At 68.7% G+C, this 56,576-nt stretch carries 53 protein-coding genes (1 of these 53 running past the window's edge); 45 read left to right on the top strand and 8 right to left on the bottom strand.

Annotation, left to right across the window (positions count from 1 at the left end):
• The 12 genes from AC1C2S_RS00265 to dapF form a co-directional block, all read left to right on the top strand.
• Positions 1-691 carry the 3' portion of an ABC transporter ATP-binding protein gene (locus AC1C2S_RS00265; RefSeq protein ID WP_495350538.1) on the top strand. Its footprint begins 14 nt before the window's first position, so the window shows 691 of its 705 coding nt (coding positions 15-705); the start codon falls outside the window, past its left edge; its stop codon occupies positions 689-691.
• Positions 688-1,929 carry an ABC transporter permease gene (locus AC1C2S_RS00260; protein WP_495350537.1) on the top strand — a complete coding sequence of 414 codons (1,242 nt, stop codon included), beginning with the start codon at positions 688-690 and terminating at the stop codon, positions 1,927-1,929. The genes AC1C2S_RS00265 and AC1C2S_RS00260 overlap by 4 nt, the downstream gene beginning before the upstream one ends.
• A gap of 289 nt (positions 1,930-2,218) precedes the next feature.
• Complete coding sequence (locus AC1C2S_RS00255) at positions 2,219-5,152, top strand: FtsK/SpoIIIE family DNA translocase (RefSeq protein ID WP_495350536.1); 2,934 nt, start codon at positions 2,219-2,221, stop codon at positions 5,150-5,152.
• A 38-nt stretch (positions 5,153-5,190) separates the two neighbouring features.
• Complete coding sequence (pgsA, locus tag AC1C2S_RS00250) at positions 5,191-5,793, top strand: CDP-diacylglycerol--glycerol-3-phosphate 3-phosphatidyltransferase (RefSeq protein WP_495350535.1); 603 nt, start codon at positions 5,191-5,193, stop codon at positions 5,791-5,793.
• A gap of 15 nt (positions 5,794-5,808) precedes the next feature.
• Complete coding sequence (locus AC1C2S_RS00245; protein ID WP_495350534.1) at positions 5,809-6,309, top strand: CinA family protein; 501 nt, start codon at positions 5,809-5,811, stop codon at positions 6,307-6,309.
• A 211-nt stretch (positions 6,310-6,520) separates the two neighbouring features.
• Positions 6,521-6,829, top strand: coding sequence for a helix-turn-helix domain-containing protein (locus AC1C2S_RS00240; RefSeq protein WP_344293510.1), 309 nt, complete (start codon positions 6,521-6,523; stop codon positions 6,827-6,829).
• Positions 6,830-6,915: 86 nt separating this feature from the next.
• Positions 6,916-7,161 carry a DUF3046 domain-containing protein gene (locus tag AC1C2S_RS00235; protein WP_495350533.1) on the top strand — a complete coding sequence of 82 codons (246 nt, stop codon included), beginning with the start codon at positions 6,916-6,918 and terminating at the stop codon, positions 7,159-7,161.
• A gap of 292 nt (positions 7,162-7,453) precedes the next feature.
• Positions 7,454-8,518 (top strand): recombinase RecA, encoded by a 1,065-nt coding sequence (recA, locus tag AC1C2S_RS00230; RefSeq protein ID WP_495350532.1) that lies wholly within the window; start codon positions 7,454-7,456, stop codon positions 8,516-8,518.
• Positions 8,519-8,566: 48 nt separating this feature from the next.
• Complete coding sequence (locus tag AC1C2S_RS00225; protein WP_495350531.1) at positions 8,567-9,304, top strand: regulatory protein RecX; 738 nt, start codon at positions 8,567-8,569, stop codon at positions 9,302-9,304.
• Positions 9,305-9,316: 12 nt separating this feature from the next.
• Entirely contained in the window at positions 9,317-10,927 is a 1,611-nt protein-coding gene (miaB, locus tag AC1C2S_RS00220; protein ID WP_495350530.1) for a tRNA (N6-isopentenyl adenosine(37)-C2)-methylthiotransferase MiaB, read from the top strand.
• A 1-nt stretch (position 10,928) separates the two neighbouring features.
• On the top strand, positions 10,929-11,849 hold the full coding sequence (miaA, locus tag AC1C2S_RS00215) for a tRNA (adenosine(37)-N6)-dimethylallyltransferase MiaA (RefSeq protein ID WP_495350529.1): 921 nt from the start codon (positions 10,929-10,931) through the stop codon (positions 11,847-11,849).
• A gap of 4 nt (positions 11,850-11,853) precedes the next feature.
• Positions 11,854-12,735 (top strand): diaminopimelate epimerase, encoded by an 882-nt coding sequence (gene dapF / locus AC1C2S_RS00210; protein WP_495350528.1) that lies wholly within the window; start codon positions 11,854-11,856, stop codon positions 12,733-12,735.
• Between the two features lie 18 nt (positions 12,736-12,753).
• Here dapF and AC1C2S_RS00205 read toward each other — a convergent pair whose 3' ends face one another.
• Positions 12,754-13,368 (bottom strand): class I SAM-dependent methyltransferase, encoded by a 615-nt coding sequence (locus AC1C2S_RS00205; protein WP_495350527.1) that lies wholly within the window; start codon positions 13,366-13,368, stop codon positions 12,754-12,756.
• A gap of 42 nt (positions 13,369-13,410) precedes the next feature.
• On the opposite strand from AC1C2S_RS00205, the gene hflX reads away from it, so the two are divergent.
• The 4 genes from hflX to AC1C2S_RS00185 all read left to right on the top strand — a co-directional run bounded on the left by hflX (position 13,411) and on the right by AC1C2S_RS00185 (position 19,507).
• Positions 13,411-14,940, top strand: a complete 1,530-nt coding sequence (gene hflX, locus AC1C2S_RS00200; protein WP_495350526.1) for a GTPase HflX — start codon at positions 13,411-13,413, stop codon at positions 14,938-14,940.
• 325 nt (positions 14,941-15,265) lie between these two features.
• Positions 15,266-16,252 (top strand): methylenetetrahydrofolate reductase, encoded by a 987-nt coding sequence (locus AC1C2S_RS00195; protein WP_495350525.1) that lies wholly within the window; start codon positions 15,266-15,268, stop codon positions 16,250-16,252.
• Entirely contained in the window at positions 16,249-18,600 is a 2,352-nt protein-coding gene (gene metE, locus AC1C2S_RS00190) for a 5-methyltetrahydropteroyltriglutamate--homocysteine S-methyltransferase (protein ID WP_495350524.1), read from the top strand. Before AC1C2S_RS00195 ends, metE begins: the two co-directional genes overlap by 4 nt.
• A gap of 13 nt (positions 18,601-18,613) precedes the next feature.
• Positions 18,614-19,507, top strand: a complete 894-nt coding sequence (locus AC1C2S_RS00185; protein ID WP_495350523.1) for an alpha/beta fold hydrolase — start codon at positions 18,614-18,616, stop codon at positions 19,505-19,507.
• A gap of 49 nt (positions 19,508-19,556) precedes the next feature.
• On the opposite strand, the gene lexA is transcribed toward AC1C2S_RS00185, so the two are convergent.
• Complete coding sequence (gene lexA, locus AC1C2S_RS00180; RefSeq protein WP_495353163.1) at positions 19,557-20,234, bottom strand: transcriptional repressor LexA; 678 nt, start codon at positions 20,232-20,234, stop codon at positions 19,557-19,559.
• A 269-nt stretch (positions 20,235-20,503) separates the two neighbouring features.
• On the opposite strand from lexA, the gene AC1C2S_RS00175 reads away from it, so the two are divergent.
• From AC1C2S_RS00175 to AC1C2S_RS00135, 9 genes are all read left to right on the top strand, one after another.
• On the top strand, positions 20,504-20,905 hold the full coding sequence (locus tag AC1C2S_RS00175) for a LysM peptidoglycan-binding domain-containing protein (RefSeq protein WP_495350522.1): 402 nt from the start codon (positions 20,504-20,506) through the stop codon (positions 20,903-20,905).
• Positions 20,906-20,990: 85 nt separating this feature from the next.
• Positions 20,991-22,082, top strand: a complete 1,092-nt coding sequence (locus tag AC1C2S_RS00170; RefSeq protein WP_495350521.1) for a histidinol-phosphate transaminase — start codon at positions 20,991-20,993, stop codon at positions 22,080-22,082.
• Positions 22,079-22,693 carry an imidazoleglycerol-phosphate dehydratase HisB gene (gene hisB / locus AC1C2S_RS00165; RefSeq protein ID WP_495350520.1) on the top strand — a complete coding sequence of 205 codons (615 nt, stop codon included), beginning with the start codon at positions 22,079-22,081 and terminating at the stop codon, positions 22,691-22,693. Before AC1C2S_RS00170 ends, hisB begins: the two co-directional genes overlap by 4 nt.
• A complete protein-coding gene (hisH, locus tag AC1C2S_RS00160; protein ID WP_495350519.1) occupies positions 22,690-23,328 on the top strand; it encodes an imidazole glycerol phosphate synthase subunit HisH in 639 nt (212 codons plus the stop codon). Before hisB ends, hisH begins: the two co-directional genes overlap by 4 nt.
• Positions 23,329-23,426: 98 nt before the next feature.
• Positions 23,427-24,173: a bifunctional 1-(5-phosphoribosyl)-5-((5-phosphoribosylamino)methylideneamino)imidazole-4-carboxamide isomerase/phosphoribosylanthranilate isomerase PriA gene (gene priA, locus AC1C2S_RS00155; protein ID WP_495350518.1), complete on the top strand. Its 747-nt coding sequence runs from the start codon at positions 23,427-23,429 to the stop codon at positions 24,171-24,173.
• Positions 24,157-25,017, top strand: a complete 861-nt coding sequence (locus tag AC1C2S_RS00150; protein ID WP_495350517.1) for an SseB family protein — start codon at positions 24,157-24,159, stop codon at positions 25,015-25,017. The genes priA and AC1C2S_RS00150 overlap by 17 nt, the downstream gene beginning before the upstream one ends.
• A 142-nt stretch (positions 25,018-25,159) precedes the next feature.
• On the top strand, positions 25,160-26,581 hold the full coding sequence (locus AC1C2S_RS00145) for a pyridoxal phosphate-dependent decarboxylase family protein (protein ID WP_495350516.1): 1,422 nt from the start codon (positions 25,160-25,162) through the stop codon (positions 26,579-26,581).
• Between the two features lie 166 nt (positions 26,582-26,747).
• Positions 26,748-31,271 (top strand): ATP-dependent helicase, encoded by a 4,524-nt coding sequence (locus AC1C2S_RS00140; protein ID WP_495350515.1) that lies wholly within the window; start codon positions 26,748-26,750, stop codon positions 31,269-31,271.
• Positions 31,258-32,034 (top strand): DNA-formamidopyrimidine glycosylase family protein, encoded by a 777-nt coding sequence (locus AC1C2S_RS00135; protein WP_495350514.1) that lies wholly within the window; start codon positions 31,258-31,260, stop codon positions 32,032-32,034. Before AC1C2S_RS00140 ends, AC1C2S_RS00135 begins: the two co-directional genes overlap by 14 nt.
• Before the next feature lie 11 nt (positions 32,035-32,045).
• Here the strand turns inward: AC1C2S_RS00135 and AC1C2S_RS00130 are convergent, their stop codons facing one another.
• Complete coding sequence (locus AC1C2S_RS00130; RefSeq protein WP_495350513.1) at positions 32,046-32,396, bottom strand: DUF1844 domain-containing protein; 351 nt, start codon at positions 32,394-32,396, stop codon at positions 32,046-32,048.
• 278 nt (positions 32,397-32,674) lie between these two features.
• On the opposite strand from AC1C2S_RS00130, the gene infC reads away from it, so the two are divergent.
• The 10 genes from infC (at position 32,675) to pheT (ending at position 41,902) form a co-directional block, all read left to right on the top strand.
• Positions 32,675-33,295 carry a translation initiation factor IF-3 gene (gene infC, locus AC1C2S_RS00125; RefSeq protein WP_495353162.1) on the top strand — a complete coding sequence of 207 codons (621 nt, stop codon included), beginning with the start codon at positions 32,675-32,677 and terminating at the stop codon, positions 33,293-33,295.
• A gap of 57 nt (positions 33,296-33,352) precedes the next feature.
• Positions 33,353-33,547 carry a 50S ribosomal protein L35 gene (gene rpmI / locus AC1C2S_RS00120; protein ID WP_495350512.1) on the top strand — a complete coding sequence of 65 codons (195 nt, stop codon included), beginning with the start codon at positions 33,353-33,355 and terminating at the stop codon, positions 33,545-33,547.
• A 48-nt stretch (positions 33,548-33,595) separates the two neighbouring features.
• Positions 33,596-33,982 carry a 50S ribosomal protein L20 gene (gene rplT, locus AC1C2S_RS00115; RefSeq protein WP_056657885.1) on the top strand — a complete coding sequence of 129 codons (387 nt, stop codon included), beginning with the start codon at positions 33,596-33,598 and terminating at the stop codon, positions 33,980-33,982.
• Between the two features lie 101 nt (positions 33,983-34,083).
• The gene (locus AC1C2S_RS00110) at positions 34,084-34,896 is read left to right on the top strand and encodes a TrmH family RNA methyltransferase (protein ID WP_495350511.1); all 813 of its coding nucleotides are present in this window, start codon (positions 34,084-34,086) and stop codon (positions 34,894-34,896) included.
• 56 nt (positions 34,897-34,952) lie between these two features.
• The gene (locus AC1C2S_RS00105; RefSeq protein ID WP_495350510.1) at positions 34,953-35,741 is read left to right on the top strand and encodes an amino acid ABC transporter ATP-binding protein; all 789 of its coding nucleotides are present in this window, start codon (positions 34,953-34,955) and stop codon (positions 35,739-35,741) included.
• 54 nt (positions 35,742-35,795) lie between these two features.
• On the top strand, positions 35,796-36,659 hold the full coding sequence (locus AC1C2S_RS00100) for a glutamate ABC transporter substrate-binding protein (protein WP_495350509.1): 864 nt from the start codon (positions 35,796-35,798) through the stop codon (positions 36,657-36,659).
• 67 nt (positions 36,660-36,726) lie between these two features.
• On the top strand, positions 36,727-37,374 hold the full coding sequence (locus AC1C2S_RS00095; protein WP_495350508.1) for an amino acid ABC transporter permease: 648 nt from the start codon (positions 36,727-36,729) through the stop codon (positions 37,372-37,374).
• Complete coding sequence (locus tag AC1C2S_RS00090) at positions 37,371-38,297, top strand: amino acid ABC transporter permease (protein ID WP_495350507.1); 927 nt, start codon at positions 37,371-37,373, stop codon at positions 38,295-38,297. Before AC1C2S_RS00095 ends, AC1C2S_RS00090 begins: the two co-directional genes overlap by 4 nt.
• 37 nt (positions 38,298-38,334) lie before the next feature.
• Complete coding sequence (pheS, locus tag AC1C2S_RS00085) at positions 38,335-39,375, top strand: phenylalanine--tRNA ligase subunit alpha (protein WP_495350506.1); 1,041 nt, start codon at positions 38,335-38,337, stop codon at positions 39,373-39,375.
• Between the two features lies 1 nt (position 39,376).
• On the top strand, positions 39,377-41,902 hold the full coding sequence (gene pheT, locus AC1C2S_RS00080) for a phenylalanine--tRNA ligase subunit beta (protein ID WP_495350505.1): 2,526 nt from the start codon (positions 39,377-39,379) through the stop codon (positions 41,900-41,902).
• A 108-nt stretch (positions 41,903-42,010) separates the two neighbouring features.
• On the opposite strand, the gene AC1C2S_RS00075 is transcribed toward pheT, so the two are convergent.
• Complete coding sequence (locus tag AC1C2S_RS00075) at positions 42,011-43,003, bottom strand: NAD-dependent epimerase/dehydratase family protein (protein ID WP_495350504.1); 993 nt, start codon at positions 43,001-43,003, stop codon at positions 42,011-42,013.
• A 93-nt stretch (positions 43,004-43,096) separates the two neighbouring features.
• Entirely contained in the window at positions 43,097-43,756 is a 660-nt protein-coding gene (locus AC1C2S_RS00070) for a hypothetical protein (RefSeq protein ID WP_495350503.1), read from the bottom strand.
• Positions 43,757-43,906: 150 nt separating this feature from the next.
• On the opposite strand from AC1C2S_RS00070, the gene AC1C2S_RS00065 reads away from it, so the two are divergent.
• The 9 genes from AC1C2S_RS00065 (at position 43,907) to AC1C2S_RS00025 (ending at position 53,351) form a co-directional block, all read left to right on the top strand.
• Positions 43,907-45,142, top strand: coding sequence for a sensor histidine kinase (locus tag AC1C2S_RS00065; protein ID WP_495350502.1), 1,236 nt, complete (start codon positions 43,907-43,909; stop codon positions 45,140-45,142).
• Positions 45,139-45,834, top strand: coding sequence for a response regulator (locus tag AC1C2S_RS00060; protein ID WP_495350501.1), 696 nt, complete (start codon positions 45,139-45,141; stop codon positions 45,832-45,834). Before AC1C2S_RS00065 ends, AC1C2S_RS00060 begins: the two co-directional genes overlap by 4 nt.
• Positions 45,835-46,012: 178 nt before the next feature.
• Positions 46,013-47,056 carry an N-acetyl-gamma-glutamyl-phosphate reductase gene (gene argC, locus AC1C2S_RS00055; RefSeq protein ID WP_495350500.1) on the top strand — a complete coding sequence of 348 codons (1,044 nt, stop codon included), beginning with the start codon at positions 46,013-46,015 and terminating at the stop codon, positions 47,054-47,056.
• On the top strand, positions 47,053-48,204 hold the full coding sequence (gene argJ, locus AC1C2S_RS00050) for a bifunctional glutamate N-acetyltransferase/amino-acid acetyltransferase ArgJ (RefSeq protein WP_495350499.1): 1,152 nt from the start codon (positions 47,053-47,055) through the stop codon (positions 48,202-48,204). The genes argC and argJ overlap by 4 nt, the downstream gene beginning before the upstream one ends.
• Positions 48,205-48,206: 2 nt before the next feature.
• On the top strand, positions 48,207-49,109 hold the full coding sequence (gene argB / locus AC1C2S_RS00045) for an acetylglutamate kinase (RefSeq protein WP_495350498.1): 903 nt from the start codon (positions 48,207-48,209) through the stop codon (positions 49,107-49,109).
• Positions 49,106-50,305, top strand: coding sequence for an acetylornithine transaminase (locus AC1C2S_RS00040; RefSeq protein ID WP_495350497.1), 1,200 nt, complete (start codon positions 49,106-49,108; stop codon positions 50,303-50,305). The genes argB and AC1C2S_RS00040 overlap by 4 nt, the downstream gene beginning before the upstream one ends.
• A gap of 39 nt (positions 50,306-50,344) precedes the next feature.
• The gene (argF, locus tag AC1C2S_RS00035; RefSeq protein ID WP_495350496.1) at positions 50,345-51,274 is read left to right on the top strand and encodes an ornithine carbamoyltransferase; all 930 of its coding nucleotides are present in this window, start codon (positions 50,345-50,347) and stop codon (positions 51,272-51,274) included.
• Entirely contained in the window at positions 51,274-52,737 is a 1,464-nt protein-coding gene (argH, locus tag AC1C2S_RS00030) for an argininosuccinate lyase (RefSeq protein WP_495350495.1), read from the top strand. The genes argF and argH overlap by 1 nt, the downstream gene beginning before the upstream one ends.
• Positions 52,734-53,351, top strand: coding sequence for a DNA-3-methyladenine glycosylase (locus AC1C2S_RS00025; protein WP_495353161.1), 618 nt, complete (start codon positions 52,734-52,736; stop codon positions 53,349-53,351). The genes argH and AC1C2S_RS00025 overlap by 4 nt, the downstream gene beginning before the upstream one ends.
• A 95-nt stretch (positions 53,352-53,446) precedes the next feature.
• Here AC1C2S_RS00025 and AC1C2S_RS00020 read toward each other — a convergent pair whose 3' ends face one another.
• On the bottom strand, positions 53,447-54,052 hold the full coding sequence (locus tag AC1C2S_RS00020) for a hypothetical protein (protein ID WP_495350494.1): 606 nt from the start codon (positions 54,050-54,052) through the stop codon (positions 53,447-53,449).
• The gene (locus tag AC1C2S_RS00015; protein ID WP_495350493.1) at positions 54,049-54,654 is read right to left on the bottom strand and encodes a DNA-binding protein; all 606 of its coding nucleotides are present in this window, start codon (positions 54,652-54,654) and stop codon (positions 54,049-54,051) included. Before AC1C2S_RS00015 ends, AC1C2S_RS00020 begins: the two co-directional genes overlap by 4 nt.
• 198 nt (positions 54,655-54,852) lie before the next feature.
• Between AC1C2S_RS00015 and tyrS the strand changes: the two genes are divergently transcribed.
• The gene (gene tyrS, locus AC1C2S_RS00010; RefSeq protein ID WP_495350492.1) at positions 54,853-56,154 is read left to right on the top strand and encodes a tyrosine--tRNA ligase; all 1,302 of its coding nucleotides are present in this window, start codon (positions 54,853-54,855) and stop codon (positions 56,152-56,154) included.
• A 184-nt stretch (positions 56,155-56,338) separates the two neighbouring features.
• On the opposite strand, the gene AC1C2S_RS00005 is transcribed toward tyrS, so the two are convergent.
• Positions 56,339-56,576 (bottom strand): hypothetical protein (locus AC1C2S_RS00005; RefSeq protein ID WP_495350491.1); only part of this gene is annotated, 238 nt, incomplete at its 5' end.

Raw genomic sequence — 56,576 nt, 5'->3', positions numbered from 1 at the left:
AGCACGCGGCGTCGGTCGCACGGTGGAACTCGCCGACGGGCATCCGCTCACGATCCTCTCGGGCGTCGACCTCACGGTCTTCGAAGGCGACCGAATCTCGATCGTCGGCCGCTCGGGCTCGGGAAAGTCGACGTTTCTGAACCTGCTCGGCCTTCTCGACACGCCGACCGAGGGCGAGCTCGCGTTCCTCGGGCACGACGTGCGGCGCATCGGCAGCGGCGCGCGCGATCGGCTGCGCGGGCGCGAGATCGGCTTCGTGTTCCAGCAGTTCAACCTGCTGCCAGGTCGCACAGCCCTCGAGAACGTGCAGACGCCGCTGCTGTATTCGGGCGGGCGCGAGTTCTGGCAGCGCGAGCGCATCGCCCGCGACATGCTCGAACGCGTCGGACTGGGGGAGCGGCTGTCGACGAAGCCCGAGCGACTGTCGGGCGGCGAGCAGCAGCGGGTGGCCATCGCACGTGCGCTCGTGCGCCGGCCGCGGCTGATCCTCGCCGACGAGCCGACCGGTGCCCTCGACCTCGAGACCGGTGCCGAAGTGATGGCGCTCATCGAGTCCGTTGCCGTCGAGACCGGTGCCGCTCTCGTGACGATCACGCACGACCCCGCGATCGCCGCGCGTGCCAACCGGCACTTCCGGCTCGTGAGCGGGCGACTCGAGACGACGGATGCCTCGGCTGAGGCAGTCGCATGACCGGCTGGCTGGCCCGCACCGCGACGGGCATGGTGAGCACGGTCGTCGAGGCCCTCGAAGAGTTGCGCATCCACCGCGGACGCGTGCTGCTGTCGCTCATCGGCGTCGCCGTCGCCGTGTGCGCGCTCGCGACCGTGGTCGCCGGGGCTGCGATCGCCGAGCAGGCCGGCCGCGAGATGCAGGAGCGCTATGGCGGGCGACCCGCGACGGTGTCGCTCAACGTCAGCTCGGCGAGCGGAGCCGTCGACACCGAGGCTGCGGCCGCCGCGTGGCAGACCGCGCTCGACCGTCACGAGATCGAATATGCGAGCCGCTCGGGTTGGGGCAGCCTCACGGTGCAATTCGTCGACGGCGCGGTGCCGGTGCAGATGCAGGTCGTCGATCCCGACTTCGGCATCATGCACCGCGTGCGCCTGATGGAGGGGGTCTGGTTCTCCGAGCGCGATGCCGATCGGCTGGCACCGGCGGTCATCGTGAGCGAGGCCTTCTGGGAACGGCTCGGGAGTCCGTCGCTCGCAACCCATCCGACGGTCGAACTGATCGGGAAGGGCCAGACCACGGGCGTGATCATCGGCGTCACTCCCGCGCAGAGCGAGTGGGACACCGAGCCGAGCGGGTTCATCCTGGCCGACGGGTTCCTGCCGCTGCAGTCTGCGACGCCCGATCCGATGATGGGCGAGTACATGCCGTCGTACGAGATGTGGGTTCCCGACGGCTCGGCCGACGAGCTCACCGAGTCGATGAAGCAGGCCTTCATGGCCGAACTGGGTGGAGGCGCGACGGTCGACGGATATCGCACCGACTACGCGGCCCAAGAGGGCGACCCGTTCCTGCCGATCAAGCTCCTCGTCACCGGGGTGGCGGTCGTGATCCTGCTGCTCGGTGCGCTCGGCCTCCTGACGATCGCGCTCGTGACCGTGCGCGGCCGCATCAGGGAGATCGGAGTGCGGCGCTCGTTCGGTGCGACCGCCGGGAGGGTGTTCTTCTCCGTGCTCATGGAGACCGTGGTCGGCACCTTCGTGGCGGGCGTCGTCGGCGTCGGAGTCGCCATCGCGCTCGTGCGCAGCCCGCTCATGGGCATGGCGCTGGGCGGCGTCGAGGTGCAGGACCTTCCCGGATTCCCGATCGAGGCGGCGGTCATCGGCATCGGCGCGGCGGTCGCGGTGGGCGCGCTCGCGGGTCTCCTGCCTGCGCTCGGCGCGGTGCGCGTGAAGGTCATCGACGCGATCCGATTCTGAGGGTTCGGAGGCTCTGAACTGCGGAGTACTTCGCCGAGTCGTTGTATCGCTCCGAGGGCTTCGCGATCGTCGACGCTCACGCCGGCCGTGACACGATGGTGCGGTCGCTGCGGTGACCTGCATCGTTGCGCACGCAGCCGTCGTGCGCTCAGCCGTCGTGCGCCCCGCCGTCGTGCGTCCGCCATCGCGCGCCCAGCCGTCGAGCGCTTCGCAGGCCCAGGATGCGCCTCGCGGATCGCGAACACTCGCGTTCGGCTGACACCCGGTGGGCGCGCGCGGCCGTAGCCTTATGGGCATGGCTACGAGCACCAGGTCGAACGGTCGTGCCTCGGGCACGTCTTCGCGTGCTTCGAGTTCGCGCACGGCGCCCACGAAGAAGCTGCCCGCGGCGAGCACTCGTGCCGCCGCGTCGAAGAAGACGTCCCAGACGCCCGAGAGACCGAACGTGGTCGTGCGCGCGTGGATGGGCCTCGCTCACCTCACCGGCGGCGCCGCCCGTGCACTCGGACCCGAGACGCTCTCGAAAGAGGAGCGCCGCGACGGCTTGCCGTTCTTCATCGTCGTGCTCGCCATTGCCGGTGCGGTCGTCGAGTGGTTCTTCATCAACGACCCCATCGCGCAGGCGCTCGACTCGTGGACGTTCGGCGGCCTGTTCGGCCGCGTCGCGTTCGCCTTGCCCGTCGTCATGCTGCTCTTCGCCGTGTGGCTCTTCCGGCACCCGAGTTCCGTGCACGACAACACCCGCATCGGCATCGGCCTCGGCCTGTTGCTCCTCACGGTCTCCGCGCTCTGCCACCTCTTCGGCGGCCTGCCCGAGCCCCGCGAGGGCATGGCCGTGCTCGCCCGCGCGGGCGGCGTCCTCGGCTGGATGGTGGCGGCTCCGCTCACCGCGCTCATCACGCAGGCCGGGGCCACGGCAGTCGTCATCGTGCTCCTCCTGCTGGCGCTGCTGATCATCACGAAGACGCCGCCGAACCGCATTCCGGCGCGGTTCCGCGAGCTCTACGAGTGGCTCTTCGGGGCGACGCACGACGAACCCGTGACCGAAGTCGGGCCGAAGCCGTCGCGTCGCGATCGCAAGAAGGCGGTGCAGACCGAACTGTCGGGCCTCGACGCGCTCGACGCCGACGGCGACGGCGAAGACACAGGTCGTGGCGGCCTCGTGCCGTGGTGGCGTCGCAACGATTCCAATCGCGAAGAGGACCCGTCGTTCGAAGCGCCGGGAGTGGAAGGCCTCACCGAGGTCTTCGGCGCGGGTTCTGCCGCAGGCAGCTTCGAGACGCCGCTCGAGGTCGCGGCCGCTCCGAGCAGCTACGACACCGAGGTACTCGGTGACCTCGAGCGTGCCGAGTCGGCCCTGCAGGGCTTCACGGGCGACGTGCCGCGCGGCGGCACCGGCCTTCGCGGTGACGACGCAGGGGCGACGAACGTGCTCGCGGTCTTCGACGAGGTCGATGCGGGCGACGCCGTCGTTCCCGCGGCGGCAGGCGCGGAGCCCTCGCAATTCGAGCCGGAAGCGGCAGCCGAGCCGGATCGTCCGTATCACTTGCCCGCATCGTCGAGTCTGGCGGCCGGTCCGCCCCCGAAGTCGCGCTCCCAGGCGAACGACGACGTCGTACGCCAGATCACCGCGGTGCTCGACCAATTCGGCGTCGACGCGAAGGTCACCGGTTTCTCGCGCGGACCGACCGTCACGCAGTACGAGATCGAACTCGGCCCGGGCGTCAAGGTCGAGCGGGTCACCGCACTCTCGAAGAACCTCGCTTACTCGGTCGCCTCCAACGAGGTGCGCATCCTCTCGCCGATTCCCGGCAAGAGTGCGATCGGCGTCGAGATCCCGAACGCCGACCGCGAGACCGTCACTCTCGGAGACGTGCTGCGCTCCGGCGCAGCCGTCAACGCGAAGCACCCCATGACGATCGGCGTCGGCAAAGACGTCGGCGGCGGTTACGTCGTCGCGAACCTCGCCAAGATGCCGCACTTGCTCGTCGCCGGCTCGACGGGCTCGGGCAAGTCGAGCTTCGTCAACTCGATGATCACCTCGCTGCTCATGCGCGCGAAGCCCTCAGACGTGCGCATGGTGCTGATCGACCCGAAGCGCGTCGAGCTCGCGCCGTACGCGGGCGTGCCTCACCTGATCACCCCCATCATCACGAACCCGAAGAAGGCCGCAGAGGCGCTGTCGTGGGTCGTGAAAGAGATGGACATGCGCTACGACGATCTCGCGTCGTTCGGCTTCCGCCACATCGACGACTTCAACAAGGCCGTCGTCAACGAAGAGATCGTGCTGCCCGCCGGTTCCGAGCGGAAGCTCAAGCCCTACCCCTACCTGCTCGTGGTGGTCGACGAGCTCGCCGACCTCATGATGGTCGCGCCCCGAGACGTCGAGGAATCGATCGTGCGCATCACCCAGCTCGCGCGCGCTTCCGGCATCCACCTCGTGCTCGCGACTCAGCGGCCGTCTGTCGACGTCGTGACGGGTCTCATCAAGGCGAACGTGCCGTCGCGACTTGCGTTCGCCGTCACGAGCGTGACCGACTCCCGCGTCATCCTCGACCAGCCGGGCGCAGACAAGCTCATCGGTCAGGGCGACGCGCTGTTCCTGCCGATGGGCGCCTCGAAGTCGATCCGCGTGCAGGGCGCCTGGGTCACCGAGGCCGAGATCGAGAAGGTCGTGAAGCACGTCACGCGGCAGGCACGGCCGGAGTACCGGCAGGATGTCGCGGCATCCGTCGAGCGTAAACAGATCGACTCCGACATCGGCGACGACCTCGAGCTGCTGCTCGCGGCGGCCGAGCTCGTGGTGTCGACGCAATTCGGTTCGACCTCGATGCTGCAGCGCAAACTGCGTGTGGGTTTCGCGAAAGCCGGCCGCCTCATGGACCTCCTGGAGTCGCGCGAGATCGTCGGACCCTCCGAGGGGTCGAAGGCGCGCGACGTGCTGGTGACCGTCGAGCAGCTGGCCGGTGTGCTCGCACGTCTCCGAGGCGAAGAACCGGCCAGTGCTCCGGCCCCGCGCGCGGTGGCGCCGGCGGCAACGGCGGCCGCGGCTCCGGCTCCTGCGGCGCAGACGGGTCCGCTCGGCGACGGCATCGCCCCGACCGAGGCATACGACGCCCCCGACGCTCGATACGACGATCCCGTCGCTCGCATGAGCGAGGGTCGCCCAGAGGTCGACGGAGACGCTGACGAAGACGCATGGGGTCTCACCGGGCGCGATTGAGCTCGGCCCGCGTACGGCGCGCCCGGTAGTCTGGACGTATGACCTCCTCCGCCGGAAGCCCCCCGCGATCGGCGAACTGGAACCTTCCGAACGCGATCACGGTCGTGCGCATCCTCGCAGCGCCCGTGTTCTTCTGGATGTTGCTCGCCGACGCCGGCGAAGACGGCTGGCTGCGCTGGGCGGCGGCCGTGCTCTTCATCCTGGCGATCGCCACCGACGGCATCGACGGGCATATCGCACGTTCACGCGGGCTCGTCACCGACCTCGGCAAAATCCTCGATCCCATCGCCGACAAGCTCCTCACGAGCGGCGCCCTCGTCTGCCTCTCGATCCTCGGCGAGCTGTGGTGGTGGGTGACGATCGTGATCGTCGTTCGTGAGGTCGGCATCACCGTCTGGCGGCTCTTCGAGCTACGCCGAGGCAACGTCGTGCCCGCGTCATCGGGCGGCAAGTTGAAGACGGTCGTGCAGGCGGTCGCGATCTCGCTCGCACTCGTGCCGCTCTGGACCATTCTCGGCGACTGGGTGCTCTGGGTGAACTGGACCGTGATGGCGCTGGCGCTCGCCCTCACGCTGTGGTCAGGGCTCCTGTACGTGCGCGATGCCGTGCGCCTCGCACGTGCCTCGCGCGATGCGAGCTGAGACGGGCGAGAGCGGATGCCTCGCGCGACCGTCGACTCGGCAGCTCGGCTGATCGCCGAGCTCACCGATCGCGGCCTGCGCATCGCCGTCGCCGAGTCGCTGACAGGCGGTCTCGTCGTCGCCGAACTCACGAGCATCCCCGGCGCATCCGTCGTGGTGAACGGCGGCGTGGTCGCGTACGACACCGACGTGAAGCGGTCGGTGCTGGGGGTCTCGGCCGAGCTGCTCGCGAGTGAGGGCGCCGTGCACCCCGAGGTCGCTCGGCAGATGGCCGACGGCGTTCGCCGCGCGCTCGCGGTCGACGGTCGTGCGGCCGACCTCGGCATCTCGACGACGGGCGTCGCCGGCCCGACCGGTCAAGACGGGAAGTCGCCCGGAACCGTCTTCCTCGGCGTCGCATTCGGCGACGAGATCGAGTCGATCGCACTCGCGCTGCATGGCAGTCGCGCCGAGATCCGCGCGGCGACGGTGGTCGCGGTGCTCGACGCCGCGCTCGATCGGCTCGCACGAGACTGATCCGCCTCGAAGCATCCGACCGCTCGTCGTGGATATCTCGGAATCGACCGGCGGCACTCGGAATAGTCTTCGTGAACACCCTGTTACATGTGGCAGGTTCACACGAAAGCCCCAGTGTGCAACGCTAGATTGGAAGCACGGAGAGTCAGGTAGACTGACGCTCCGGTTTCCGGCTCCAGCAGAGTCGTAGGCAGAGAGAAGGAGGTTCCCGATGGTCCTGGTTCGACAGGAGATCGGCGATGTGCTGAGGGACTTCCGCCTGCAGAAGGGCCGCACCCTTCGTCAGGTCGCTTCCAAGGCGAGCGTCGCGCTCGGCTACTTGAGCGAGGTCGAGCGTGGCCAGAAAGAGGCCTCGTCAGAGATTCTCGCGTCGGTCGCCGATGCACTCGACACGCCCATCTCGGTGATCATGCACGAGGTCGGCGACCGTATCGCCGTGATCGAAGGCCTCTCGGTAGTGCCAGACAGCCTGCCAGACGAGCTCGTCGCCGAGTTCGACGCCGACATGATGGTCCGCTGACCACCACCCACTTGCGAGCAGACTATTCAACGTTTCGGCGATCGGCCGGTCCTCGGACCGGCCGATCGCCTGTCCGGGAGGCACCCGTGAAGCTGAGCGAGTTCCATACCGCGGTCGAAACCGAGTTCGGCGCGGGCTACGGCAGCGTGATCGTGGGCGACCTGGTGCTCGCGTCGCTCGGCGATCGCACGGCACGCGAGGCGCTCGCTGCGGGCATTCGGCCTCGCGAGGTCTGGTTGGCGCTCTGCGAGGCGACGGATGTCCCCGAGTCGCGTCGGCACGGAGCCGGTAGGCCGGTTCCGGGGGAGTCTCGTTCGCCTGGGCAGCCGTAGCCCGTTCGGTCACCCCATCGCGCCCGAAGAAGTGTTCGACACGCGGGCGTTTCTTCGAACATGCGTTCGGAGACTGCGTTAGGCTCCTCAACAGCAGGAGCAACAGCGCATCCGTCCACATCTTCGCCGAACCGGCGTCGGATGTCGGTGGCCGACCATACGGTCGATGCGTCGGAACACACCGCAACCGCCTTGTCGCGAGACGCCGCGGGCCAGCGCCAGCCGGTCTGGGCCCGCAACGTGGAACGACAGCCTACAGGCAGCAGCAATCGAGCAAGAAGGAGCCCCACCCATGGCATCAGCAGCAGACCGCGAGAAGGCACTCGAAACCGCGCTCGCACAGATCGACCGCCAATTCGGCAAGGGCTCGGTCATGCGCCTCGGCAGCGAAGATCGCGCCCCCGTCGAGGTCATCCCGACCGGCTCGATCGCGCTCGACATCGCGCTCGGCATCGGGGGCATCCCGCGCGGCCGCATCGTCGAGATCTACGGCCCCGAATCCTCGGGCAAGACCACGCTCACGCTGCACGCCATCGCCAACGCGCAGAAGTCCGGCGGCATCGCGGCGTTCATCGACGCGGAGCACGCGCTCGATCCCGAATACGCCAAGAAGCTCGGCGTCGACATCGATGCCCTTCTCGTCTCCCAGCCAGACACGGGCGAGCAGGCGCTCGAGATCGCCGACATGCTCGTGCGCTCCGGCTCGATCGACCTCATCGTCATCGACTCGGTCGCGGCGCTCGTGCCTCGCGCCGAGATCGAGGGCGAGATGGGCGACTCGCACGTGGGCCTCCAGGCCCGCCTCATGTCGCAGGCGCTCCGCAAGCTCACGGGTGGCCTCAGCCAGACCAACACGACCATGATCTTCATCAACCAGTTGCGCGAGAAGATCGGTGTCTTCTTCGGCAGCCCCGAGACCACCGCGGGCGGCAAGGCACTGAAGTTCTACGCCTCGGTGCGACTCGACATCCGTCGCATCGAGACGATGAAAGACGGCACGGAAGCAGTGGGTAACCGCACCCGGGTCAAGGTCGTGAAGAACAAGATGGCGCCGCCGTTCAAGCAGGCGGAGTTCGACATCCTGTACGGCACCGGTATCTCGCGCGAGGGCAGTCTCATCGACTTCGGCGTCGATCAGGCGATCGTGAAGAAGTCGGGTGCGTGGTACACCTACGACGGCGATCAGCTCGGCCAGGGCAAAGAGAACGCCCGCAACTTCCTGTTGCAGAACCCTGACATCGCCGCCGACATCGAGCAGAAGATCCTCGTCAAGCTCAACGTCGGCCAACCGGCCGTTGCGGCGGTTCCGTCGAACGTCGAGTCCATCGAGCCGAAGCTCGGGCGCAAGGGCGCCTGACCAATTGGGTACCGCGAACGAGCGGAGATGACCGGGGTGGGCACTGAAATGAACGATGCATCGTCTGAGCGGCTCGCCCCGGTCACCTACCTGCCGTGGGCGAAAGAGCCTGCGGCACGTCGCGCCGATGGTGCTCGCCGGCGCACGCCGACGAAGGAGCCTGCGGCTCCTGCACCGATGAAAGAGCCTGCGGCTCCTGCGCTGACGAGAGAGTCTGCGGCGCTTGCGCCGGCGATGGAGCCTTCGGCTCCGAGTGCCCGTGGCGCTCGCCGGCGCGCGACAGAGGCTGAGGAGTCGGCTCCCGACGAGAGCGGCGCAGAGCGAGACGCGCGCATCGATCGGCTCGTCGTCTCCAGGCTTCGTCGCTCGGCGTTGTCGACGGCAGAGGTGCGAGCGGTGCTCGTCGAACACGGACTCGACGACAGCGAGGTCGAAGACTGGCTCGAGCGTTACGAGCGACTCGGGTACCTCGACGACGCCCGGCTCGCCGAACAACTCGTGCACAGCCACGGCGTGCGCAAAGGCCGAGGCAGCGGAGCGATCCTGCAAGAGCTCGGGCGGCGCGGTGTCGACGCCTCGCTTGCTCGTGAAGCCGTCGAAGACCTCGACCCTGAGACCGAGCTCGAGAACGCGCGCGCGGTCGCCGAGCGCCGAGCGCGTCAGCTCAGGGGCCTCGACCGGCAGACCGCCGAACGACGCCTCTCTGCGTTCCTCCAGCGCCGCGGGTACCCCGGCCATATCGTGCGCGAGGCGGTGACGGCGGCACTCTCGGCGGATGGCTCGTAAACTGGTGCGATCATGAGCACCATTCACGACGTCTCCCTTCATGAGACACCCCGCGACCAGGTCGCTGAAGCGGCAGCGTCGCCGCGCACCTACGAGGTCCGCACCTTCGGTTGCCAGATGAACGTGCACGATTCGGAGCGGCTCTCGGGCTCCCTCGAGGCCGCAGGTTATGTTCCCGCCGACGGCGCCGAAGCCGACATCGTCGTGATCAACACCTGTGCGGTGCGAGAGAACGCCGACAACAAGCTGTACGGCAACCTCGGCCACCTCGCCTCGGTGAAGCGGCGGCACGCGGGCATGCAGATCGCGGTCGGCGGCTGTCTCGCGCAGAAAGACAAGAACGTCATCCTCGAGAAGGCGCCTTGGGTCGATGTCGTGTTCGGCACGCACAACATGGGTTCCCTGCCGAGCCTGCTCGAGCGCGCCCGCCACAATGACGAAGCGCAACTCGAGATCCTCGACGCGCTCGAGGTCTTCCCGTCGACGCTGCCGAGCAAGCGCGACTCGAGCTCCAGCGGCTGGGTGTCGATCTCGGTCGGCTGCAACAACACCTGCACCTTCTGCATCGTGCCTGCGCTGCGCGGAAAAGAGAAAGATCGACGCCCGGGCGACATCCTCGCCGAGATCCAGGCGCTCGTCGACGACGGCGTCGTCGAGATCACACTCCTCGGCCAGAACGTGAACTCCTACGGGGTCGAGTTCGGCGACCGGCAGGCGTTCGGCAAGTTGCTCAGAGCAGCCGGCCAGGTCGACGGACTCGAGCGCATCCGATTCACGAGCCCGCATCCCGCTGCCTTCACCGATGACGTCATCGATGCGATGGCTGAGACGCCGAGCGTCATGCCGCAGCTGCACATGCCGCTCCAGTCGGGTTCCGACCGAATCCTCAAGGCGATGCGCCGCTCCTACCGTTCCGAGAAGTTCCTCGGCATCCTCGACCGCGTGCGCGCGAAGATTCCCAACGCCGCGATCTCCACCGACATCATCGTGGGCTTCCCCGGCGAGACCGAAGAGGACTTCCAAGAGACCCTTCGCGTTGTCGAAGCAGCGCGGTTCGCCTCGGCGTTCACCTTCCAGTACTCCATTCGGCCCGGCACCCCCGCCGCCACGATGGAGGACCAGGTACCGAAGGCGGTCGTGCAGGAGCGATACGAACGACTCGCCGCCCTGCAAGATCGCATCTCCTGGGAAGAGAACCAACGACTCGTCGGCCACCCCGTCGAGGTACTCGTCTCGAACGCTGACGGAAAGAAAGACGACGCGACCCATCGGCTGAGCGGTCGCGCCGAAGACAGTCGACTCGTGCATTTCGAAGTGCCCGAGGGCTCCGAGGTCCCGCGCCCGGGCGACGTCGTCTCCGTCACCATCACGCAGGCCGCACCGTTCCACCTGCTCGCCGATTCAGTCGACGATGCGCCATTGCGCATTCGTCGCACCCAGGCCGGCGACGCATGGGATCGAGCCCAAGCAGAGAGCTGCGCCGTCGCGGCCGCCCCCGGCACATCCGTCGCCGGTCGCGTCTCGCTCGGCCTGCCGACGCTGCGAGCCCGCGGGGCCGAACCGCTCGTCTCGCCCGGAGTGGGCACCATGCCGATCTACGATCTCGCCGACGGCCAACGCTGACGTGACCCTCATCGCGATCGTCGGCGCGACGGGCACCGGCAAGTCCGCGTTCGCGCTCGATCTCGCCGGGGCGCTCACACGAGACGGTCGCACCGCGGAGGTCGTGAACGCCGACGCGATGCAGCTCTACCGCGGAATGGACATCGGCACGGCGAAGCTCCCGCTCGATGAGCGACACGGGGTGCCGCACCACCTGCTCGACGTGCTCGACGTCGTCGCCGAGGCATCCGTCGCCGAATACCAGTCGGCGGCCCGCGCCGCGATCGACGACGTGCTCTCACGCGGCGGCGTCGCATTGCTGGTCGGTGGATCCGGACTCTACGTCTCGTCGGTCATCCACGACTTCCGGTTTCCCGGCACGGACGCCGCGGTGCGCGCCCGCCTCGAAGCCGAACTCGCCGAGCAGGGCCCGGGGCTCTTGCATGCGCGGCTGCGCGCGATCGATGCCGCAACAGCCGCGAGTGTCGACGCGCGGAACGGCCGCCGCCTCGTACGCGCGCTCGAGGTCATCGAGGTCACCGGCGAACCGAAGGCGGCGCGATTGCCCGACCAACCCGTGCCGTGGCGCGCGCATCGCGTGGTGCATCTCCGAAGCGAGCGCGCACCCCTGGTGGAGCGGCTGGATGCGCGCGTCGAGCGGATGTGGCGAGGCGGCCTCATCGACGAGGTGCGCGGGCTCATCCCGAAGGGCCTCGAGCGCGGGGTCACCGCTCGCAAAGCCATCGGGTACGCCCAAGCACTCGGTGAGATCACGGGGCGCATGTCGAGCGCAGAGGCGATCGCCGAGACGCAGCAGCTCACGCGCACCTACGCACGGCGCCAGGTGAGCTGGTTCAAGCGGTATCGAGATGCCGCCACGATCGACGCAGACGACTCGTTCGCCCGAGCCACGGAACTCGCCCGCCAGGCGGCCATAGACTGATCCGATGGCGTTTGATCTGCGGTTCACCAAGGGGCAGGGCACCGGCAACGACTTCGTGCTCTTCAGCGATCCCGAAGGCGAGACCGAACTCACGCCCGTCCAGATCGCCGCCGTCTGCGACCGCCACTTCGGCGTGGGCGGCGACGGGGTCATCCGTGCCGTGCGTTCCGCGAACCTCGCCGACGGTGCGGCTGCTCTCGCCGAGAACGCGCAAGCGCTGTGGTTCATGGACTACTGGAACGCCGACGGCACCGTCTCCGAGATGTGCGGCAACGGAATTCGGGTGTTCACGAGCTACCTGCTCGATCAGGGGTTGGCCGATCTCGGCCCCGATGCTTCGATCGCGATCGGCACGCGCGCCGGAGTGCGCACCGTCCGCCGCAGCGCGTCGGGCTTCGAGGCGGACCTCGGTCGCTGGCGTCTCGCCGGCGGGGAGCCGCTCGTGCGCGCCAAGAGCCTCCCGGTCGCCCGCCCCGGACTCGGTATCGACGTCGGCAATCCGCACATCGTGGTCGCCTTGGCCGATGACGATGAGCTCGAGGGGCTCGATCTCGCGTACCAGCCGGTGCTCGAGCCGGTGCCCGAGGCCGGTGCCAACATCGAGTTCGTCGTGCCCGCCGAGCCGCTCGTCGAAGACGGAGTCGGTCGCATCCGCATGCGGGTGCACGAGCGTGGTTCGGGTGAGACCCTCTCGTGCGGCACAGGTGCGGTGGCGGCGGCGCTCGCGGTGCGGCACTGGGCGGGCGAGTCTGCGCCAGGCACGTGGCGGGTTCAGGTACCCGGCGGCGTGCTGGGTGTGCGCATGTTCCAGGCCGACGACGGCGAGCACGTCGCGCTGTCAGGGCCCGCCGAGCTCGTCTTCGACGGAGTACTCAGCCTCGCCTGACGTGTTCGTACGAATGCATCACTGAGCGGTTGCAGCGTGGCGCACCTCGAGCACACGGAATCCCTTGTCTTGCGCCGCGCGGTCGACCTCGAGGCCGAGCTCTTCGGCGACCCAGCGTTGCAGCGACTCGGCGCCGAGATGCTTGGCCACGACGAGCCACGCACTCGCGTCGTCTTGGAGGAGGGGCAGCCACTGCGTGAGGATCGCGTGCAATTCGGCTTTGCCGACACGGATCGGCGGATTCGACCAGATGCCGGCGAATCGAACGTCGGCGGGAACATCGCCAGGCAGCGCCGCGTTGACATTGGTGATGCCGAGACGAGCAGTGTTGCGACGCACGAGGTCGAGGGCTCGCTCGTTCACGTCGACGGCCCACACGGTGGCGTCCGGAGATCGCAGCGCAAGTGAGATCGCGATCGCACCCCAGCCGCAGCCGAGATCGAGCAGGTCGCCCGTCGCCGGAGGTGCGGGGGCACGGTCGAGAAGGATGCGGGTGCCGGTGTCGAGATGCTCGGGGCTGAACACGCCGCCGGCGGTGGAGAGCGAGAGTTCGCGCCCCGCGATGGTGGCGGTGATGGTGCGGAGAGTGGCCTCGCCGCCCGGACGAGAGGAGAAATAGTGGTCGGGGGCCATACAGGGGAACCTATCGCAGCGACGGGAACTAGGGTTAACACGATGAATGACGCCGAACAGAACTCCGCAGACGATGCCGTCGAGCGGGTGCTCCGTGGCGCTGAGACCAAGGCCGGAGTGTCGCGCTTCGGTTCCGATGCCGCAGCGGCGCTCATGGCGCCCGAAGCGGCCTTCGGCGCCGACTCCGACACCGACGGCGAGCAGTACGACCGCGAGGCGCGAGCGGGCCTCCGGCGGGTGGGAGGGCTCTCCACCGAACTTGAAGACGTCACCGAGGTCGAGTACCGACAGCTTCGCCTCGAGAACGTCGTACTCATCGGTGTGTACTCGCAGGGCTCCCAAGACGAGGCCGAGAACTCCATGCGGGAGCTCGCCGCCCTCGCTGAGACCGCAGGCGCCCGAGTGCTCGACGGAGTGCTGCAGCGCAGACCGCATCCCGACCCGAGCACCTACCTCGGCCGTGGCAAGGTCGAAGAGCTGCGGCACATCGTCTCCTCCCTCGGTGCCGACACGGTCGTCGCCGACACCGAACTCGCGCCCAGCCAGCGTCGCGCGCTCGAAGACGCGGTCAAGGTCAAGGTCATCGACCGAACCGCCGTGATCCTCGATATCTTCAGCCAGCACGCGAAGAGCCGTGAAGGCAGGGCGCAGGTCGAACTCGCCCAACTCGAGTACCTGCTTCCCAGGCTTCGCGGCTGGGGTGAGTCGATGTCCCGACAGGCCGGCGGCCAGGTCGGCGGCACCGGTGCGGGCATGGGCTCCCGTGGCCCCGGTGAGACGAAGATCGAGCTCGACCGGCGCCGCATCCACTCGCGCATGGCGAAGCTGCGCAAGCAGATCGTCGGCATGAAGCCCGCGCGTGAAGCCAAACGCGCCAACCGCAAGCGCAACGCAGTGCCGTCCGTTGCGATCGCGGGTTACACGAACGCCGGCAAGTCGAGCCTCCTGAACCGCATCACGGGCGCCGGGGTGCTCGTCGAGAACGCCCTCTTCGCGACCCTCGATGCGACGGTGCGCCGCAACACGACGGCCGACGGGCGCGTCTACACGATCGCCGACACGGTCGGCTTCGTGCGCAATCTGCCGCACCAGCTCGTGGAGGCCTTCCGGTCGACTCTCGAGGAGGTCGCCGATTCCGACCTCATCGTGCACGTCGTCGACGCCGCCCACCCAGACCCCGCCGGGCAGATCGCGACAGTGCGCGACGTCATCGGCGAGGTCGGGGCACGCGACATCCCCGAGCTCATCGTCTTCAACAAGGCCGACCTCGTGACGCCTGAAGACCGTCTCGTGCTGCGCGGGCTCGAACCGGGCGCGATCTTCGCCTCGGCACGCACGGGCGAGGGCATCCCCGAGGTGCTCGAGGCGATCGCGCGCATGCTGCCCGACCCCGCCGTCGAGATCGACCTGCTCGTACCGTACGACCGGGGCGATGTCGTCTCAACGCTCCACGAGACCGGGCGAGTGCTGTCGATCGAGTATGCCGAAGACGGCACCCGCGTTCGCGCGCTTGCTTCGCCCGAACTCGCGGGCCAGCTCGAGGAGTTCGCGGCGGCGTCCGTCCGGGCGTGAACGACCGGCGGCGCTGCCGACCAGTGCGCGCCGCAGGAGCAGCCCGAGACTGATCGGCGCGGTCGTCGCGGAGGCGCGAGCGCCGAGGCATCCATGACTCTCTGGCTCGAGGGATGCCGCGACCTCGTGTCACCTCGCGTCACAGACGTTCGCCGACGGCCGATGAGGCGTATCGTCGCTCTTGATCGATCTGTGATCGGCCCGAAGCCGACCACACGGAGCGACCGCCGAGCCCGGCACCCGCCCGCGAGACCTACCCGCCGTTCCGGCCGGGGGAGCGCGGCCTGCCGTGTTCGCCCCGTTGCCGCTCGCCAGCAGGAGCACCATGTCACCGACCTCATCCGATGCATCGGGCGACGACTGTCGGCCCAGGCTGCCGATCTCCTTCGAGCTCTACCCGCCGCGCACCGATGCCGCGGCGCTGGCCCTCGGTCGTACCATCGATCGGCTCGCCGAGGTCGATCCGGCGTTCATCTCGGTGACGTTCGGCGCCGGCGGCAGTTCCCGCGCGCGGTCCCTCACGGTGCTGCGATACATGCTCGAGCATACGCATGTCGAAGCGATGGCCCACCTCACGTGCGTGAGCTCCTCCCACGCCGAGGCCAACAGGCTCGTGCGAGAGTTCCTCGATGCGGGCATCACGAGCTTCCTGGCGCTGCGCGGCGACCCGCCGACCGATGCCGACCCCGATGCCGGCATCGGTGACCTCGGCAGCGCCGCTGAGCTCGTGCAACTCATCCACCGGGTGCAGGAGGAACGGGAGCCGTTCGGCCAGATCGGCGTGCCCGGAAATCCCGGGGCATCTCGTATCAGGGAACGGCCTCGCCCCGAACGTGTCGCGGTTGCGGCGTTCCCCAGCGGACATCCGCGATCGCGCGACGTCGGGCAAGACGTCGATACCCTGCTCGCGAAAGAGATCGCGGGTGCGAACCTCGCGATCACGCAGCTGTTCTGGCGTGCCGACGACTACCTCGGCTTCGTTCAGCGTGCCCGTGCGGGCGGCGTGACGATCCCCATCCTGCCGGGCATCATGCCCGTCACGACGCCCGCTCGCCTGGCCCGCCTGACCGAGTTGACCGCTGTCGAACCGCCGGCCGAGCTGGCGATCAACCTCGAGATCGAGCCGGATGCCGCGGCGCAGGCAGAGCTCGGCATCGCCTTCGCCACCCGGCTCTCCGCCGACGTGATCGCGGGTGGCGTCCCCGGCCTGCACCTCTATACCTTCAACCGCCATGAGGCCGTACTCGACGTCGTCGACCGGCTCGGGCTGCGAGCCGAGCGGCTCGCCGACGAAAGGAACACCGCACGATGACCACCCATGCCCCCGCCTTCCCGATCGCCACGATCCTGGGATATCCGCGCATCGGGCGCCGACGCGAACTGAAGCGAGCCGTGGAGGCGTTCTGGGCCGGTTCGATCTCCGCCGACGAACTCGAGCAGACGGCCGCCGAACTGCGAGCCGTGACACGTGAGCGCCTCGCCTCCCTCGGCCTGGCCCGCACGGATTCGGCGATTCCCGAGACCTTCTCGTTCTACGACCAGGTGCTCGATACCGCCGTGGCCGTCGGTGCGGTCCCGCCACGTTTCGCGAGGCTCGCCGATGAGCATGGGGGTATCGACCTCGCGGGGTACTTCACGATCGCCCGCGGTGTCGGCGACGACGCTCCGCTCGAGATGACCAAGTGGTTCGACTCGAACTATCACTACCTCGTCCCCGAGATCGCCCCCGACACCGACTTCTCCCTGCACGCCGAGCGGATCCTCGCCGAATTCGCCGAGGCGAAGGCCGCCGGCTTCGTGACCCGGCCCGTGATCGTCGGCCCCGTCACGTTCCTGCTGCTCGCGAAGGCGGCCGACGGGGCTCCCGAGAGCTTCCAGCCGATCGACCGGCTCGCCGACCTCGTGCCCGTCTACGCGGCGCTGCTCGAGGAGCTCGCCGAAGCAGGTGCCGAATGGGTGCAACTCGACGAGCCCGCCCTCGTGAGCGAGAGCATCGATGTCGCACGCGACCGGGTGCTCGAATCCGTCGCTGCGGCCTACGACGCGCTGGGCTCCCTCGAACGCCGCCCGGCGATCTTCGTCGCCGCACCATACGGCTCGCTCGACGACGCGCTGTCCGCCCTCGCAGCCACCCCGGTGGATGCGATCGGCCTCGACCTCGTGCGCGGCGTACTGCCCGCGTCGCTCGACCCGGCGACGGCCGAGTCGCTCGCGGCGAAGACCGTGGTCGCGGGCGTCATCGACGGGCACAACATCTGGCGCGGGGACCTCGCCGCCGCATTCGAGCAGCTCGAGGCCGCTCAGCGCCTCACCGCGACCGTCGCCGTCTCCACCTCCACCTCGTTGCTGCACGTGCCGCACGACGTCGACGACGAGGATGCGCTCGATGCACGACTCGTCGGCTGGCTCGCGTTCGCCGACCAGAAGGTCGGCCAGGTGGCCGCGCTCGGTCGCGGACTTGCGAGCGGGCGCGCCGCAATCGAGGGCGAGCTCGCCGCGGCATCCGCTGCCCTCGCCGATCGCGGCGGTGCGCCGGGTGTGCGCGTGCCGGTCGTACGCGACCGCGTCGCGTCGCTCACTGAGAGTGACTTCGCTCGCGCGAGCTACGACGAGCGTGTTGTGGCGCAGGCGTCCCTCGGCCTGCCCGAGCTGCCGACGACGACGATCGGGTCGTTCCCGCAGACCGGCGAGATCCGTCGCGCCCGCGCCGGCCTGGTGGGCGGCACGCTCACGGGTGAGGAGTACACCTCGCTCATGCGCGAGGAGATCGAGCGCGTCGTGCGGTTGCAGGAAGACCTCGGGCTCGACGTGCTCGTGCACGGCGAACCCGAGCGCAACGACATGGTGCAGTACTTCGCCGAACTCCTCGACGGGTTCGCGGTCACCAAGCACGGTTGGGTGCAGTCGTACGGCTCGCGCTGCACGCGTCCCTCGATCCTCTGGGGTGATGTCTCGCGGCCGGCGCCGATGACGGTCGAATGGTCCGCGTACGCCCAGTCGCTGACCGAGCAGCCCATGAAGGGCATGTTGACCGGCCCCGTCACGATCCTCGCCTGGTCGTTCGTGCGCGACGACCAGCCGCTCGGCGACACGGCGCGACAGGTTGCGCTCGCCCTGCGCGACGAGATCGCCGATCTCGAGGCAGCCGGTATCCGGGTCATCCAGGTCGACGAGCCCGCACTCCGAGAGCTGCTGCCGCTGAAGCGCGCCGACCAGCCCGACTACCTCGAGTGGTCGGTCGGTGCCTTCCGCCTCTCGACCGGCGGTGCGGCTCCGGCGACGCAGGTGCACACGCACCTCTGCTATTCGGAGTTCGGCGTCGTGATCGATGCGATCAAGAACCTCGACGCCGACGTCACTTCGATCGAAGCGGCCCGCAGCCGTATGGAGGTCGTCGACGACCTCGAGACGAGCGGCTTCGACCACGGCATCGGCCCGGGCGTCTACGACATCCACTCGCCACGAGTGCCGAGCGTCGACGAGGTGCAGGCGCTCCTCGAACGCGCAGCCGGCGCGATCCCCGCCACCCGGCTCTGGGTCAATCCCGACTGCGGTCTGAAGACGCGCGGCTACGACGAGACCGTCGAGTCGCTGCGGCACATCGTCGAGGCGACCCGTGCGGTGCGGGCCGGTCGCGCTGCCTCGGTACTCGCCGGGTAGCACGGGCGAGCGGATGCCGCGGCTCGCGACATCCGCTCCGCTGGCGTTCGGCCGACGCAGGGCTGGGGCTCAGCTGGTGCTCGGCCGACGCTCGGCTGGTGTCGAGGCGACGCACAGGCGCAGCGCGTACTTTGGTCGTATGCAACTTGCGGTCCACGAATCCGGCCGGGGTTCGCGAACCGCGGTCCTCATCCACGGCATCATGTCCGATTCCCGCGCGTGGCACCGAGTGACTGCCGAGCTCGAGGCGCAGGGGTTCCGGGTGCTCGCCGTCGACCTGACAGGTCATGGACGCAGCCCGCGTGCCGTGCAATACTCGCCCGCCGCGTGGGCGAGCGACGTCGTCGAGACGCTCACGCCGGTGCTCGACGGCCCACCCGATCTCGTCATGGGCCACTCGCTCGGCGGGCTGGTGGCGAGCCTCGTCGCAGATCGGCTCGCGCCTCGCGCGGCGATCTACATCGACCCGGCCTTCTCCTTCCCGAAGGGCGTGAAGGGGTGGGCGTTCAAGGCATTCTTCGCGATAGCGCCGAGGCCGCGCCGGTCGGCGCTGGTGCGCATGAATCCGAAGTGGAGTGCGGTCGACGTCGAGATCGAGCTCGCGACGCTTCGAGACTGGGACAAGCGCACCATCCTCGGTTTCACCGATACGCGACCGCTGGTGCCGCCCGTGCGCCTCGTCGCCCCTACTCTGGTGCTCCTGGCGGAGAAGAGCCTGCTCATCACGGCGAAGGTCGCCCGGCAGCTTCGCGGACAGGGCATGACCGTGGCGACCCTGCGCGGAACGGGGCACACCGTGTTTCGTGACGATCACGCCGGGTTCATGGATGCGGTGTTCGACTGGTTCAACGCGCTGGCGCCTGCCACGGTCGGAAGCGGTCTCGCCGCAGTCCGGACCGCGGCGTAGCGACCGGCCGTCGCCGGCCGCTCCATGACAGACCGGTGGGGTTGCCCGGTCAGACTGCTCGGAGCACCGCGACGATCTTGCCGAGCACCTCGGCATGGTCGCCGACGATGGGCTCGAACGCGCTGTTCCGCGGCAGCAGCCAGGTGTGGCCGTCGCGCTGGCGGAACACCTTCACGGTGGCCTCGCCGTCGAGCATCGCCGCGACGATCTCACCGTTCTCTGCGGTGCGCTGCGAGCGCACCACAACCCAATCGCCGTCGCAGATCGCGGCGTCGATCATGGAGTCGCCCACGACCTTCAGCATGAACAGCTCGCCTTTGCCGACCAGTTGACGGGGGAGCGGGAACACCTCGTCGATCTGCTGTTCGGCCGTGATCGGCACACCCGCGGCGATGCGGCCGACCAGCGGCACCATCGCTGCGTCGCCGACCGGGATCGGGTCGGAAGAGGTGACGGGTCGCTCGGTGACGCCCGGCAGCTCGATGAGCACCTCGAGTGCTCGAGGGCGGTTGGGGTCGCGCCGGAGGTACCCGGCGAGCTCGAGCTGGTTCAGCTGGTGCGTGACACTCGAGAGCGAGGAGAGCCCGACGTCGTCGCCGATCTCGCGCATGCTCGGCGGGTAGCCGCGGCTGGAGACCGAGCGCTGGATCATCTCGAGGATCGAGATCTGCTTGGCGCTCAAGCTCTTTCGGCGGCGTGGCCTGCCGGCCGCCTGCACGTCGTCGATGTCGGTGCTCAACGTCTTCGCCCCTCGTAGCGGCCGCCTCGCGGCCGGATGTCGGTGGTCTCTGGTCGACTCTCTTCCAGATATTCGAAACTGTATCCGCCCCGCGCGCGCTCGGCAAACATTTGTTCGAGTGTGTCGCGGAATCCGCTCGACAGAATTCCCCGCGTCTTCCCTTGCGTTGTTCGTCATTCGAATGTATGTTCGGAACAGAGTTTCGCATCCGGTTCTCCCGGCCGAGAGCCGGATGCGACTCCTACAGGAGGTGTGACATGAGTGCAGCGATCGCAACGACCGGCTTCCAGCCCCCAAGTGCCCTTCAGCGAGAGGAGGCGGCGTCGGTTGTTCCCGCGCGCACGCGGCTCCGACTGACGCGACGGGGCCGCATCGTGTTCACGTCGCTCGGCGCAGTTCCGCTCGTCGTGTGGGCATTCGTTGCGGTGATCGGCGCGGGCAGCGCCGCGGCCGACGTCGAATCCACTGGCGTCTCGTTCGAGGCTGCGTCGTTCGAATACACGACGGTCGGGCAAGGCGACTCGCTCTGGGAGATCGCCGAGTCGATCGACCCCGGGGCCGATGTGCGAGAGATCATCGCCGAAATCATGCGGCTCAACGGGCTCGATGACGCGGTGGTCGAACCCGGTCAGCGCCTTGCGCTTCCCGCCGCTCCGTGACCCGTGACCGTCTGAAGCGTCGGGGTTCCGCCGGTCGATGACGGCGCGTCCGAATGACCTCGGTGCGCATCGTTAGCATTGAAGGGTGACGAGTCTCGAAGACCTCCCCATCCGCGATGACCTTCGTGGTCGCACGCCGTACGGGGCTCCGCAGCAGGCAGTTCCGGTCGCGCTCAATGTCAACGAGAACACGCATCCGATTCCCGAAGACGTCGCACACGATGTCGTCGCCCGTGTCGCCGCCGCCATTCTCACGCTCAATCGCTATCCCGATCGAGAGTTCACCGAGTTGCGGCGTGCATTCGCCCGCTATCTGCGCCATGGCCTCGAGCCGGCGCAGATCTGGGCTGCGAACGGTTCGAACGAAGTGCTCCAGCACATCCTCCAGGCCTACGGCGGGCCGGGCCGCACCGTGCTGGGCTTTGCGCCGACGTATTCGATGTACGGCCTGCTGGCCTCCGGCACCGGCACCGAGTGGCTCACCGCCGGTCGTGATGACGAGTTCGAACTCAGTCCCGAAACGGCCGTGTCGGCGGTGCGAGAGCACGATCCCGACATCGTGCTGCTCTGCGCGCCGAACAACCCGACGGGTACGCCGCTCTCACTCGAGACGATCGAGGCGGTCGTCGACGCGGCGCGCGGCATCGTCGTCGTCGATGAGGCCTACTTCGAGTTCGCCGACCCCGGAACCCCGAGTGCGCTCACGCTGCTGCCGGGGCGGCCCCGGCTGCTCGTGTCGCGCACGATGAGCAAGGCGTTCGCGTTCGCCGGCGCCCGCGTCGGCTACCTCGCCGGTGATCCGGCCGCCATCGACGCACTTCGGCTCGTGCGACTGCCGTACCACCTCTCCGCGCTCACTCAGGCGGCTGCGCTCGGCGCCCTGGCGCACTCGACCGAGATGCTCGCGATGGTCGATGAGATACGCACCCAGCGCGAGCGCATCTCGGTCGAGCTCCTTCGACTCGGGTTCCACCCATATCGCAGCGGCTCGAACTTCGTGCTCTTCGGCGGGATCGACGACCCGCATGCGGTCTTCGATCAGTTGCTCGCGCGCGGCATCCTGATCCGCGAGATCGGCATCCCCGGTCACTTGCGCGTCACGGCCGGCACTGAGGCCGAGACCACCGCCTTCCTCGAAGCGATCGCCGTTTCGGCCCCGAATAGGATTGACTCATGACCGCAACGAGACCGCCGCGCACCGCCCGGGTCCAGCGCGAGACGAGTGAATCGAGCATCGACCTCTCGATCGATCTCGACGGCACAGGCGTGAGCGACATCGAGACGAGCGTGCCGTTCTACGACCACCTGCTCACGGCGTTCGCGAAGCACTCGCTCACCGACCTCACCGTGCGGGCACGCGGCGATATCGAGATCGACGTGCACCACACGGTCGAAGACGTCGGCATCGTGCTGGGGCAGGCCATCAAGCAGGCGCTCGGCGACAAGCGCGGCATCTCGCGGTACGGCGATGCCCTCGTGCCGCTCGATGAGGCGCTCGCACAGGCGGTCGTCGACATCTCGGGGCGTCCGTTCCTCGTGCACACCGGAGAGCCCACCGGGTTCGAGTACCACCTCATCGGCGGGCACTTCACCGGCTCGATGGTGCGGCACGTCTTCGAGGCCATCGCGTTCAACGCGGGCCTGACCGTGCACGTTACCGTGCTCGGCGGCCGCGACCCGCATCACGTCGCCGAAGCCGAATTCAAAGCGTTCGCGCGGGCATTCCGTCAGGCGAAGTCGTTCGACCCGCTCGTGTCCGGCGTTCCGTCGACGAAGGGCGCTTTGTGAGCCGCACCCGGCGCGTCGTCGTGCTCGACTACGGCTCGGGCAACGTGCACTCTGCCGCGAAGGCGCTCGAGCGTTCCGGCGCAGAAGTCACCGTCACCGCCGACCGGGCCGCAGCACTCGAGGCCGATGGTCTCGTCGTGCCGGGTGTCGGTGCGTTCAAGGCGGTCATGCAGCAACTGCACGCGGTTCGCGGTGAAGAGATCATCGATCGGCGACTTGCCGGCGGCCGGCCGGTGCTCGGCATCTGCGTGGGCATGCAGGTGCTGTTCGAGCGGGGCGTCGAGCGTGGCGTCGACACCGAAGGACTCGGCGAATGGCCCGGCATCGTCACCGAGTTGCCTGCCGCGGTACTGCCGCACATGGGTTGGAACACGGTCGAAGCGGGTGAGGGCTCCGCGCTCTTCGCGGGCATCGAAGACGAGCGCTTCTACTTCGTGCACTCGTTCGCAGCGCAGCAGTGGCTGCTCGACGTGCAGCCGCCGTTCCCGAAGCCCGCGCTCACGTGGGCCGAGCACGGCGGTCGGTTCCTCGCGGCCGTCGAGAACGGACCGCTGTCGGCGACCCAGTTCCATCCCGAGAAGTCGTCGGGGCCCGGCATCCGCTTGCTCGCCAACTGGCTCGGCACGCTCGACTGAGCCCATCGGCGTCACGTGCACGTCGCCGCGACGTGGTCGGACTAGGATGCTGTGACTGTGCCGATTCGCAGGCGCGACCGCGATCTCTAGGACAGTGAATGAGTGAATTCAACAAGACCCCCCGCCTGGTTTTGCTTCCGGCCGTCGATGTGGCCGGTGGCAAGGCGGTGCGCCTGACGCAGGGTGAGGCCGGCACCGAGACCAGCTACGGCGACCCCGTCGACGCGGCCGTCGATTGGGCCGATCAGGGGGCCGAGTGGATCCACCTCGTCGACCTCGACGCGGCGTTCGGTCGCGGCTCGAACGCGGGCGTGCTGAAGAAGGCCATCCGCCAGGTGCGTGGCGTGAACGTCGAACTCTCCGGTGGCATCCGCGACGACGAGTCGCTCGAGCATGCCCTCGAGATCGGCGCCAAGCGCATCAACCTCGGTACGGCAGCGCTCGAGAACCCCGAGTGGGCGGCGTCCGTCATCGCTCAGTACGGCGAGGCGATCGCGATCGGGCTCGACGTGCGCGGCACGACGCTCGCCGCGCGTGGTTGGACGCAGGACGGCGGTGACCTCTGGCAGGTCATGGAGCGCCTCGAAGAAGCCGGCGCCGCCCGATACGTCGTCACCGACGTCACGAAAGACGGCACGCTGCAGGGCCCGAACCTCGATCTGCTGCGCCAGGTGATGGACCGCACGCACCGCCCGGTCGTGGCATCGGGGGGCATCTCGAGCCTCGACGACATCGTCGCCCTCCGCGAGCTCGTGCCGCTCGGCCTCGAGGGTGCCATCGTGGGCAAGGCGCTCTACGCCGGTGCATTCACGTTGGCCGAGGCGCTGGATGTCGCTTCGCAGTGACCCCGGCGCCGAGCCGGGTCGCGGTGAGACGGATGCCGCGGCATCCGTCGACTCGCAGTCGGCTGCCGGTGCCGGTGCTGGTACCGACTCCGCCGGCGTGCCGTGGGCTGGGCGGGCGTTCCAGTCGAACGCGCATGCCGCCGACGACGGCCGGGCACCGGAGGCCCTCGCCGCCGCGCTGGACGGTTTCCGCGCGGGCACGATCGGCCAGGCCGCCGTTGTGGCGGAGTTCGCCCGATCGCGTCTCCTGATCCCGCTCCTCGCCGAACTCGGAACCGGCGGTGCGGAGACGGGCGCGCACGGCCTCGCTGTCGACAAGAGCCAGGAGCTCTCGATCGTCACCGTCGAGGGGCCCGATGGGCGCAAGGTGCTGCCGGTGTTCGCCTCGGTGCAGGCGATGTCGCGATGGAACCCCGTGGCGCGGCCGGTGCCGGCCGACGGTGTGCGGGTCGCCCTCGCCGCCGCTGACGACGGCACCGATCTCGTCGTGCTCGACCCGGGCTCCGCGACCGAATTCGTGCTGCGGAGGCCGGCGCTCTGGGCGGTCGCGCAGTCGCAGGACTGGCATCCGCCGTTCGAATCCCGAGAGGTCGAGGCCGCATTCCGTCGTTCGATCGACCGGGAGCTCGCGGTGCTCGGTGTGACCCTCCTCGCAGGCGACCCCGACGCGCGACTCGCCGGTCCCGAGCTCGTGGTGCGCCTGGAGCTCATCGGTGGGCTCAGCCGGGACGAGCTGGACGCGACGACGGCGCGTCTTGCACGTCGGTGGGCGGCCGACGACGTCATTGCGACGTCGGTGGATTCGCTCACGGTCAGACTCGTGGGTGGCGCACCGCTCGCCTGATCGCCCGTCTGCCGATTGCGTGGGCGCTGGCGTGGCATCGCGCGGGCGGATGCGTCTGTCGCCTGAATGGGGCCGTTGACCGTTCCCCCTGCAGCGGCGCACAATCGGGTTGTGCGTGCGGCGCACGGAATCCAGGTGCGGCATGGATGGAACGACATCGCCGACCGGTGGCGACACCGCGTACGACGAAGTGCTCGAGGCTGCCGGTCGTCACGCACGGGAGTGGCTGTCGGGGGTGGGCGAGCGCCGGATTCCGCCGCGCGCGACCCTCGATGAGATCAAGGACCGACTGGGGCGCGAGCTGCCCGTGATCGGTGAGCCAGACCTCGATGTTCTCGTGCGGCTCGCAGAGGGCGCCGAGCCGGGACTCATCGCGATCGGGTCGCCTCGCTTCTACGGTTGGGTGATCGGCGGCACGCAGCCGGTCGCGCTCGCTGCAGACTGGCTGGTCTCGGCGTGGGATCAGAACACGGGACTGCGAGCGATCACTCCGGGTGCGGTCGCCGTCGAGGAGCTCGCGGGGGAGTGGCTCCTCGAGATCCTCGGATTGCCGGAGGGCAGTGACGTCGGGTTCACGACCGGGGCGACGATGGCGCAGTTCTCGTGCATGGCGGCCGCTCGAAACGAGGTGCTGCACCGCGTCGGCTGGGATGTCGAGGCCGATGGGCTCGCCGGTGCGCCGGCCGTGCGGTACATCGCCGGTGAAGAGCGGCACGGCACGGTCGACCTGGCGGCGCGTTATCTCGGCCTCGGGGCGCCGGCGACGGTACCGGCCGACGGGCAGGGGCGCATCCGCGTCGACGAGTTGAGCGCTGCGCTCGCAACGGGCACGGGCCCGGCGATCGTCGCCCTGCAGGCCGGCAACATCCACTCGGGCGCATTCGACGACTTCGCCGCCGCGATCGAGGTCGCCCATGCCGCCGGCGCTTGGGTGCACGTCGACGGCGCGTTCGGGCTGTGGGCGGCGGCGTCCTCCGCGCTCCGCCACCTCGTGGCGGGATTCGAAGGGGCCGACTCCTGGTCGACCGATGCGCACAAGACCCTCAATGTGCCCTATGACTGCGGCATCGCCATCGTGCGCGATGCTGCGGCGATGCGCCGCGCGCTCGGCATGCACGCGAGCTACCTGCAGGCGACGGACGTCGGTGCGGACCCGCACGAGAAGGTGCCCGAGCTGTCGCGCCGCGCGCGAGGGGTGCCGACGTGGGCGGTGCTGCGTTCCCTCGGCCGCACGGGGGTCGCGGGCCTCGTCGACGGCCTGGCCGAATCGGCCCGTGCCATCGCCGACGGCCTCGGCCGGCTTCAGGGCGTCGAGGTGCTGAACGACGTCGTGTTCACACAAGTGTGCATCGCGCTCGATGACGACGCGGCGACAGCCGCGCTCAGCGAGCGGCTGTGGTCCGACGGCGAGGTGCTCGCGATGACCTCGCGCTGGCGGGGTCGCACCGTCGTGCGGTTCTCGGTGAGCAATTGGCGCACGGATGCCGCGCAGGTCGCGCGCACGGTCGAAGCCGTCTCCCGTGCCCTCGCCGCGATCCGCGCGGAGACTCCGTCGGTCGAGTAGCCTTCCCCGTCGGTCGAGTAGCGCCCTCCCCGCTGGTCGAGTAGCGCCTTCCCCGCTGGTCGAGTAGCGCCTCCCCGCTGGTCGAGTAGCGCCCGACGAAGGAGGACGCGTATCGAGACCCCACAACGCTCAGCCCGCAGTCGGCGGCATCCGCTTGAATGGAGTCATGACGGAAGCGCTCGACGCGTTCTCGCCTGCGACGCGGGCGTGGTTCACCGAGTCCTTCAGCGCGCCCACCGCGGTACAGCGCGGCGCCTGGCAGTCGATCTCCCGTGGCGAGCACTCGCTGGTCGTCGCACCGACCGGTTCCGGTAAGACGCTCGCCGCGTTCCTCTGGGCGATCGACCGACTCCACCACGAGGGGGCCGACGCGAGCACCACGGGCACCCGGGTCATCTACCTCTCGCCGCTGAAGGCCCTCGGCGTCGACGTCGAACGCAACCTGCGGGCACCGCTCGTGGGCATTGCGCGCACGGCCGCCGCCCATGGTCTCGAGGTGCCCGAGGTGTCGGTGGGGGTCCGCTCGGGCGACACGCCACCGGCCGAGCGACGCTCGCTCGTCGCGCATCCGCCCGAGATCCTCATCACGACCCCCGAGTCGCTCTTCCTCATGCTCACTTCGGCTGCACGCGAGACGCTCCGCGCTGTGCAGACGGTCATCGTCGACGAGATCCACGCGCTCGCAGGCACCAAGCGCGGCTCGCATCTCGCGCTCTCGCTCGAACGGCTCGACGAGCTCACGGCGCAGCCGGTGCAACGCATCGGGCTGTCGGCGACGGTGCGTCCGCACGAAGAGGTCGCCCGGTTCCTCGGTGGCACGCGGAAGGTCACGATCGTCGCCCCAGCCTCGGGCAAACGGTTCGATCTCAAGGTCACGGTGCCGGTCGACGACCTGTCGGACCTCGCAGGCGAGACGAGTGCCGGTTCGGTCTGGCCGCACGTCGAAGAGGCGATCCTCGACGAGGTGCTCGCCCATCGCTCCACGATCGTCTTCGCGAACTCGCGTCGTCTCGCCGAACGGCTCACGGCGAGGCTCAACGAGCTGTGGACCGAGCGCACCGCCGAGCCCGTCGACGCACTCGTCGAGTCGCTACCCATCAGCCGCACCCCCGCCGAAGCGGTCGGCGCCTCGGGCATCACGGGTGGTGCCCCGCCGGTCATCGCCCGCTCGCACCACGGTTCGGTCAGCAAAGAGGAGCGCGCCCTTGTCGAAGACGACCTGAAGTCGGGCCGGCTCCGCTGCGTCGTGGCGACGTCGAGCCTCGAACTCGGCATCGACATGGGCGCCGTCGACCTCGTGATGCAGGTCGAGTCGCCGCCGTCGGTCGCGAGCGGCCTGCAGCGCCTCGGTCGTGCCGGTCACCAGGTCGGGGAGGTGTCGAAGGGGCTCATCTTCCCGAAACACCGTGCCGACGTGCTGCACTCGGCGGTCGTCGCCGAACGCATGATCGGTGGCGCGATCGAAGCACTGCGCATTCCCGCCAACCCGCTCGACGTGCTCGCGCAGCAGACCATCGCCGCGACCGCGCTCGACGAGTGGGACGTCGAGGCGTGGTTCGAACTCGTGCGCCGCGCGGCGCCGTACGCGGCGTTGCCGCGGTCGGCGTTCGACGCGACCCTCGACCTGCTCGCGGGCCGGTATCCGTCCGACCGCTTCGGCGAGCTTCGCGCTCGTATCGTCTGGGATCGCGATGCCGGCACGATCGTCGGCCGACGCGGTGCTCAGCGCCTCGCGGTCACGAGTGGCGGCACGATTCCCGATCGTGGTCTGTTCGGCGTGTTCATGGTCGGCGAGGCCGGCCCCGGCCGTCGGGTCGGCGAGCTCGATGAGGAGATGGTCTACGAGTCCCGGGTCGGCGACGTCTTCGCGCTCGGCGCAACGAGCTGGCGCATCCAAGAGATCACGCACGACCGGGTGCTCGTGGCGCCGGCTTTCGGCGAGCCTGGACGGCTTCCGTTCTGGAGGGGCGACGGCATCGGGCGCCCGGCCGAGCTCGGAGCTGCGATCGGCGCCTTCATCGCCGAGCTCGCGAGTGCACCGACATCCGATGCCCTCGTACGCAGTCGCGCCGCCGGGCTCGACGAGCGTGCAGCGATCAACCTGGTGAAGTTCATCGACGACCAGCGCGCGGCGACCAGAGTGGTGCCCGACGCGACGAACCTCGTGGTCGAGCGGTTCCGCGACGAGCTCGGCGACTGGCGCATCGTGCTGCACTCGCCCTATGGCATGCGGGTGCACGCACCGTGGGCGCTCGCCATCGGGGCGCGCGTGCGCGAGCAGAGCGGCGTCGACTCGAACGCGGTCGCGAGCGACGACGGCATCGTGCTGCGCATGCCCGACACCGGCGACGATCCGCCAGGCGCCGAACTCTTCGCGTTCGAGCCGGCGGAGCTCACCGAGTTGGTCACGGCGAATGTCGGTGGTTCGGCATTGTTCGCGGCACGATTCCGCGAGTGCGCGGCCAGAGCGCTCATCCTGCCCCGCAGCAACCCGGGCAAGCGGTCGCCGCTCTGGCAGCAGCGGCAGCGCGCCTCGCAACTGCTCGAGGTGGCCCGCGACTTCCCCGAGTTCCCGATCGTGCTCGAGGCGGTGCGCGAGTGCCTGCAAGACGTCTACGACCTGCCGGCCCTCACACGACTCGCCGAGCGCATCGAGCGGCGAGAGCTGCGCTTCGTCGACGTCACCACCGAGTCGCCGAGCCCATTCGCCTCGAGCCTGCTCTTCGGGTACGTCGGCGCGTTCATGTACGAGGGCGACGCCCCGCTCGCCGAGCGGCGGGCGGCGGCGCTCTCGCTCGACCCGGCACTCCTCGCCGAGTTGCTCGGCACCGTCGAGCTGCGCGAGTTGCTCGACCCAGAGGTGGTCGACGAGGTCGAGCGCATGCTCCAGCGACTCCATCCCGAACGTGTCGCACGCGGCGAAGAGGGCGTCGCAGATCTGCTCAGCGATCTCGGGCCCCTCACGGCCGACGAGGTCGCCGAGAGAGTCGATGACGAGACGGATGCCGCCGCGGCCCTCGCCTCGCTCGTCGAGACCCGCCGTGCGGCGCCCGTGCGCTTCGCCGGGGAGTCGTGGTTCGTCGCGGTCGAAGACGTCAGCCGGCTGCGCGACGCCCTGGGTGTGCCGATCCCGCCCGGACTGCCAGAGGTGTTCGGCGAGCCCGTGCGCGACCCGCTCGGAGACCTCGTCGCCCGGTTCGCCCGCACACACGGGCCGTTCACCGTTCACGCGGTGGCAGCACGGTTCGGCATCGGCCAGGCCGTGGCATCCGCCGCCCTCGCTCGATTGGGCGGTGAGCGGCGGGTGGTCGAAGGCGAGTTCCTGCCGCACGGGTCCGGTCTGGAGTGGTGCGACAGCGGTGTGCTCCGTCGCATCCGTCGCCGTTCGCTCGCGGTGCTCCGCAACGAGGTCGAACCCGTCGAACCGCGCGAGTTCGCGCGCTTCCTGCCGGCGTGGCAGCACGTCGGTGGGCGGCTCACCGGAGTCGACGGCGTCGCCGCGGTCATCGAGCAGCTCGAGGGGGCTCGCATTCCCGCCTCGGCATGGGAGGCCTACGTACTGCCCGCACGGGTTGCCGACTATCGGCCCGGCATGCTCGATGAGCTGACCGCGGCAGGCGAAGTGCTCTGGGCGGGCGCCGGGTCGCTCGCCGGCGACGACGGGTGGATCAGCCTCCACCTCGCCGAGGCGGCCGAGCTCACCCTGCCGACGCCGGCATCCGCACCGCTCGACCCGCTCGAGTCCGAACTCATCGCGGTACTCGGAGGCGGCGGCGGCTTCTTCTTCCGGCAATTGGCCGAGGCTGTCGGGTCCGAAGACGACCGCGCTCTCGCCGACGCACTGTGGCGGCTCGTCTGGGCGGGGCTCGTGACGAACGACACCTTCGCCCCGGTGCGCGGAATGCTCACCGGCGGCGGAGCGCACAAGACTGCGGCGCCGACGCCTCGGGCGAGGCTGCGTGCCGGGTCGCTCTCACGGCGTTCGCTGGCGGCCAGCGTGCAGGCCGGGCGCACGGCAGCGGCGCGCGCCAACCCGCCACGGGCAGCGGGTCGATGGTCGGTGCTGCCGCTCGCAAGCGCTGCCGCGACGCTGCGCGCGCACGCTCTCGGTGAGGCATTGCTCGAACGCTACGGCGTGGTCACCCGGGGCTCGGTCGTGGCCGAAGGCCATCTCGGCGGCTTCGCGCTCGCGTACCGCACTCTGTCGGGCTTCGAAGACTCGGGCCGGGTGCGCCGCGGGTATTTCATCGACGGGCAGGGCGGTGCGCAGTTCGCCACGGGTGCCGCCGTCGATCGGCTTCGCGCCGCACCGAAGGGTGAAGCCGTCGCGCTCGCCGCGACCGACCCTGCGAACCCGTTCGGTGCGGCACTCGACTGGCCCGAGACAGCCGGCGAGGGCGGGCATCGCCCTGCCCGCAAGTCGGGTGCATTCGTCGCGATCGTCGACGGCGAGGCGGTGTTCTACCTCGAGCGCGGCGGGCGCACGGCGCTCGTGTTCACCGAAGACACCGACGCGTTGTCCGCGGCATCCGCGGCCCTCGCCGCCGCTCTCACCCGCGGGCGCTCAGAGCGCCTCCGTGTCGAGACGGTGAACGGCGCTCCGGTGTTCGGTTCGGTGCTCGACCGGCCGCTGCGCGCCGCGGGCTTCCGCGAGACTCCCCGAGGGCTCCGGTTCGATGCCCGAGGGTGATACCGTCTTCCGCGCTGCACGCCAGCTCGACGCCGTGCTCGCCGGGCATGTGGTGACGCGCTCCGACTTCCGCGTGCCGGCGTTCGCGACCGTCGACCTGGCCGGAGAACGCGTCCATTCGGTCGCCAGCCGCGGCAAGCACCTGCTGATGCGCATCGGTGATCAGGTGGTGCACTCGCACCTCAAGATGGAGGGGGAGTGGCGGGTGTTCCGCCCAGGCGAGCACTGGCGTCGGCCGGCCTGGCAGGCGCGCGCGATCATCGAGGTGACGGATGCCTCGGCAGTCGGTTTCGACCTCGGCACCCTCGAGGTCTTCCCGGCAGGCGAAGAAGCGCAGCGGCTCGCGTATCTCGGCCCCGACCTGCTCGGCGACGACTGGAACGCCGATGAGGCGGTGCGTCGCCTCGCAAGCTCTCCTGAGACGCCGATCGCGGTCGCGCTCGGCGAGCAGCGCAACCTCGCCGGCCTCGGCAACGTCTACGTCAACGAGCTCTGCTTCCTCCGTGGCATCCTGCCGACGCGGCCGGTCGCCGAGGTCGACCTCGAACCGCTGGTGGCGCTGGCCAGCCGGGTCATCCGTGCGAATCGCGAGCGTGCGGTGCGCACGACGACCGGTGATACCCATCGCGGCCGGCAACTCTGGGTGTACGGCCGTGGCGGTGAAGCCTGTCGGCGCTGCGGCACGCGAATCGAGCACGGCCGACTCGGGCGCAACGATCTCGAGCTGCGTGAGACGTGGTGGTGCCCGAACTGCCAGCGCTGACGCACGCGGACTCAGCTGACCGGGCCGGTCCACTTCTCGCCGGGCCCCTGCCCGATCGGGTCGGGAATGACCGACGCCTCGCGGAACGCGAGTTGCAGCGACCGCAGTCCGTCGCGAAGGCTCCGTGCGTGCATGTCGCTGATCTCGGGCGCCCCGGCGGTGATGAGACCCGCGAGCGCGTTGATGAGCTTGCGCGCCTCGTCGAGGTCGATCTGCTCTTCGGGGTCTTCGGCGAGTCCGACCTTCACGGCGGCGGCGCTCATGAGGTGCACGGCGGCGGTCGTGATGATCTCGACTGCGGCGACCTCGGCGATGTCGCGGGTGGCTCCCTCGACGGTGGTCTCGTCTGAACTACTGTTCACGGACTTCCTCTGTTAGACTGCTTCGGGCTCCGGGGCTTCACCCCGGTACGAAAGTGGAGATTCTCCCACCCGCGCATACCGCTTCATCAAGGTTACCGGGTCGATTGCACTCCGCTTCCACGTCACTGCGCCAACCAGCGCAGTACGGGGAAGTAGACAGGGTGCCGTATGAATTGCACGGTGGGATTCCGTGCGCGATTACGTGGATTTCTCCTTTCGTCGTCGGGCGGCAAACGCCTCCCGACCGAGCGAATCAGCTTGAGTAGAGGAGAACACGCATCAGCGATCCCCGTACAAACGACCGTATCCGCGTCCCCGAGGTCCGACTCGTAGGGCCTGCCGGAGAGCAGGTCGGCGTCGTGAAGATCGAGGTGGCCCTGCGGCTCGCGCAGGAGGCCGATCTCGATCTCGTCGAGGTCGCTCCGAACTCGAAGCCGCCGGTCGCGAAGATCATGGACTACGGCAAGTTCAAGTACGAGGCTGCGCAGAAGGCGAAAGAGGCCCGGCGCAACCAGGCGAACACGATCCTCAAAGAGGTTCGCTTCCGTCTCAAGATCGACAAGCACGACTACGAGACGAAGATGAAGCGTGCCGTCGGCTTCCTGAAGGCCGGCGACAAGGTCAAGGCGATGATCCTCTTCCGCGGTCGCGAGCAGTCGCGCCCCGAGATGGGTGTCCGCCTCCTGCAGCGCTTCGCCGAAGACGTCGCCGAGTACGGCACGGTCGAGCACAACCCCACGATCGACGGCCGCAACATGGTCATGGTCATCGGGCCTCTCAAGAACAAGTCCGAGGCCAAGGCCGAGGCGAATGCACAGCGTGCTGCGGCGAAGGCGCGACCGGCGGCGGATGCCCCGGCCGATGCCCCGTCGCAGACGACCGAGTCCGCCGAGGGCTAGGTCAGACACACCCCCGTCCGCCACTCGCGTGGCGGCAGAACCAAGGAGAAAGACGAGATGCCGAAGCAGAAGACCCATTCCGGGTCCAAGAAGCGCTTCAAGATCACCGGCAGCGGCAAGATCAAGAAGCAGCAGGCCGGGATGCGCCACAACCTCGAGGTCAAGTCCTCGAAGCGCAAGGCCCGCCTGAACCAGGACAAGGTCGTGTCGGCCCCCGACGCCAAGGTCATCAAGAAGCTTCTCGGCCGCTGAGCCGACAGCGTACATAGGCAATTAGGCCGTTAAGGAAGAAACAGAGTCATGGCAAGAGTGAAGCGGGCGGTCAACGCCCACAAGAAGCGCCGGGTCATCCTCGAGCGCGCCGAGGGTTACCGCGGCCAGCGTTCGCGTCTGTACCGCAAGGCCAAGGAGCAAGTCACCCACTCCCTCGTCTACGCGTACCGCGACCGCCGCCAGAAGAAGGGCGACTTCCGTCGCCTCTGGATCCAGCGCATCAACGCCGCGTCGCGTGCGAACGGCCTCACCTACAACCGCCTGATCCAGGGCCTCGGCCTTGCAGGCATCGAGGTCGACCGTCGTATCCTCGCCGACCTCGCGGTCAACGAGCCCGCGACGTTCGCGGCGCTCGTCGAGTCGGCCAAGAAGGCCCTCCCCGCCGACACGTCGGCGCCGAAGACCGCGGCGTAAGCAGCGACCTTTCGCATTCGTTCGGCCCGGCACCACTGCGTGAGAAGCAGAGCGTGCCGGGCCGTCCTGTCTCCATCGTGGCCCGGGAATAGACTGGTGACATGCTCGAAAATCCCAGGTCGCCGCGCGTCCGCGCCGTCGCGAAACTCGCCAAGAAGGCCGCACGTGCCGAGAGCGGCCTGTTCCTGCTCGAGGGACCGCAGGCGGTCGCAGAGGCGCTGACGTTCCGGCCGCAACTCGTCGTCGAGCTCTTCGCGACGCCGAGCGCACTCGACCGGCATGCCGAGATCGGCGAGGCTGCCGCAACGGCCGGCGTCGAGGTCGAGTTCGTCACCGAAGAGGTGCTCGATTCGATGGCCGACACGGTGACGCCGCAGGGCTTCGTCGCCGTGTGCCGCCAGTTCCCGACCGCGGTGAAAGACGTCTTCGCGGCTGGCCCGAAACTCGTCGCGATTCTCGAAGAGGTGCGCGATCCGGGCAACGCAGGCACCATCGTGCGTGCCGCCGATGCGGCAGGCGCCGACGCCGTGATCTTCACCGGTCGCACGGTCGACCTGTACAACCCGAAGGTCGTTCGCTCCTCGACGGGTTCGATCTTCCACCTGCCCGTCGCCGTCGGTGCAGAGCTCGAAGATGTGCTCGCGCGTGCGCGTGCTGCGGGTCTGACGGTGCTCGCCGCCGATGTGAAGGGCGACGACCTGCTCTCCACTCGCAATGACGGCGTGCTGGCCAAGCCGACCGCGTGGTTGTTCGGCAACGAGGCGCGCGGCCTCCTCGATGAGCAGCTCGAACTCGCCGACCGGGTCGTGACCGTGCCGATCTACGGGCACGCCGAGTCGATGAACCTCGCCACCGCGGCATCCGTCTGCCTGTACGAGAGCGCCTTCGCGCAGCGAAGTGCGCATCACGGTTAGGTAACCACCGCGCCCCGGCTTGGTGCTGAGCCATCGCGAGCCCTAGTTTTGGGAGTATGGAGCCAACCCAGCCCGCCCCGCCGACCTCCAACATCTCGGTGCGTCGCGGTGAACCCCTCGTCGTCGTCGACCACGTCGAGAAGCACTTCGGTGATCTGCACGTGCTGAACGACATCAACACCGTCGTGAACCGCGGTGAGGTGGTCGTGGTCATCGGGCCCAGCGGGTCGGGCAAGTCCACGCTGTGCCGGGCGATCAACCGGCTCGAGACCATCGACTCCGGCACGATCTCGATCGACGGCGAGCAACTGCCCGACGAAGGCGCGGCTCTCGCGAAGCTGCGTGCCGATGTCGGCATGGTCTTCCAGTCGTTCAACCTGTTCGCCCACAAGACGGTGCTCGAGAACGTCACGCTCGCGCCGATCAAGGTGAAGCGGATGTCGCGCAAAGACGCCGAAGCGAAGGCGATGGAGCTGCTCGAGCGCGTCGGCGTGGCGAACCAGGCGAAGAAGATGCCGGCTCAGCTCTCGGGCGGTCAGCAGCAGCGCGTTGCGATCGCTCGGTCGCTTGCGATGAACCCCAAGCTGATCCTCCTCGACGAGCCGACGAGCGCACTCGATCCCGAGATGATCAATGAGGTGCTCGACGTCATGGTCGGTCTCGCCAAAGACGGCATGACCATGATCGTCGTCACGCACGAGATGGGCTTCGCTCGCAAGGCTGCCGACCGTGTGCTCTTCATGGCCGACGGCAAGATCGTCGAAGAGGCGACGCCGGCCGAGTTCTTCGACCACCCGAAGTCCGACCGTGCGAAGGACTTCCTCTCGAAGATCCTCGAGCACTAGAGACCCGCGCTGCCACGAGCGGCGAGGAACCAAACACAGAGAAGAGGCAGAGACATGAAACGCATGAGAATGGCACTCGTCGCGGCAGCCGCGGTGTCGGCGCTCGCGCTCGCCGGCTGCGCCGGCGGCGGCGACACCGCCGAGGAGCCGACCGCGGAGCCCGCGCCCACGTTCGCGGCCGGCAGCACCATGGAGAAGCTCGCTGAGGCCGGCGAGATCACCATCGGAACGAAGTTCGACCAGCCGCTGTTCGGTCTCGTCGGCCCCGACGGTGTGCCGGTCGGATTCGACGTGGAGATCGCGAAGATCATCGCGAGCGAGCTCGGCATCGATGAAGAGAACATCACCTGGACCGAGACGGTTTCGGCGAACCGCGAGCCGTTCATCGAGAACGGTCAGGTCGACTTCGTTGTCGCCACCTACACCATCAACGACAAGCGCAAAGAGGTCATCTCCTTCGCCGGTCCGTACTACATGGCCGGACAGTCGATCCTGACGCTCGCCGACAACGACGACATCAAGAGTGAAGACGACCTCGTCGGCCAGCCGGTCTGCTCGGTGACGGGTTCGACTCCGGCCGCGAAGCTCGCAGAGATCGGCGCTGAGCCGGTGCTGACCGACACCTACTCCAACTGCCTCGAGCCGCTCCGCAGCGAGGCCGTCGTCGCGGTTTCGACCGACAACGTCATCCTCGCCGGCCTCGCCGCGCAGAACGAGGGCGAATTCAAGGTGGTCGGTAAGCCGTTCACCGAGGAGCCGTACGGCATCGGCCTTGCGAAGGACGACACCGAGTTCCGTGACTGGATCAACGACGTGCTCGAAGAGGCCTATGAAGACGGCCGCTACGAAGAAGCGTGGAACTCCACCGCTGGAACCGTGCTGCCGTTCGTCGAGCCGCCGGCCGTCAACCGCTACTGATCGGAGCGCGGCCCGGGCGATCATCGTCCGGGCCGCGATCCACCCCCACTGACCGGAACGGAGACGCGTGGACGCCGTCATCGAGAATCTGCCGACCTATTGGCGCGGCCTCAGCATGACTCTGCTACTGCTCGGCGTGAGTGGCCTTTCGGCGCTCGTGCTCGGCACGATCATCGCGGCAATGCGCATCTCGCCGGTCGCCTCGCTTCGGGGCTTCGCGACGGTCTATACAGAACTCGTGCGGAACACACCGCTCACGCTCGTGCTCTTCTTCTGCGCGGTCGTACTGCCCGTGCTCGGGTCGAGGCTCGAGTTCGCCACCGCAGCGATGATCGGGCTCGCGGTCTACACCTCGCCGTTCGTCGCAGAGGCGCTCCGGTCGGGTATCAACGGCGTGCCCATCGGCCAGGCCGAGGCGGCACGCAGCGTCGGGCTCGGGTTCGGCCAGACGGTGAGCCTGATCGTGCTCCCGCAGGCCTTCCGCATGACGATCCCGCCGCTCATCAACGTCTTCATCGCCCTGACGAAGAACACCTCGGTCGCGGGCGCGTTCTTCGTCGTCGAACTCTTCGCCGCGACCCGTGGCCTCGCGAACGCGAACGGCGACGCCGTCATCGCGATCCTGCTCGGTGCAGCGACGTTCTATCTCGTGATCACCATCCCGCTCGGTGCGATCGCGGCCCAACTCGAGCGCAAATGGGTGGTGCAGCGATGAGCGGAACGAGTGTCCTCTTCGACGCCCCGGGGCCGAAGGCGCGTCGCCGATCGCTGATCTCGTCGATCATCGCAGGCGTCGTGATTCTCGCGGGTCTCGCCTGGATCGCGCTGACCCTCGCTGCGCCGCGCGAGAGCGGCGGCATCACGCTCCCCGGCTACTTCGACTCGAGCCGTTGGGACATCTTCGCGGACCCGGCGCTGTGGAACCGCATCATCACCGCCGGCGTCTGGAGCACGCTCAGTGCGGCACTCACGGCATCCGTGTTCGCTCTCGCGCTCGGTGTCCTCCTCTCGCTCCTGCGGAGCTCGGAGATCGCGTGGATCCGGATCCCCACAGCGGTCGTCCTCGAGTTCGTGCGCGGCATGCCGGTGCTGCTCATGATGCTCTTCATCCTGCTCGTGCTGAACACCGGTGCCTTCTGGGCGGTCGTCGCAGCGCTGACGCTCTACAACGGGGTACTCATCGGCGAGGCGCTTCGTGCCGGGCTCGTCGCGCTGCCGCGCGGCCAGCGCGAAGCCGGTCTCAGCCTCGGCATGCGTCCGTTGCAGTCCAAGATGCTCGTGGAGTTCCCGCAGGCGTTCCGCCAGATGCTGCCGATCATCGTCGCGCAGCTGGTGGTGCTGCTGAAAGACACCTCGCTCGGGGCAATCGTGGGATACGTCGAGCTGCTGCGCCTCAACATGTACCAGCTCGCGACGTTCTACGGCAACCGCTACCTGTTCTCGTTCTTCGTCGTGACCCTCGTGTTGTACCTCATCATGAACCTCTCGCTGTCATGGTTCGCACGCTGGCTCTCGAAGCGCACCGCGTCGAAGTCGAGCGGCACGCGACTCGACCCCGACAATCCGGGCCAGGCGATCCTCGTCGCTCAGGCGTCAGCGGCGGCCCGCCAGACGGGTAGCGCTCCCGGCCAGATCTGACGCGTTACGTCGCGTCACGCGACTAGACTCGTTCTTCGTGTCCGAGCCCCGTGAAATCACCGAGAACGCCGTCCAGACGGCGGTCGATGCAGCCCTCGCGGCGATCGCATCGGCCGGCGACTCCGCCGCGCTGAAGCAGGTCCGCACCGAGCACACCGGGGAGAAGTCCGCCCTCGCACTGCTCAACGCGCAGCTGCGCAACGTGCCGAACGACCAGAAGGCCGCGCTGGGCAAGCTCGTCGGCGGTGCCCGTGGCCGAGTCAATCAGGCGTTCGCCGCTCGTGAGGCCGAGATCCTCGAGGCCGAAGCTGTCGCGCAACTCGAGGCCGAGACGGTGGATGTCACGGCGCTCGCGTCACGATACCGGCCGGGCGCGCGGCATCCGCTGACGTTGCTGCAAGACCGGGTCTGCGACGTGTTCACCGGCATGGGCTGGGAGATCGCCGAAGGCCCTGAGGTCGAGAGCGAGTGGTTCAACTTCGACGCGCTGAACTTCGACGCCGATCACCCGGCGCGCGCGATGCAAGACACCTTCTTCGTCGACCCCCCTGAGGCGCACCTCGTGCTGCGCACGCACACGAGCCCGGTGCAGATCCGTTCGATGCTCGAGCGCGAGCTGCCGCTCTACGTGCTGGCCCCGGGCCGCGTGTACCGCACCGACGAATTCGACGCGACCCACCTGCCGGTCTTCATGCAGTTCGAGGGTGTTGCCGTCGACAAGGGCCTCACGATGGCGCACCTCAAGGGCACCCTCGATCACTTCGTGAAGTCGATCTTCGGCGACGAGGCGAAGATCCGTCTGCGCCCGAGCTACTTCCCGTTCACTGAGCCGTCGGCCGAGCTCGATTTCTGGCACCCGACCTTCAAAGACGGGCCGCGCTGGATCGAGTGGGGCGGCTGCGGCATGATGCACCCCAACGTGCTGAAGGCGGCCGGCATCGACCCAGAGGTCTACACCGGGTTCGCGTTCGGCATGGGCATCGAGCGCGGGCTCATGCTTCGCAACGACGTGCAGGACATGCGCGAGATGGTCGAGGGAGACATCCGTTTCTCCCAGCAGTTCGGAATGGTGGTCTGAAATGAGGGTGCCGCTCAGCTGGCTCGCCGAGTACGTCGAACTCGTGCCGGGCACGACGCCCGAAGACGTGCATGCCGCCCTCGTGAAGGTCGGCCTCGAAGAGGAGGACGTGCACACGTTCGACCTCGAGGGTCCGATCGTGGTGGGCGAAGTGCTCGAGTTCGTCGAAGAACCGCAGACGAATGGCAAGACCATCCGCTGGTGCCAGGTTCGTGTCGCCCCTGAGGGCGAGCCCGCGGCCGACGGCGGCGACGCCGTACACGGCATCGTCTGCGGTGCCCGCAACTTCTTCGTGGGCGACAAGGTCGTGGTGACGCTTCCGGGTGCCGTTCTGCCCGGTCCGTTCCCGATCGCGGCACGCAAGACGTACGGGCATGTCTCCGACGGCATGATCGCCTCGGCGCGCGAGCTCGGGCTCGGCGAAGACCACGACGGCATCCTGCGCTTGTCGACGCTCGGCATCGACGCGCCCGTCGGTACCGACGCGATCGCGTTGCTCGGCCTCGACGACGCCGCCATCGAGATCAACGTCACTCCCGACCGCGGCTACGCGTTCTCGATCCGCGGCGTCGCGCGCGAGTACGCCCACGCGACGGGCGCGCGGTTCCGCGACCCTGTCGAGCAGGTCACGGCGACGGATGTCTCGGCCGACGCGTTCTCCGTCGTGATCGACGACGCTGCACCGATCCGGGGCAGGCTCGGCTCCTCGGTTTTCGCCACACGCATCGTGCGCGGTGTCGACCCGAGTCGCCTGACGCCGGCATGGATGATCGCACGGCTGAAGCTCGCCGGCATCCGCTCGATCTCGGTGCTCGTCGACATCACCAACTACGTCATGCTCGAACTCGGCCAGCCGATCCACGGCTACGACCTCGACCAACTCCGCGGCGGCCTTGTCGTGCGTCGTGCTACGGCGGGGGAGAAGTTCACGACGCTCGACGGCAAGGAGCGCACGCTCGACGTCGAAGACCTCGTCGTCACCGACGACCGCGGGCCGATCGGGCTCGGCGGCGTCATGGGCGGTGCCGAGACGGAGATGGGTGATTCGACGCGCAATGTGCTCGTCGAGGCGGCGAACTGGGACCCCGTGTCGATCGCCCGCACCGCACGCCGTCACAAGTTGCCGAGTGAAGCGGCCAAACGCTACGAGCGCGGCGTGGACCCCGAGATCGCGGCTGCCGCAGTGTCGAGGGTCGCCCAGCTCATGGCCGATCTCGCCGGCGGCACCGCCGATGACGGCGGGTCCCTGATCCAGACCACCCCGCCGCGAACGCCGATCTTCCTGCCCCATGGATTCGTCTCGGCGATCATCGGCGTCGAGTACTCCGACGACGAGGTGCACGACGCGCTCGCCGAGATCGGTGGCGGCATCACCTCCGTCGATGGCGGACTCTCGGTCGTGCCTCCCGCGTGGCGACCCGACCTCACCGGCCGTGAAGAACTCGCCGAAGAGGTCGCCCGCCTCATCGGGTACGACCGTATCCCGTCGGTGCTGCCCGTCGCGCCGCCCGGTCGTGGCCTCACCCGTTCGCAGCGGCTCCGCCGTCGCACGGCAGACGCGCTCGCCGCGGCCGGCTCGACCGAGGTGCTCTCGTTCCCGTTCGTCTCGGCTCAAGAGAATGCCGTGTTCGGCAGCGCCGACGGCTCGTCCGTGGCATCCGTTCGCATCGCGAATGCACTCGACCAGACCGCGCCGTTCCTTCGCCGTTCTCTGCTGCCCGGCCTGATCGGCGCCGCCCGTCGAAACCTCTCGCGTGGACTGACCGACCTCGACCTGTTCGAGATCGGCACGGTGTTCCTGCCCGAGCCGGGCCGTGTTTACGGCTCGCCCGAACTTCCGGTCGGCGACGCCAGGCCGAGTGACGACGTGCTGGCGGTGCTCGACGACGGCATCCCGCCGCAGCCCCGCCACCTGGGTGCGCTCATCATCGGCGACGTCGTGTCGAAGCAGCCCGGCCAGCCAGCGGTGCCAGCCGGTATCGCCGACGCGCTCGACGTCGTGCGCCAGGTCGAACTCGCCACCGGCGCTCGCTTCGAAGTGGTGCAGGGTCGGCATCGGGCGCTGCACCCGGGTCGCACCGCCGAGCTCCGCGTGAACGGCACCACCGTCGGCTTCGCAGGCGAACTGCTGCCTGCTCTCGCCGATGAAGCGGATCTTCCCCGTGTCGTGGCCGTCGTCGAGCTCGACCTCGACGCCGTCATCGCATTGACGGAGCCGACTGTGGAGGCGCACGCGATCGGTACGCTTCCGGCGGCGACGCAGGATCTCTCGCTCATCGCTCCCGTCGACGCGCCCGCCGCCGAGGTCGCCGAGGCAGTTCGAGAAGGCGCGGGGGAGTTGCTCGAGCAACTTTCGCTCGTCGACGACTATCGCGGCCAGGGCGTGCCGCCGGGCTCGAAGAGCCTGACGTTCGCGCTCAGGTTCCGTGCCGGCGACCGCACGTTGACCGCTGCCGAGGCGAGCGAAGCGAAGCTCGCCGGTGCAGCGCTCGCGCGTGAGCGGTTCGGGGCCGCCATCCGCGAGTGATCGCGCGAGCGCGAATCCGACGCCGCCTTCGGGTCGCGCGAACTCGCTGAATCCCAGTACGCACCGGCGCACCGGCGCACCGGCGCAGCGCGCTGCGGCGATCATCGATCAGGCGCCGTAGCGCGCTGCGATGCGGTCGAATGCGGCATCCAGCTGCTGGTCGACGACGCGCCGCGAGGCATCCGCGTCGTACCAGTCGACGATCTCCTGAGCTCCGCGCCAGAAGGGCACGGTCGCGCGGTACTCGGGCACGAGCGCCTTCACCTTCGCGTTGTCGAATACGACCGAGTGCGACTTGTCGCCCAGAAGACCCGGGCCGTGCTCGGGCAGTTCTCGTGCCAGCACCTCGCTTGCGACATGCACCGGGTTGAACTCGGCGCCTCCGCCGGCAGCTCGTGCGAGCAGCGCGAAGATCTGGTTCCAGGTGAGCACCTCGTCCGAGGTGATCTGGAATGCCTCACCGACCGCGCGGTCGTTGCCGAGCAGCCCGGTGAACGCGACGGCGAAGTCCTCCGTGTGGGTGAGGGTCCAGAGGCTCGTGCCGTCGCCGTGCACGACGACCGGGGCGGCTCGGCGCATCCGATCGATCGCGGTCCAGCCGCCGAGGAGCGGAATGCTCGTGCGATCGTACGTGTGCGAGGGCCGGATGATCGTCGCCGGGAACCCTCGCTCGCGGTAGGCAGCGACGAGCAGGTCTTCGCTCGCGATCTTGTCGCGGGAGTACTGCCAGAACGGGTTGCGCAGCGGGGTGGACTCGGTGATCGGCAGGCGGGCGACGGGCTTCTGGTACGCCGAGGCCGACGAGATGTAGACGTACTGCGCGCACCGCCCGTCGAAGAGCTCGATGTCGTGTGCGAGCTGAGCCGGCGAGAACGAACGGAAGTTCGCGACGACGTCGAACTCCTCGTCACCGATCGCGGTCGCGATGGATGCCGCGTCCCCGGCGTCTCCGATGAGCTGACGTGCCCCGGGGATCGGCGCACGCTGTCGGCTCGTGCCTCGGTTGAGAAGCGTGAGCTCGTCGCCTCGATCGATGACGCGAGCACTCGCCGCCGAGCTGATGACGCCGTTGCCGCCGATGAACAGCACGCGCAGAGCCATGGTTTCCTCCTCGACGGCCGCGGTGGTCGCGGCACCGTCGTGTCGAGCCTAGGCCGTGAGATCTCGTGCTGACATCGGGCGGGCGGATGCTGATCATGGCCGGCGAGTGCCCGTCACCGCTTCGGGCGATTCGTTCTCGGCTTCGTGCGCGACGGTGTGCGGTTCGTGCCGCTTCCACCGGAACAGCATCGCGTAGACGGGACCGAACGCGAGCCAGAGCCCCGCGATGACGGTGAGTCGTGCGGCCATCGCCCAGAATTGGTCAGACCAGATGTCCTCGAAACTCGTCGGAACCCCGGCTCCCGCGAGAACGGCCATGAGGAGCAGGCACGGGAGCGCGATCGCCCACGCGACGAGCACTCGCAGCCATTCCCGCCACATGCGCCGGATATACACGGGTCCACTCTTCTCCGGCGTCTCAGGTGGCGGGCCACCGGCGAATCGGAAGGCGAACCATCGGTCGGTCGCCGCGATGATCGAGTGACCGAACCCGACGGTGAATCCGAGGTAGATCGCCGCGAGCGCGTGGGCGACGCCGGGTTCGCCCCCGCCGGCGAGGTCGACCGCGGTGAGTGCGATGAGCAGGATATCGGCGAGCGGGACGCAAAGGAGGATCACGCGGCTCGCCAGCTCACGGCGCAGAAGGTAGCGAGTCGCGAGTCCGCCGAAGAGGAGGAGCCAGAAGACGACCTCCACTCCGAGGATCGCGAAGATGATCGGGCTGAGTCGGCCGTCGTCGAGAAGATGATCCATGCTTCGAGCCTTGCCCGTGATCCGAAGGCGCGCGTCGACCGAAATCGGTGTCATCGAGGTCGACGTGTACACACTTCGAATGACGGTCGGCCCGTCTGGCTCAGCAGGAGTGGGGTCGCGGGGGCCTTCGCAAGCTGCTTGCATGGAGGTATGGCTTCCCAACGCCTCCGCCCGCTTCTCGCGCGCCACTCGACGCTCGCCATGACGGTCGTCTACCTCGCGCTCGCCGTCGTGCTGCTGCCGGCCGGTCTGCGCGTCTCCTGGGCCGAGGCGCCCGCCGAGCTCTCGCCCGCGCTCGACGTGGTGCTCGATGTCGTCCTCGTTCTCATGATCGCCGCGCTGCACCTCGTTCGGTTCCGGGCTCCACTTGCGGTCGCGCTCATCTCCACCACGGTGCTGTTCGCGTTCGGGGTCATCACCGGCGCCAGCCCGATCGGTGCCCTGATCATCGTGGTCGACCTGATCTACGTCGTCGCCCTCACCTCCTCGTCACGCGGGGTCGATGTGATGATGTACGCGGCGAACGGGGCGGCTGTGCTCGCACTGCTCGCGCTCGCGTTGCCGGGCGGGCCCCCCGAGGAGTTCGCGAGAGTGCTCTGGGTGCCGATGGCCCTCGGGCTCGTTTTGTGGTGGGGGCGCGCGGTGCGCGTTCCCCGGCTTGAGGCGGCGTCCGAACGCGAGCGGGCTGCGGCCGTCGAACGCGCCGCGGAATCAGAGCGCCGCGGCGCGCTCGCCGCCGAGCGCATGGGAATCGGGCTCGAGCTGCACGACCTCCTCGCCGGCCACGTCGTCGCCATCGCCATGCAGAGCGAGGCGGCACTCGCGACCGCGCGGCGCGAGCGTTCGGCGACGGCGAGCGGCCTCGAGGCGATCCGGGCATCGAGCCTCGAGGCGCTCGCCGAGTTGCGGTCGATGATCGATGTGCTCCGGAGCGACGGAGACTCCTTCGCGGCTCCAGCGACGCTCGCCGAGCTCGGCGAGCTCGTCGCGCGTGCCCGGTCGTCGGGCGCGACGATCGAGGTGGAGTCGGACGCCGTGGCCATCGCCCAGTTGCGGACAGCCGTTTCGGTCGCGGGGTATCGCATCGTCGCCGAGGGACTCGTGAACGCCGCAAAGCACGCTCCCGGCCGGGCCGTCGAAGTACACGTCGTCGTCGAGTCCGATCTGCTGCGCATCGAGCTCTCGAACCCCGCCGGCTCGGACTCCGACGCGCTGCCACCGATCGCGGGGGGCCACGGCCTGATCGGCATCGTCGAGCGCGCCCGGCTTCTCGGCGGGCACGCTGAGGCGGGGCTCGCGGACGGACGGTGGAGGCTCCGCGCCGAACTTCCGCTCGGTCGAGGCGAGCCGGCCGACGAGAACGCGCAGACCGGAGCTGCCAGATGATCCGGGTGCTCATCGTCGACGACCACGCAGCGGTGCGCGCGGGGCTGGGTGCCCTTCTCGCGGCGGCCGATGACATCGTGGTCGACGGGGAGGCGGGCAACGGGCGTGAGGCGATGCATCGACTCGAACAGTCGAGCTTCGACGTCGTGCTCATGGACGTGCAGATGCCCGTGCTCGACGGTGTCGCTGCAACGAGGCAGATCGTCGCACACCACGATGCCCGCGTGCTCGTGCTCACGACGTTCGGGCTCGACGACATCGTGACCGCCGCGCTCGCCGCGGGGGCAGCCGGATTCCTCGTGAAGACCGCCACCGCCGACGAACTCATCGCGGCCGTCCGGCGCATCGCCGCCGGCGACTCGGTCCTTGCTCCCGAGGTCACGGGCATGGTGCTCGACCGCTTGCGGAGGGTCGAGGCAGAGTCGCTCGGGAGTCCGTTCCCCGAGGCATCCGCTCGGCTCGACAAGCTCACGGCCCGAGAACGGGAGGTGTTCGACGCGCTCGCCCTGGGTCTGTCGAACGTCGAGATCGCCGATCGCCTTGTGATCACCGAGGCGACCGCGAAGACGCACGTGTCGCGAGTGCTCGGCAAGCTCGGGCTCGACTCGCGAGTGCAAGCGGCCCTGCTCGCCCGCCACGCGCACGAGCAGGGCCGCGCCCTCGGTTTGCGCGGCCCACGCGCCGCCCGGTAGGGTCGCTGCATGTCCACCGCTCGGTTCGCCGCCTCCGCACGCGTCACGCGTGTCGTCGTGGTGCGCAGCCGACGTCGTGGCGAGCGCCGACTCTAGGCGACCCCGCACGCGGCAACGAGGCCGTCAGCAGGTGTCGCCGGAGCCATCCCTCGACCGCTTCGACCTTTAAGGTGGAATCATGACGTTCTCCGTCGCCGTTTCCGGCGCGTCCGGCTATGCCGGAGGCGAGATCCTTCGCCTCCTCGCCGATCATCCCGACTTCGATGTGCGCACCGTGACCGCGCACTCCAACGCCGGCCAGCCGCTCATCGCGGTGCAGCCGCACTTACGCAGCTACACGCATCTCACGTTGAAAGAAACGACCGCCGAGACGCTCGCCGGTCACGACATCGTGTTCCTCGCGCTTCCGCACGGGGCATCCGGTACGATCGCCGCCGAGCTGTCGGCCGAGACGCTCGTCATCGACTGCGGCGCCGATCACCGGCTCGAGAGCAAGGCCGACTGGGCGGCCTTCTACGGCGGCGACTTCCATGGCGCCTGGACCTACGGCGTGCCCGAGCTGCCCCGCCTATCGGGCACGCAGCGCGATCGCCTTGCGAAGACGAAGCGCATCGCCGCGCCGGGCTGCAACGCCTCCACGGTGGCGTTGTCGCTCGCGCCCGGCATCCGCGCGGGGGTCATCGAGGCGGCCGACCTGGTGTCGGTGCTCGCGGTCGGCCCCTCGGGAGCAGGCAAGAGCTTGAAGCAGCACCTGCTCGGCTCCGAGATCCTCGGCTCGGCGAACCCGTACTCGGTCGGCGGGGTGCACCGACACATCCCCGAGATCCAGCAGGCGCTGCGCTGGGCGGGTGGGGCGCATCCCACGATCTCGTTCACCCCGGTCATCGTTCCGATGGCGCGGGGCATCCTCGCGACCTCCACGGCGAAGATCGTGCCGGGTACGGATGCCGCGACGGTGCGTGCAGCGTGGGAAGACGCCTATGCGGGCGAACGGTTCGTGCAGCTTCTGCCGGCGGGCCAGTTCCCGCGCACCGGCGACGTGCTGGGCGCGAACACGGCCCTGCTCGGCCTGCAGATCGACGAGAACGCGGGCCGCGTCGTGGTGGTCGCCGCCGTCGACAACCTCGTCAAGGGCACCGCAGGTGCCGCCATCCAGTCAGCCAACATCGCGCTCGGGCTCACCGAGTCGACCGGCCTTCCCGTGAACGGAGTCGCCCCGTGACGGTCACCCACCCGCAGGGATTCGAGGCGGCAGGTGTCGCCGCGGGCATCAAGCGCACCGGGGCACTCGACCTCGCGCTCGTCGTGAACCGGGGACCTGCCCAGCAGGCGGCCGTCGTGTTCACTTCGAACCGCGCACAGGCCAACCCGATCATCTGGTCGAAGCAGGTCGCGGCCGACGGCATCGTCTCGGCGATCGTGCTGAACTCGGGCGGCGCGAACTGCTTCACCGGCCCCGAGGGGTTCCAGGTCACGCATCGCACGGCTGAAGCCGCGGCCTCCGGGCTCGGGGTCGCCGCGGGCGACGTGCTCGTCTGTTCGACCGGGCTCATCGGCGACCAGCTCGACGGCGAGGTTCTCGAAGAAGGCGTCGTCTCGGCGATCGCCCGGCTCTCCTCCGATGGCGGCGACGACGCAGCGCGCGCCATCATGACGACCGACACGACGCCGAAGCAGGTCGTCGTCGAGGGCGACGGTTGGTCGATCGGCGGCATCGCGAAGGGCGCCGGCATGCTCGCGCCTGGCCTCGCAACGATGCTGGTGGTCGTCACGACGGATGCCTCGCTGCCGGCGTCAGATCTCGATTCCGCGCTCCGCGCCGCGACTCGCGTGACCTTCGACCGGCTCGACTCCGACGGATGCATGTCGACGAACGACCAGGTGTCATTGCTCGCCTCCGGGGCATCCGGCGTCGCGCCCGACCTCGCCGACTTCACCGCGGCGCTCACTGCAGCGTGCAGCGACCTGGCTCTGCAGCTTCTGGCCGACGCCGAGGGCGCGAGCCATGACATCGCGATCGAGGTGGTCGGCGCCGAGACCGAAGACGACGCCGTCGAGGTCGGTCGTTCGGTGGCCCGCAACAACCTCTTCAAGGCGGCGATCTTCGGCAACGATCCGAACTGGGGGCGGGTGCTCGCCGCGATCGGAACCACGAGCGCGCCGTTCGACCCGTACCTCGTCGACGTCTCGATGAACGGCGTGCGTGTGTGCCACGCCGGTCGTCCCGATGCGCCGCGCGACCAGGTCGACCTCACGCCGCGGGCCACGCACGTGCTCATCGAGCTGCACGCCGGCGCGGCATCCGCCACCATCTTCACGAACGATCTCACGCACGACTACGTGCATGAGAACAGCGCCTACGCGAGTTGAGCATGAGCGACGACACAGAACCAGACGAGACGAACGACGCTGCGGCGAAGGCGCAGGTGCTCATCGACTCACTGCCCTGGCTGAAGCGGTTCCACGGCGAGACGATCGTCGTGAAGTTCGGCGGCAACGCCATGGTGAGCCCCGAGCTGCAGCGCGCGTTCGCGGAAGACATGGTCTACCTCCGCTACGCGGGCATCAAGCCCGTCGTCGTGCACGGCGGGGGGCCGCAGATCTCGGCGATGCTCGAGCGCCTCGGTATCCCGAGCGAGTTCCGTGGCGGCTACCGGGTCACGACCCCCGAAACCATGGACGTCGTGCGCATGGTGCTCTCGGGCCAGGTGAACCGTGAACTCGTCTCGCTCATCAACGAGCACGGTCCGCTCGCCTCCGGACTCTCGGGTGAGGACGCCGGGCTCTTCACGGGTCGCCGCCGCGGAGCGCTCGTCGACGGCGAAGAAGTCGATCTCGGGCTCGTCGGCGACGTCGTCGCGGTCGACCCGGCCGCGGTGCTCGCCGAACTCGACGCCGAACGCATCCCCGTCGTCTCTTCGATCGCACCCGACGGTGACGTCACCGGCCAGTCACTCAACGTGAACGCCGACTCCGCCGCCGCCGCATTGGCCGTCGCGCTCGGCGCCGCGAAGCTCGTCATCCTCACCGACGTCGCCGGCCTCTACCGCGACTGGCCGAATCGCGATTCGCTCGTCTCGGTGATCGACGTGCCCGCGCTCATCGACCTGCTGCCGAGCCTCGAGTCGGGAATGATCCCGAAGATGTCCGCGTGCCTCGAAGCCGTCGAGGGCGGTGTGCCGAAGGCGGCCATCATCGACGGCCGGGTGCCGCACTCGATCCTGCTCGAGGTCTTCACTCAGTCGGGCATCGGCACCGAGGTGGTCGCGGCATGAGCGACTGGCAGCAGCGCTTCGACCAGCGCATGATGGGCTCGATCGGCATGCCCCTCGCGAAGCTCGAGCACGGCACGGGCGCTTGGGTGACGGATGCCGCGGGCACGACGTACCTCGACTTCCTCGCCGGCATCGCCGTGAACTCGCTCGGGCATGCGCATCCCGTGTTCGTCGAGGCCGTGACCGCACAGGCATCGAAGCTCGCCCACGTGTCGAATTACTTCACGACCGAGCCGGCCCTCGAACTCGCCGAACGGCTCGTGCGGCTGGCCGGCGCAGAGCCCGAGGGGCGCGCCTGGTTCGGCAACTCGGGCGCCGAGGCCAACGAGGCGGCGTTCAAGCTCGCGAGGCTCAACAATTCAGGCGGAGCGCGCACGCGCATCCTGGCCCTCGTCGACGCCTTCCACGGCCGTACGATGGGCTCGCTCGCACTCACCGGCAAGCCGCACATGCGCGCGCCGTTCGAGCCGATGGTCGGCGGAGTGGAACACATCCCGGCGACGATCGAGGCGCTCGAAGCATCCGTCGACGATGCGGTGGCCGCCGTGTTCGTCGAGCCCATCCAGGGCGAGGCCGGGGTCGTCGAGCTGCCCGAGGGCTTCCTGCAGGCTGCGCGCGAGCTGACTCATCGACACGGAGCGCTGCTCATCGTCGACGAGATCCAGACGGGCGCCGGGCGCACGGGCGAATGGTTCGGCTTCCAGCACGCCGGCATCACGCCCGACGCGATCACCGTTGCGAAGGGCATCGGCGGCGGCATGCCGATCGGCGGGCTCGTGACCTTCGGCCACGCATCCTCGCTCTACCAGAAGGGCCAGCACGGGTCGACGTTCGGCGGCAACCCTCTCGCAACCGCGGTGTCCAACGCCGTGCTCGGCGAAATCGAGCGTGCCGGCCTCGTCGAGAACGCCGCCGTGCGCGGCACCCAACTGCGCGAGCGCATCGAGGCGATCGGTTCGCCGCTCGTCGGCGGCACGCGCGGGCTCGGTCTGCTCATCGGCGTCGCCCTCACCGAACCGCTCGCCGGGCACGTGGTCGCCGACGCGATGCGCGAAGGCCTCATCGTGAACGCCGCCAATGACCACACCATCCGCATCGCGCCGCCGCTCATCATCGGCGACGCCGAGATCGCCGAGTTCGAGGTGCGATTCACGCGCGCCCTCACCAGCGCCCTCGGCGAAGCTCATGCGCACTGACCTCACCGACACCACTCACGAAACGGACGACACCTCACCATGACCCGCCACTTCCTCCGCGACGACGACCTCACTCACGCCGAGCAGACCGAGATCCTCGACCTCGCCGAGCAGTTGAAAGCCGACCGCTGGTCGCAGACCCCGCTCGCCGGCCCGCAGACCGTCGCGGTGATCTTCGACAAGTCGTCGACGCGCACCCGCGTCTCGTTCGCGGTCGGCATCGCCGATCTCGGCGGCTCGCCGCTCATCATCTCCACCGCCAACAGCCAGCTCGGCGGCAAGGAGACCCCGTCAGACACCGCGCGCGTGCTCGAGCGCTTGGTCTCGGCTATCGTCTGGCGCACCTATGCGCAGGCGGGCCTCGAAGAGATGGCGGCCGGCACCACCGTTCCGGTCGTCAACGCCCTGTCCGACGACTTCCACCCGTGTCAGCTGCTTGCCGACCTGCTCACGATCCGTGAGCACAAGGGCCGGCTCGCCGGACTCACCGTCACGTTCCTCGGCGATGGTCGCAGCAACATGGCGCAGTCCTACCTGCTCGCGGGTGCGACGGCCGGCATGCACGTGCGTGTCGCCGCACCCGCGGAGTTCGCCCCCCAGGCATCCGTCGTTGCAGATGCCGAACGCATCGCCGCGACCACCGGTGGATCGGTCGCGGTGCTCACCGACGCGCGGGAGTCCGTGACCGGCGCCGACGTCGTCGTCACCGACACCTGGGTGTCGATGGGCAAAGAGGAGGAGAAGGCGCATCGCGTCGCGACGTTCGGCGGGTACCAGGTCGATACCGAACTCATGTCGATCGCGGCATCCGACGCCGTCTTCCTGCACTGCCTGCCTGCCGACCGGGGGTACGAAGTGACCGCCGACGTCATCGACGGCCCGCAATCGATCATCTGGGACGAGGCGGAGAACCGGCTGCATGCGCAGAAGGCGCTGCTCGTCTGGCTGCTCGCCAGGAAGGGTGCATGATGGCCGACGCCAACGGCGCACAGGGCGCGAACGACGACGCGCACGGCACGAACGAGGGTTCGCTCTGGGGCGCACGATTCGCCACCGGGCCGTCGCCCGAACTGGCACGCCTCTCGAAGTCGACGCATTTCGATTGGCAGCTTGCCGGCTACGACATCGCCGGCTCTCGAGCGCACGCCCGGGCGCTCGCCGCTGCAGGCTACCTCTCGCCCGATGAGCTCGACGCGATGCTCGGGGGGCTCGACACGCTCGAGGCCCGGGTCGTCTCGGGTGAGATCATCGCCGGCGACGCCGATGAAGACGTGCACGGGGCGCTCGAGACCGCGCTGATCGACATCGTCGGCCCCGAACTCGGCGGCAAGCTCCGCGCCGGGCGCAGCCGCAACGACCAGATCGCCACGCTCGTGCGCCTCTACCTGAAAGACCACGCAGCGACGATCGGACGCGACCTCGTGCACCTGATCGACGCGTTGGCGGCCCAGGCCGACACGCACCGCACCGCGATCATGCCGGGGCGTACGCACTTGCAGCACGCGCAACCGGTGCTGCTCGCGCACCACCTGCTCGCGCACGCCTGGGCGCTCTCACGCGATCTCGATCGACTCGTCGACTGGACGAAGCGAGTGGATGTCTCGCCGTACGGCGGGGGAGCGCTCGCCGGTTCGACACTCGGTCTCGACGCGGCATCCGTCGCCCGTGACCTGGGACTCGCCGCCCCTGCTGAGAACTCGATCGACGGCACCGCGAGCCGCGACGTCGTCGCCGAGTTCGCCTTCATCACGGCGATGATCGGCATCGACCTCTCGCGCTTCGCCGAAGAGATCATCCTCTGGAACACGCGCGAGTTCGGCTTCGTCACCCTCGACGACGGCTACTCGACGGGCTCGTCGATCATGCCGCAGAAGAAGAACCCCGACATCGCCGAGCTCGCGCGCGGCAAGTCGGGCCGCCTCATCGGCAACCTCACCGGCCTCCTCGCGACGCTGAAGGCGCTGCCGCTCGCCTACAACCGCGACCTGCAGGAAGACAAGGAGCCGGTCTTCGACTCGGTCGAGACGCTCGAGGTGCTGCTGCCGGCATTCACTGGCATGGTCGCGACGCTCACCTTCCATGTCGAGCGCATGGCCGAGCAGGCGCCGGCCGGCTTCTCACTGGCAACGGATGTCGCGGAGTGGCTCGTGAAGCGGCGGGTGCCGTTCCGCGATGCGCACGAGATCACCGGTGCGCTCGTACGCTACGCAGAGGAGCACTCCCTCGAGCTCGACGCCGTCGACGACGACGCCCTTGCGGCGATCTCGCCGCACCTGACTCCCGATGTGCGGGAGGTGCTCACCGTCGAGGGCTCGGTCGCGAGTCGTGACGGCATCGGCGGCACCGCCCCTGTGCGCGTCGCCGAGCAGTTCGCGCGGCTCGCCGACCGCGTGCGCCATCTCGTGGCGGGTCTTCCGGAGGCGCGGAACTGAGCGAGCTCGTCGCACAGGCGCGGGAGTTCTTCCAACAGGATCCCGTGGCACTCGCGCCGCTCCTCCTCGGCGCGGTGCTGGCGTACGATGCGCCCGACGGTCGGGTCGCGATCCGGCTCTCGGAACTCGAGGCATACCGGGGTGTCGGCGAAGACCCGGGCTCGCACGCGTTCCGGGGCCGAACGCCGCGCAATGAGGTGATGTTCGGTGCGCCCGCACACCTCTACGCGTATTTCAGTTACGGCATGCACGTCTGTCTGAACGTCGTGGCTCGACCAGTGGGCAGCTCATCGGGTGTGCTCATGCGCGGCGCGACGGTGATCGAAGGGCTCGAGATCGCCAGACGCCGTCGCCCAGGCGTGAGCGATCGCGACCTCGCAAGGGGTCCTGGCCGGCTCTCGAAGGCACTGGGAGTGCCGCTCGACGCCGGCGGCAGCGACCTGCTCGCGGCGCCGTTCACACTGCGAGTGCCGAGCGTTCCGCTCCATCACGCGAGCGGCCCGCGCACGGGAGTCGGCGGCGCGGGCGGCGGATCGGAGTATCCGTGGCGATTCTGGCTGCCTGGTGACGAGGGTGTCTCGCCGTATCGGCGTCACAAGCTCGCCGCGGAGTGACGTTCGACGGGGAGGCGGTCACTCGTCGCCGGAAGCAGGTACGCGCTCGCGTGGCCGAACGACCGAGTTGCGGCATCCGCATCTCGTGACGCTCGTCAGCGCACGGCGAGGTGCACGACGAAGGCCGCCGCGCATGCCCAGATGAGGCTCGCGAAGGTGCCGATGATGAATCGCTCGCGCGCCTCGGGTGCCTCGAGCTCGGTGAAACGGCCGACGCCTTTGACCGCGACGACGATGGCAAGCGCTTCGGGGAAGCCTGCGATGATCGCTCCCGCCGAGGCGACGCGCTCGAGCACACCGATGGTGAGTCCTCCGCGCAGCACCTCGCGTCGGCTGCTGGACTGCACGCCGCGGTGCTCTTCGTCGGCTGATCGCTTGTCAGCGACGATGATGCCGCCGTGCAGGCCGGGTGCGACGGTGCCGCCCATGGCGAGGTCGAGCGCCGTGGCAGCGGCCGGGCTGCCGCCGAAGACCGCGATGGTGAGTCCGAGCACGGTGATCAGCGGCGCGAGCCCGAACTGAGCCGGGCCGGTCGCAGAGGCCGCGGCGAGCAGCGCGACCGTGAGCGTGCCTGCGGCGAACCAGATGTAGGCACGCCGCGGCCGAAGGTATGCCAGCACCGACAGTGCGGTGGCCGCGACCATGGCGATCAGCAGGGCGGACCAGGTGATGGCGTCGGCGATGACGACGAGGTGATTCATGTGCGGGCTCCCGTCGCGGCATCCAGATTCTCAAGCAGCCTAGCGAGCGCCGGCACTGCATCGAGCTCGGCTCGAATATTCGCCGACTTCACGCGTGAGCTGATCGCCGGCGCGCTCACCCCGAGCTCGTCGGCGATGTCGGATTGGAGAGCGCCGGCGACGATGCGGTCGTAGACCTCCCAACCCTGGTCCGAGCGCCGTTCACGCAGGATGAGTGCGAGCTTGAAGATCGCCTCGACGTGCGCGGCATCGTCGTGGGCAGCCTCGATCGCGAGCCGAGGCGAGCTCTTCTTGGCCCGCTCGACCGCGTCCCTCGCGGCGAAGAACGCCTCGCCGCTCGCTTCCCGGATATCGGCGGGCAGCGGCTCGCGCACGGCGCCGCAGCCCACGCCGACGCTCCATGCGGCGTCGCGGGTGAGTTCGAAGACGACGTCGACCACGGTCCGCGCGTCACTCGTGAGCAGCTGTATCTCGTCTCCCGCGTTGCGCGCGACGGGGAGTCGGAGCCGATCTCCATGATCGCGCTGGATTCGGTCGCGCTCCACACCCGCCAGATCGGCGTTCGTACGACTGGCGACTTGGTCGGCGGTGACGACGATCATGGCATCTCCTTCACCTTGAATCCTTCATCGTGGTGTGGATAAGCATACAGCATTAATCATCGCACGACACTGTTCCAGCGTGAGACGGGGCGGACTGCCTTCACCTTGACTCCTTCATCGCGGGCCAAGTAAGCATGAAACCTTAATCGAATGTCGGTTAGAGGTCGAACCTAATGGGCCCGCTGATAACCTGACGGAGTGTCAGACCCCGTGATCCTCAGTACCCAGCAGAACGACGCCTCCTTCGCAGACGTCTGGGAGGAGCTCGTCTGGCGTGGCCTCGTGCACGTCTCGACCGATCAGGCTGCGCTGAAAGACCTCCTCGCGGGCGAGCCGATCACCTATTACTGCGGGTTCGATCCCACTGCGCCGAGTCTGCACCTGGGCAACCTCGTGCAGCTCCTCGTGATGCGACGTCTCCAGTTGGCCGGCCACAAGCCCCTCGGCCTCGTCGGCGGTTCGACGGGCCTGATCGGCGACCCGAGGCCCTCGGCCGAGCGCACGCTGAACACGAAGGAGACCGTCGCCGAGTGGGTCGGGTACCTGCAGGGCCAGGTTTCGAGGTTCCTCTCCGCCGAGGGCGAGAACCCCGTTCGGCTCGTGAACAACCTCGACTGGACCGGCGGTCTCTCCGCGATCGACTTCCTCCGTGACATCGGCAAGCACTACCGAGTCGGAACGATGTTGAAGAAAGACGCCGTCGCCTCGCGGCTCAACTCCGACGCCGGCATCAGCTACACCGAGTTCAGTTACCAGATCCTGCAGGGGTTCGACTACCTCGAGCTCTACCGCCAGCACGGCTGTGTGCTGCAGACGGGCGGCAGCGACCAGTGGGGCAACCTCACGAGTGGCACCGATCTCATTCATCGGGTCGAGGGCGCGAGCGCGCATGCGATCGGCACGCCGCTCGTCACCAATAGCGACGGCACGAAGTTCGGCAAGAGCGAGGGCAATGCGATCTGGCTGGATGCCGCGATGTGCAGCCCGTACGCGTTCTACCAGTTCTGGCTCAATACCGACGATGCCGATGTCATCTCACGGCTGAAGATCTTCACGTTCCTCAGCCGGGAGCGCATCGATGAGCTCGAGCAGCTCGTCGAAACCGAGCCGTTCAGGCGAGAGGCGCAGCGGGTGCTCGCCACCGAGGTGACCACACTGGTGCACGGTACGGATGCCACGGCGGCCGTCATCGCTGCCTCGCGTGCCTTGTTCGGTCAAGGCGACCTCGCCACTCTCGATCTCGCGACACTCGAGGCCGCCTTGCGCGAGCTGCCGAACACCACGAGTGCAGCGGATGCCCCGATCGTGCAGCTCCTCGTCGACACCGGCCTGGTCTCGAGCCAGAGTGAGGGCCGGCGCGCGATCGCACAGGGGGGAGTGTCGCTCGACAATGTGCGCATCGACGACGAGGCGGCAACGCTCGATGGTCGCGTCGCCACCGGCGGCATGGCGGTCCTCCGCCGTGGCAAGAAGACGCTCGCCGGAATCTTCGTCGAGTAGTCGTTCATGACGACGTCCAGGGCTCCGGTCGCTCACTTCGGTGAGAGCCCGGAGCCCTTCTGTTTCCGGGGCTCAACACACGACACGCCCGGGATGCGGCCAGAAGTTGCACGCCCCCCGGAATCCACGTAATGTAATCACTCGTTGCCCCACAGGAGCGGAAGAGCAGAACTGCTCATCCTCCTCAAGTGGCACGAAGATCCCAAACCTTGAAGACAATGTCTTCAGTGCGTTTGAAGCGTTCGGTTCCGTCCTTTACAGGATGCCCGAATGAGAACGACAAGCTCCGGTAGTTCGATCCGCTCAGGTTCGAACGCCGGGTGCGTCCGTTCCTTGAGAACTCAACAGCGTGCACTATGTTCAATGCCAATTTTTGAACCCTGTCCCGGTCTTTTGGCCGGGTGGGATTCCTTTGATTGATG

Source organism: Agromyces sp. Y782 (genome assembly GCF_059445405.1).
Note: the sequence above shows the minus strand (reverse complement) of the source record. Positions and strands in the feature narration are given on the sequence as shown.

What these genes read in the sequence shown, in the direction of transcription:
- AC1C2S_RS00145 (WP_495350516.1), top strand. Translation starts at nt 25,160, where the DNA reads ATGGATGGAACGACATCGCCGACCGGTGGCGACACCGCGTACGACGAA.
- AC1C2S_RS00065 (WP_495350502.1), top strand. Translation starts at nt 43,907, where the DNA reads ATGGCTTCCCAACGCCTCCGCCCGCTTCTCGCGCGCCACTCGACGCTC.
- AC1C2S_RS00060 (WP_495350501.1), top strand. Translation starts at nt 45,139, where the DNA reads ATGATCCGGGTGCTCATCGTCGACGACCACGCAGCGGTGCGCGCGGGG.
- rpmI (WP_495350512.1), top strand. Translation starts at nt 33,353, where the DNA reads ATGCCGAAGCAGAAGACCCATTCCGGGTCCAAGAAGCGCTTCAAGATC.
- priA (WP_495350518.1), top strand. Translation starts at nt 23,427, where the DNA reads ATGAGTGAATTCAACAAGACCCCCCGCCTGGTTTTGCTTCCGGCCGTC.
- AC1C2S_RS00195 (WP_495350525.1), top strand. Translation starts at nt 15,266, where the DNA reads ATGTCACCGACCTCATCCGATGCATCGGGCGACGACTGTCGGCCCAGG.
- recA (WP_495350532.1), top strand. Translation starts at nt 7,454, where the DNA reads ATGGCATCAGCAGCAGACCGCGAGAAGGCACTCGAAACCGCGCTCGCA.
- dapF (WP_495350528.1), top strand. Translation starts at nt 11,854, where the DNA reads ATGGCGTTTGATCTGCGGTTCACCAAGGGGCAGGGCACCGGCAACGAC.
- AC1C2S_RS00140 (WP_495350515.1), top strand. Translation starts at nt 26,748, where the DNA reads ATGACGGAAGCGCTCGACGCGTTCTCGCCTGCGACGCGGGCGTGGTTC.
- argH (WP_495350495.1), top strand. Translation starts at nt 51,274, where the DNA reads ATGGCCGACGCCAACGGCGCACAGGGCGCGAACGACGACGCGCACGGC.
- argF (WP_495350496.1), top strand. Translation starts at nt 50,345, where the DNA reads ATGACCCGCCACTTCCTCCGCGACGACGACCTCACTCACGCCGAGCAG.
- argB (WP_495350498.1), top strand. Translation starts at nt 48,207, where the DNA reads ATGAGCGACGACACAGAACCAGACGAGACGAACGACGCTGCGGCGAAG.
- rplT (WP_056657885.1), top strand. Translation starts at nt 33,596, where the DNA reads ATGGCAAGAGTGAAGCGGGCGGTCAACGCCCACAAGAAGCGCCGGGTC.
- AC1C2S_RS00090 (WP_495350507.1), top strand. Translation starts at nt 37,371, where the DNA reads ATGAGCGGAACGAGTGTCCTCTTCGACGCCCCGGGGCCGAAGGCGCGT.
- AC1C2S_RS00070 (WP_495350503.1), bottom strand. Translation starts at nt 43,756, where the DNA reads ATGGATCATCTTCTCGACGACGGCCGACTCAGCCCGATCATCTTCGCG.
- AC1C2S_RS00105 (WP_495350510.1), top strand. Translation starts at nt 34,953, where the DNA reads ATGGAGCCAACCCAGCCCGCCCCGCCGACCTCCAACATCTCGGTGCGT.
- AC1C2S_RS00240 (WP_344293510.1), top strand. Translation starts at nt 6,521, where the DNA reads ATGGTCCTGGTTCGACAGGAGATCGGCGATGTGCTGAGGGACTTCCGC.
- AC1C2S_RS00185 (WP_495350523.1), top strand. Translation starts at nt 18,614, where the DNA reads ATGCCGCGGCTCGCGACATCCGCTCCGCTGGCGTTCGGCCGACGCAGG.
- AC1C2S_RS00110 (WP_495350511.1), top strand. Translation starts at nt 34,084, where the DNA reads ATGCTCGAAAATCCCAGGTCGCCGCGCGTCCGCGCCGTCGCGAAACTC.
- AC1C2S_RS00245 (WP_495350534.1), top strand. Translation starts at nt 5,809, where the DNA reads ATGCCTCGCGCGACCGTCGACTCGGCAGCTCGGCTGATCGCCGAGCTC.
- AC1C2S_RS00015 (WP_495350493.1), bottom strand. Translation starts at nt 54,654, where the DNA reads ATGATCGTCGTCACCGCCGACCAAGTCGCCAGTCGTACGAACGCCGAT.
- miaB (WP_495350530.1), top strand. Translation starts at nt 9,317, where the DNA reads ATGAGCACCATTCACGACGTCTCCCTTCATGAGACACCCCGCGACCAG.
- hisB (WP_495350520.1), top strand. Translation starts at nt 22,079, where the DNA reads ATGACCGCAACGAGACCGCCGCGCACCGCCCGGGTCCAGCGCGAGACG.
- pgsA (WP_495350535.1), top strand. Translation starts at nt 5,191, where the DNA reads ATGACCTCCTCCGCCGGAAGCCCCCCGCGATCGGCGAACTGGAACCTT.
- AC1C2S_RS00260 (WP_495350537.1), top strand. Translation starts at nt 688, where the DNA reads ATGACCGGCTGGCTGGCCCGCACCGCGACGGGCATGGTGAGCACGGTC.
- AC1C2S_RS00175 (WP_495350522.1), top strand. Translation starts at nt 20,504, where the DNA reads ATGAGTGCAGCGATCGCAACGACCGGCTTCCAGCCCCCAAGTGCCCTT.
- argC (WP_495350500.1), top strand. Translation starts at nt 46,013, where the DNA reads ATGACGTTCTCCGTCGCCGTTTCCGGCGCGTCCGGCTATGCCGGAGGC.
- AC1C2S_RS00075 (WP_495350504.1), bottom strand. Translation starts at nt 43,003, where the DNA reads ATGGCTCTGCGCGTGCTGTTCATCGGCGGCAACGGCGTCATCAGCTCG.
- AC1C2S_RS00150 (WP_495350517.1), top strand. Translation starts at nt 24,157, where the DNA reads ATGTCGCTTCGCAGTGACCCCGGCGCCGAGCCGGGTCGCGGTGAGACG.
- AC1C2S_RS00040 (WP_495350497.1), top strand. Translation starts at nt 49,106, where the DNA reads ATGAGCGACTGGCAGCAGCGCTTCGACCAGCGCATGATGGGCTCGATC.
- AC1C2S_RS00100 (WP_495350509.1), top strand. Translation starts at nt 35,796, where the DNA reads ATGAAACGCATGAGAATGGCACTCGTCGCGGCAGCCGCGGTGTCGGCG.
- pheT (WP_495350505.1), top strand. Translation starts at nt 39,377, where the DNA reads ATGAGGGTGCCGCTCAGCTGGCTCGCCGAGTACGTCGAACTCGTGCCG.
- AC1C2S_RS00020 (WP_495350494.1), bottom strand. Translation starts at nt 54,052, where the DNA reads ATGAATCACCTCGTCGTCATCGCCGACGCCATCACCTGGTCCGCCCTG.
- AC1C2S_RS00135 (WP_495350514.1), top strand. Translation starts at nt 31,258, where the DNA reads ATGCCCGAGGGTGATACCGTCTTCCGCGCTGCACGCCAGCTCGACGCC.
- hflX (WP_495350526.1), top strand. Translation starts at nt 13,411, where the DNA reads ATGAATGACGCCGAACAGAACTCCGCAGACGATGCCGTCGAGCGGGTG.
- AC1C2S_RS00205 (WP_495350527.1), bottom strand. Translation starts at nt 13,368, where the DNA reads ATGGCCCCCGACCACTATTTCTCCTCTCGTCCGGGCGGCGAGGCCACT.
- AC1C2S_RS00225 (WP_495350531.1), top strand. Translation starts at nt 8,567, where the DNA reads ATGAACGATGCATCGTCTGAGCGGCTCGCCCCGGTCACCTACCTGCCG.
- AC1C2S_RS00255 (WP_495350536.1), top strand. Translation starts at nt 2,219, where the DNA reads ATGGGCATGGCTACGAGCACCAGGTCGAACGGTCGTGCCTCGGGCACG.
- metE (WP_495350524.1), top strand. Translation starts at nt 16,249, where the DNA reads ATGACCACCCATGCCCCCGCCTTCCCGATCGCCACGATCCTGGGATAT.